The following is a 57,671-nucleotide window of genomic DNA, read 5'->3' as shown; positions in this document are numbered from 1 at the left end:
GGGGCGTGCGGGTGCTGTCGACCTGACCGGCGCCTGCGCCGGCTTCATCTATGCGCTGATGTTCGCGGACGGCTTCACCCGCCTGCATGGCAAGGCGGCCCTTGTCATTGCCGCCAACATCCTCAGCCGCCGCATCAACCCGGCCGAGCGCGCCGGCGCCGTGCTGTTTGCCGATGCCGCCGGCGCCGTGGTGATTGGTCCGTGCAATGACCTGGACAGCGGCATTCTCGGCGCGTCGGTGGATTCCGACGGCTCGCGCTACGGGCTGATCCAGATTCCGGCGGGAGGAAGCAACAAGCCGTTCCATGGCGACCTCAACCTCGGGGAAACCCGCATGACGATCACCGACGGCCCCGAAGTGTTCGCAAAGGCCGTCGAGATGATGACCGCCTGCTCGCGGGACGCACTCGCCGCAGCCCAGATGCAGCCACAGGACATCGATCGGTTCGTGCCGCATCAGGCCAATGCCCGCATCTTCGATGCGGTTGGACGAAACCTCGACATTGCCGACGACGCAATCGTCAAGACGATCGCCGATTACGGCAACTCTTCCGCCGCCACGATCCCGCTCTCGCTGTCGTTGGCCCATCAGATAAACCCGTTTCGGCCGGGTGAGAAGATCCTGCTGGCGGCGGCCGGTGCAGGTCTTAGCGGCGGTGCGCTCGTCGTCGGGGTTTAGCGGCGCGGTCCGGATGCCAAGATTGACCTTTGATGATGAATAGGGACACCAGACCAATGCGAAAACTAGTCGCCGGCAAGCTGCACGGCATCCACGTCACCGAAGCAAACATCAACTACCACGGTTCGATAACGCTCGACCCTGACCACTGCGAAGAAGCAGGGATCCTGCCCATGGAATTCGTGGAGATATGGAACAAGAATTCCGGGGCGCGGATTTCGACCTATGTCATTCTGGGCGAGCGCGGCTCACGATGCTGTATTCTAAACGGAGCGGCGGCCCGCACTTGTCAGCCGGACGACCAGATCATTGTCTGCAACTCCATCTACCTGGACGAAGCGCATATCACCTCTCTGAAGCCGCGGATCGTTACGTTCGACCAGGACAACAACATACTCGACCGCCTGAGCTACTCCGTCGATTTCGACGCCGATGGCCGTTACAGTTTCTCCATCCTTGACGAAGCGAATGAAGCTTTCGCCATCCCTGCGCTGGTGTCCGGGGCATGACTCCCGCAGCAACCGTCCCGTTGCAACTCGCCGGGCGCTGAAGAGGGGACCCAAGCCTCAGGGATCAAACACTCCAGCTTCGCAGAGGCCCGTCGCCGTTAGACACAGCGGTCGCGCAATGTCCGCATCTCCACGGATGAGCCAACAGCCATGCGGCTCGACCCCTGTCTGAAGCTAGTTGCGGCGGCCTGCAAATTCATGCTTCGAGCGCGGTGGGGCGGGCTCTCGACGACCTTGCCTTCGTAGCCTGTCTTGTCATCCGCCGTAAGCAGCCTTGTAAATGGCCTTTCGGCGATGTGTTTCTTCCCGCCGGCGCCAAAGGCACGCCAGGCATCCAACGTCTGCCCAAATCCGGGGTAGACAGCAGCGTTCGTCAATTGGTGGCTTGCTGGCGAGGCCGAGCCTGGCGCGTTGGTCATCGGCGAAATTCTCGGCGGGACACTGTGTCCTGAACCGATGAACCGTCAGTTTGCCGCCCTCAACAATATGAACGGCCCATCCCCACCGCAACGCTTGACGCGCACGTCGTTTGGTTCGCGCCTGCAGGTCGGGCGGGGTGTCGAGGCGGGGCTGGCTGTGGTTGTTCTCGCAATTCTCATTGATCGCATCATAAGGCGCATTAGGGAGAAGGTCGATCCGACCGCCTGACCAAGGCCGCCCATCGGCCGGGCTTAGCCTGCTCACGCAACCGGCAACGGCAGCTTCTTCGTGCGCCCACCGTCGATGACGTAAACCTGACCGGTCACGAAGGCGCTTTCATCCGAAGCAAGCCAGACGGCAAGACTTCCGACGTCCCTCGGTTCGCCCAAGCGCCCGACCGGATGCATGGCCATCAGTTCCCTGCGGACACGTGCGCTGTCCGGCATGCTGTCGATATAGATCTCGCTCAGATCCGAATTGATCCAGCCTGGCGCAATGGCATTGCAGCGAATGCCCTCGTGCCCATGATCGACCGCAACGGCTGCGGTGAAGCCATGAACACCTGCCTTCGAAGCAGAGTATGCGGGGTGACCGGGGTTTGAAGCCAGGCCTTCGATCGAGCCGATGTTGACGATGCTCCCATTACCTTGCTTCCGAAAGTGCGGCATGGCCGCCTTTGTGAGCAGGAATGGGGCCTTCAGATTGATGTCCATCATCTGGTCCCAATCTGCTTCGGTCATCTCCTCGACCGTTTTCTCAAACATGACCCCGGCGTTGTTGACGAGGATGTCCAGGCCGCCGAGCCGCTCAATGACAGTCTGGACGGCCGAGGCAATTTGCTGGGAGTTCGAAAGATCCGCCTTCACGTAAATGACGCGCTCGTTGAGCATCGACTCGGGCGGCGGGTTTCTCTGCACAATGGCGACTTTTGCCCCCTCCTCCACAAAGCGCTGCGTGATGCCGGCGCCGATCCCGCGGCCGCCGCCAGTGATGATTGCGATCCTGCCAGTCAGTCTGTCAACCATGGTGCCCCCTCAATAGACAGGTTTCGCGCCGTTCACTTCGACCACCGTGCCGGCGATGTAGCGGGCGGCGTCGGAATATAGGAAAAGCACCACATCGGCAATGTCTTCCGGCTCAGCGATCCGGCCAAGCGGAACCGATTTGTTGAGCTCGGCTATTGCATTGTCCGGATCGAAGCCACGGCGGACAAAGCCGGTTCGGATCATTGGCGTGTTGACCTCGTTTGGGCAGACCGCGTTGACCCGTATCCCATCTGGTGCGTGATCGCGGCCAAGGCATTTGGTAAAGGAAGCCACCGCGGCCTTGCTGGTGCAGTAGGGTGGCCAGGACCGGGATATAGCCCCCAACACGAAGAGATGTTGACGATCGCGCCGCTGCCTTGGCCCTTCACGTGACCAATGGCTTTCCGGCAGGTGTAGGATATCGATGTCAGATTGACGTCGAACGTCCGCTCTCAATCGTCGTCGGTCGTCTGTGCTTCCGCGGGTGATGATACCTGCGTTGTTAACGAGCACGTCCAGGCACCCTGTAGCATGGATGGAGTAGTCAATAAGATCCTCCCAATAGGCCTTGTCTCTGAGGTCGCCGGCCTTGCTAGAGACATTCTGCCCGGTTCGATTGAGCTCAGCCTCTAGCTTGTCCAGACCAGCCTGGTCGGCGTCGCCCGCAACCACCCGATAGCCGTTGGCAACGAACTGCCTGGGAGATTGCTTTCCCGATACCTCCGGCGGCGCCTGTTATCACCGCTGTCTTCATCTCTATGTCAGTCATCGCTCAATCTGCCTTTTGAAGAAAGTTCGGTTCATGTTCTCTGAATGGCTGGTGAAGACCAGTGGTTCAACCCTGCAAAAAGTCTCACCCCCCGTTGAGTCGCCCTGCCTAGAACTCCCTGCCGGCGCGCCTCTGCATCGCCCAAAGCCTCAGCGGCGCCCCGATCGACATGATCGGCTTCGGATATAGCCGAACCGGAGCCGGCTCGTTGAGCGCATCGGCAAGCATCGGTTCGTGCATGCCAGCGGCAAGATCGGCCGCCAACATTCCATAGAGTGTCCCTTGCACCGTTCCCAGTCCGTTGCAGCAGCCAGCGACAAACACTCGCTCCTCTATTTCCCCGAACGCCGGCGCGGAATTCAGTGACAGGCACAGATGTCCTCCCCAGCGAAACTCCATGGGAATGTCGCCGAGCATCGGGAACCGGGCGCGAAACGATCGGTCATGCGCGGCCCCGATGCTGGAGATTTGCTCGGTACTGGTCGACATGTCTGGATTGTAGGTAAAAGTATTACGCACGACGATGCGGTCGCCGGCTCGCCGGATGGTTGAGCCCATAGGATCGGCTGGGATCAGGCCCCAATTCGGCTTTCCACCGAGAGTGGCCTGCTCACCTCCGGACAGCGGCCTGGTCATGCTGGCGTACGTGAAGACATGCAGCAGACGCTTCCTGAAGAAGCCGAAGCTTTCCAGATGACCATTCACCGCAAGGATCAGTCGTGGCGTGGTGAGTTCGCCTTCCGGTGTGTGCAATGTATGCAGCTTTCCGGTCTTTATCGATAGGGCCGGCGAATTTTCGAACAGTTTTACGCTCCCAGACAGGCCCTCGGCGAGTCCACGGACAAAGCCGGCAGGCTGGGCCATTACGGTTCCGGGCGTGAAGGTGCCTCCGACGAAAAAGTCGGTTCCGGTGACCTTTTTCATCTGCTGGGCATCGAGCCGCTCGAATGGTTCGGAAAGACCGGTCAGGTGATTTTCGAACTCGCGCAGAATAGTTAGGCCATGCGCAGTGGCGGCTCCATGGAATTTACCAGCGCGGACGAAATAGGGTTGCAGTCCATATTCATCCGCTGCGGAGGCAGAGAACTCAATCGCTGCGCGGTTCATGCGGATCCGCTTGCGGTCGTGATCCTGGGCGCCGCCGTAATTCTCCCCGCTGAGCTCATGCGGCAGGTCAATCATGAAACCGGAATTGCGCCCGGCCGCCCCCCACCCGATGCGTTGAGCGTCAAGGACGATGATCCGGTCCTCCGGAACCAACTGAGAAAGGCGCCGCGCGGCCGCCAAGCCGGCGAAGCCGGCTCCGACGATGACCCAATCGGCCTCGTGGCGGCCGCGCAGCACCTCATACGCCCTGGGAGGCGGAAGGATTCCGTACCAGCCGGACATGTTGATGTCGGCTGGCGTTTTTGTGGCCCGATATACGCCCATGCTTTCCGCCTTAGTCGACGGCGCGCGAGACCTTGGGATCGGAGATGTCCGCCCAGACGGTCTTGAGTTCAGTATATTGGTCGTGGGCATGCAACGACTTGTCTCGTCCCCCAAAGCCCGAAAGCTTGAAGCCGCCGAAGGGCGTCGAGACGTCTCCTTCGCCATAGCAATTGATGGTCACCGTCCCGGCGCGAAGATCCCTTGCGATGCGATGCGCCGTTCCGAGATTGGCGGTAAAGATCGACGCTGCAAGCCCGTACTGCGTGTCGTTGGCGACCCGAAGCGCCTCGTCAGCGTTGGCCACCTTGATGACCGACAGCACCGGCCCGAAGATCTCTTCCCGCGCAATCGTCATTTCCGGCGTGACATCGTCAAACACCGTCGGTTCTATGAAATAGCCTTTGCCATGCTTTTGGGCGTTGCCGCCCGTGACGATCCTGGCGCCTTCCGCCCGCCCCTTCTTGATGTAGCCCATGATGCGGTCGAACTGCTCCTTCGACACAATAGCGCCCAACCGATTGCCTGGATCCATCGGATCCCCCAAAGGCCATTCCTTAAGCTTGTGGAGGACCGTTTCCATCAAGCGGTCCTTGATCTTCTCGTGCACGATCAGGCGGGAATTGGACGAGCAGTTCTCGCCCATGTTCCAGAAGACACCCTGGGTGACATGCTGTGCGACAACGTCCAAGTTCTCGGCGTCATCGAGCACGATGCACGGATTCTTCCCCCCGCATTCGAGCACGATGCGCTTGAGGTTGGACTTGGCGGAATATTCCAGGAATTTCCGGCCGACATCAGTGGATCCGGTGAAGGCGACCATGTCGATATCGGGATGCATGCCGAGTGCCTTGCCGGTCACATCGCCCGGACCCGTGACGATCTGCAAGACGCCCTCCGGCAAGCCGGCCTCGTGCGCCAGCTCGGCAATCCGCAGCGTCGACATGTTCGTCTGCTCGGCCGGCTTGACGATGACGGAGTTACCGGTCGCAAGTGCCGGTCCAATCTTCCAGGCCAGCATCAAGATCGGGAAATTCCAGGGCAGTACGCAAGCGACCACGCCCAGCGGCTGGCGCACAATCATGCACACGACGTCATCGCCTGACGGCGACGTCTGACCGTATACCTTGTCGGTGGCTTCCGCGTGCCATTCCAAGCAATGGAGGGCCTCGGGAATGTCAATAGTTTCGACATCGTAGATCGGCTTGCCGCTTTCGATGGTCTCAAGCACGGCAAGCTCGTGAGCGTTGCGCTTCATCAGCTTGACAAGGCGGCGCAGCACGCGCTTGCGCTCGCTCGGATGCACGCGCGACCAAGCGCCCGATTCAAACGCCAGCCGGGCTTTTTGGACGGCGAGATCCACGTCAACCTGACCGCAGGAGGCTATCCGAGCAATCACCTGCCCCGTCGCGGGATTGATGGTTTCGAACGTTCCCCCGGACTGTGCCGGCCGCGCCGTCCCGTCGATCACTGCGTTGGTTGGCAGCGGCAGGCTCTCCGCCAGATTTTGGTACTCATCACGCGTTAATAGCGATGACATTCTCGGACGCCCTCTTTTGGGATTTTGCGGTGATTGATGCAATGACTGCCTTAAGGGTGCGGATCGTCGTCTCGAGTTCCCGCTTCTGATCGTCGTCGAGTGCGCGCATCGGCCGGCGCACAGGGCCAGCCGGCAACCCTGCCAGCTCGCAGCCAAATTTGATGCTCTGGACGAATTTCCCGCCTTGTTCGAGAAGTCTCATCAAAGGCAGCAGCGCCGACATAATCTGCCGGCCCTTGGTGAAGTCCTTCTCAATTACGCATGCGTCATAGAGCGCAAGATGCTCCGCAGGCAGACAGTTGCCGGCGCCGCAGACCCAGCCCTTGGCGCCCCAGGCGAAGAACTCGAGCGCCTGATCATCCATACCGCAGAACAGGTCGATATGCGGATAGTCACGCGCCAGCGCGTGCAACTGGTTCATGCTGCCGCTGGATTCCTTGATAGCGCAGAAATTGGTGCTGCGACCGACTCGATCCAGGAACTCGAGCTCCATCATCGTGCCGGTCCGTCCGGGATAGTTGTAGAGCATCACCGGCAGATTGGCGGCCTTGTCGATCGCCAGAGCATGGTTGGCAAGTTCGAGCTGCGTGGGAACAGCGTAGTACGGCGAGCCGATCAGGATGCCGTCGTACTTCAGGTCCTTTGCAACCAGCGCATATTCAATGCAGTCGTCGGTCCGAATAGCACCAATGCCGGCGATCAGAGGCATCTTCCCTTTCACCAAGCTCCTGGCAAGCTTCAGTAGGCTGACACGTTCATCGCGGGACTGGGCATAGTATTCCCCGGTCGTCCCTCCGACGATGATGCCGTGCACGCCCGACGACACAAGATACTCGACCATCACACAGAAGCCGTCGCGGTCGATCGATCCGTCCATATGAAACGGCGTGGTAACGGGCGGAATAACGCCTTTGAACGACATCTGCCTGGCTCCAAATTGGGTTCAGGTCCATGGTTATAGGGAAGGATGGTGCGCCTAGCAGTCGAAATAAAATCACTCGACAGGCGACTTTTTTGCTGGGACCCAGCGAGCCGGCCGTTGCAATGTCCGCTAATGATCCGCCAATGAGATGAATGGTCTGCTTCCCGGCGGGTTAATCGGTCTCCGTTGCTCGCGAAGAGAGAAAAAGCAGCTCATTGAAACCCGAGTACGGAACACAGCGCCATCTCTTGACGACGAGGCCTACTGTGCGCTCGCGACTGATCTCTCTGCGAGCGAGGATAAAATAGGTACGTGCGCCAAACATGCTCTCACGCCTCGCCAGCGGGAACTGCCATCTGGCCGGAGAGCGCTCTGACGAACTCGGGCTCTCGTATGCCCACGCCAGACCATCGAATAGAAGGTGCGTTCCGCCGATTGGTTGACCTCGCCAGCAGAAATCTGCCGTTATCGGTCACATCGAAAAGAACGTCTCGAGCACGATACACCGCGAGGGCACCTCTTGGGCAATCGGCCGGCAAAGCGAGCCTAGCGGTGAGCCTCGCGACACGCGCCGCGCTCGAACGTGCGGCCAAGGTCTGCTTGATAACGACGAGTGTCCCTCCGACACACGCCGGCGACTTCGGGCCGGATGCCAATGCGTGTCCCAGAAGGAAGGCATTCGTCTGGTTCGTTCTGCGAGGCGTCTCATCATGGCTGCATCGACCCACCAAACCTTTCCTTCCACATCGACCAAAGCGGTCTCTTGCTGCGATGATAGACCGGGCAAAATTCGCGTCACGACTTCAGGAATGGAAAGGACGTGCCGGGACACGAGCTACAGGCATCAGTTTTCCCGCTCTTCGGCTGCAACCTCTCTTAGCCATTTTCGCAAGAGCTCGGCGGCGGGCGAAAGTGTTCGGTTGTCGTTCCAAGTAAGATAATACCCGCCCGGAGCAGGCAGCTCGAGGTCGGTGATCCTGACCAATTTGCCCTCTTTTATGAGCGGCAGCACCAACCGGCGCCAACCCACGGCAACGCCTTGGTCGGCCTGAGCGGCCTGCAACGTCACCGAAAATTTGCCGAATCTGCGGCCGCGTGGAGTTCCATGGGGAATACCGGCGCGCCGGAATACCTCGTCCCACCCGGTCCAATCTGGATCTACCCAGTTGACGTGGAGGAGCGGCAGCTCGGGAAGCGACTCTGCTGTGGCATCCCGGTGCTCCTGAGCAAAGCTCGGCCCGCACACAGGGTAGATTGTGTCGTCGAATAGCAGTTCTGTGCTTTCGTCCGGCCATGAACCGAAGCCATAGCGGATCCGCAACTCGACTTCAGCGCGCCGGTAGTCGCGCGAATTGTCGGAAATCAGGTGGTCGACTGCGATCTCGGGATAACGATTCCAGAAGCCCCGCATGCGCGGTATCAGCCACATTGACGCAATGCCATCTGAACAGGCAATCGTGACGTTCTTGGAACGATCACCCTTCTTAATGCTTCTGACAACCTCGGACGCCCTTGAAAAGCCGGTGGCCAGTACCGCATAAAGGTCCTCACCGGCACTGGTGAGCATAACTCCGGTTCCTAGCCGTACGAAAAGGGGGACGCCGATCTCGTCTTCAATAGCTTTAATCTGTCGACTCACGGCACCCGGTGTGACGTTAAGTTCAGCGGCCGCGAGCTTGAACGACAGGTGCCGTGCAGAAGCCTCGAACACTGCAAGAGCGGTAAGGGACGGAAGATCGTAGTAGCGACGAACCATAGACACTGCAACCAAACTGCCCGCCCGCAATCCGGACAGCGCTTTAGTCAACACCGGGGTGAGACTTTTGCATTAGGTCAAATTCCCAGGATTAAGCAATAGTCACCCTGAGGGCGCTCACTCATTGCCTCGCTTTTCTTAGATTCTTAGTTTTGGAGACCACATGACTGCTGAAGCAAGAGCTTCGCGAAGAGGCGGGCGGGATGCGCGGCGCACGATCAGGACGGCACCGAACGTCGAAATGCTGCCGACACTTAAGCGCGGGTTGCCCGTGGTTGAGCCTATGGACGCCGAGCAGGTTGAGCGCATTCACGAAGCGTCTCTGGCGATCCTGGAAGAAGTTGGCGTGGTTTTCCGAGATCCGATTGCAATTGAGGACTGGAGGCGGGCAGGAGCGGACGTGCGCGCCGATGATCGCGTTCACCTCGACCGAAGCCTTGTTATGGAGCTTATCAAGACCATTCCCCCGGAAATCGAATATTTCGCACGCGACCCTTTGAAGAATGTCGAGCTTGGCGGCGGCAAGTCGATATTCGTGCCGATGACGGGCGCTCCTTATATGCGCGATCTTGACGATGTTCGGCGTGGTCCAACCATCGCGGATTTGGGCACCTTTCACAAACTGGCGCACATGATGCCGGCGTTGCATTCATCGGCGCACCATATCGTCGAGCCGATGGATGTCGTCGTTGCGCACCGACACCTTCATATCACCTATTCGTCGATGAAGCATTCCGACAAGATCTTCATGGGTATGACCACCTCGTCCAAGAACGCCGAGGATGTGCTCGACATGTGCGAGATCCTGTTCGGCGAGGGCTTCCTTGAGACCCACGCAGTCACAACGGGCAATTGCAACGGCAATTCGCCGCTTGTGTGGGATCAGGTGATGCTTGGCGCCATGCGAGCGTTCTGCCGGCGCAACCAGCCGGTCTTGTGTTCGCCGTTCGTGCTCGGCGGCGCGAACACGCCCGCCTCGACGGCTGCTGCTGTGGCGCAGCTCAACGCTGAGGCGCTCTCGGCGCTTGCCTATACGCAGGTGATCCGCAAAGGCTGTCCGGCCATCTACGGGCATTACCTTTCGACGGTCTCGATGCAGTCCGGTGCCCCTATGGCTGGAACGCCCGAGATATCGCTCATGAACTTCATGATCGGCCAGATGGCCCGTCGATACAACATCCCATGGCGCACTTCCAACTTGCTTGGCGGTGCGAAAATCTTCGACGCTCAGGCGGGCTACGAAAGCGCCATGACCATGATGGCAGTGCTGATGTCGGGGGCCAACTATATCTGGCATTCAGCAGGCTGGAACGAAGCCGGCATGCATTGCTCAATCGCCAAATTTGTTGTCGACGCGGAGGTCTGTGATATGGGCTACCGCATGACCAAGGGGATCCAGTGGGATGATTTCGACGAAGCTCTGGCGGCGATTCGTGATGTTGGACCTGGCGGCCACTACCTCGGCCACCCACACACCCAGGCCAACTTTCAACGTGCTTTTTTCATCCCGAAGCTCTTCGACAATAATTCGATCGAACAGTGGAAGGCCGATGGCTCGAAGGACATAAAACAGCGCGCCCTTGAACACGCCAGGCATCTTTTGGGAGAATATCAGGAGCCCAAGTTGGACCCGGCCAAAGATGAGGAACTGCGAGCGTATATCGATCGCCGTTCGCGCGAGATTCCTGCGGTTGAAGCCCTCAACGACGAATACTGAGTTCATCGATGCGCATCGAGACAATAAACGTATACACGACCCCACTCCCGGTAAAGGGGGGCGTCTACCGGATGGCGAGTACCGACGTCCAGTCGCTCGACAGCACCTTGGTGGAGATCGTCACGGAGGAGAGCCTTGTCGGTTGGGGTGAGACCTGTCCGGTCGGGCCGGTCTATCAGCCGTACCACGCCCTCGGCGCCCGCGCCGCGATCGCCGAAATCGCGCCGGGCCTCGTAGGTCTGGGTGGCGATGTCCATCTCGCCTCGACAGTCGAGCCGCGGCGGTTTGAAGGCGCACGGATTGCCCAGGAGTATATCGATGGGCACTATGACCCCGACAACCCAATAGCGATGCGAAACGGGCATATTGCCGTGCTGCAGCGTCCTGGGCTCGCTGTTCAGCAGGCAAAGAAGTTGGGCGGGCCAAACGTAACATACGGACGCTGATGAACGCTCCGGCTACAATCCACGCGATAAAAGCTATAGAACGGCCGGATGATCTGTCGCTCGATCAATCGATGCATATCGCCATTCTGGTACTGCCAGGGTTCTCGCACCTTGCGCTTCACGCTTACCTCGAGCCGTTTCGGATAGCGAATGTGTTAGAGAAGGCCTCTTTGTTTCGTTGGCAAATTGCAGGGCTAGACAATAAGCCCGTCTACGGTGCGAACAACATCGCAATTTCTATCGACGTTACCACTGAGGCATTAAGCGCTACCAATGTGCATCTCAACCAGCTCGTAATCATCGCGGGGGAGCAGGTTGAACACCAGCACACACCCAAGTTGCATGCATTCCTACGACGCATGGCAAGGCAGGGTATCTTCATATCGGCACTGGGCACCGCCACGTGGCTTTTGGCCGAAACCGGCTTGCTCGCCGACACTCCTTGCACAATTCATTGGTCGAGACTTGCAGCTTTTTCCGAAGTGTTCCGTAAGCCGCGTATTTTGGAAACGCTTTTCGTGAAAGACGGGCAGTATTCCACTTGTGCCGGCGAACTCGCGGCTTTTGACCTGGCAGTTGATCTTATTGCGAGCCACGCCGGCGCAACGGTGGCGCAACAAGTATGTCGTCATGCGATTGTTGAGGGTCAACGCTCTGGTTCAAATCGCCAGACTGCTCCATCGGGACTGTCCTACGCAAACGTCAGCGAAAAACTTGTTGTCGCCGTTCAGACCATGGAAGCCAACCTCGATAACCCGCTCTCGATGGATGCAGTGGCAAACCGTGCGGGGGTCTCAAGACGCCAACTTGAGAGACTTTTTCTCACACATGTTGGCGTATCGCCAGCGAAGCATTATGTGAAAATCAGACTCCATCACGCGAAGAGACTAATTGAGGGCACACGGATGCCATTGATCGACATTGCCATTGCATGCGGCTTCGTTTCGTCATCGCATTTTTCGAAATGTTTCAAGGTGATCCATGGCACGACTCCGCAGCAATGCCGCCTTGAGGTGCCAGGGTGGATTGGACCGGGACTAGGTGTCTAGTCCGGAATGTGGGGAATCAGTCAAGCTGATCCTCAATTGAGGGAAGCGGGCGCCGGCCGCAAAGCGTGTCGTGTTCGAAACCGGCCCGCTATCGGTGTGGTTCTATCATGCGCTGCGTGCCGAGGGATCGCCAGCCATCTGTATCGATGCGCGCCATGCCAAAGCCGCTCTCGATATGGCGGCGAACAAGACGGATGCGAATGACGCCGATGGTTTGGCGCATCTTGTTGAAGCGGGGTTTCTTTCGTAAGCGCCTTGCCGATCGCCTATGGATTTGGGCTTGACGTTTTCCGGAATCGCCAGGGCATGAGTTCCTCGATCTGGCTCTGCGGATGGCCGTTGATGATGGCGTCGAGAGTTTCGGCGAGGTAGGCAACGGGATTGACGTCGTTGAGCCTGCAGGTGGCCACGACGGATGAGAGCAGCGCCCAATTTTCGGCCCGACCTCGTGGCCCGCAAACAGGGCATTTTTTCTGGTCAAGCATACGGGCCGGATGGCGTTTTCGACTGGGTTGGTGTCGAGCTCAAGCCGGCCGTCGCCGAGGAAGCGCGTGAGCCCTTCCCAATGGGCAAGACCATAGCGGATGTCTTCGGCCAGCTTTGAGCCCGAGGAGATCATCGACAGTTGCTTTTCGAACCATGGTTTCAGGGCGGCGATGATCGGGGTGGAGTACTGCTGTCGCGCGGCGAGCCGAGCTTGTGGCGTCATGCCGCGCACCGTCGCCTCGACGGCGTAGAGCGTGGCGATCTGGCGCACGGCGGCTTCGGCGATCGGGGACTTGGTGTTGCGCGCCAGCTTCACAAAACGTCGGCGCAGGTGGCTCCAGCAATGGACGAGCAGCCATGGTCCTTGTGGCCGCTCCAGGCGTGTCAGCCGGTCATAGCCCTCATAGGCGTCAACCTGCAGGAACCGTCCGCCGAAGCCTTGAAGGAAGCGTTCGGCATGCTCGCCGCCGCGCCCCGGCGCATAGTGGAACGCACGATGGGCGGGCCCTGGCCACCATGGCCGCGGTCATCGGAAGCGATTGCCCAGAAGAAGCCCTTCTTGACCTTGCCGCGTCCGGGATCGAGCACCGGCGCCGTGGTCTCGTCCATGAACAGGCGCTCGGCCGCAGCCAGATGCCCGCGCATGTGGTCGGCTATGGGCTTGAGATGGAAGCAGGCCCGGCCTGCCCAGTTGCCCAGTGTCGCCCGATCCAGCTGGATGCCTTGGCGGGCGTAGATCTCGACCTGCCGGTAGAACGGCAAGTGATCACCGAACTTGGCAACGATGACCTGGGCGATCAGCGCCTCGGTCGGCAGGCCGCCGGGCACGATATCCTCGGGCGCATGCGCCTGCACGACGGCGCCCGAGCAGCGCCGGCAAGCGTATTTCGGGCGGCGCGTGACCAGCACGCGCAGTTGCGCCGGGATTGCGTCGAGCCGCTCGCTGACATCCTCGCCGATCCTGGCCATCTCGCCGCAGCCGCACGGACACAGCGTGCTCTTGGGCTCGATGATCCGCTCCACTCGCGGCAGATGGGCAGGCAAGTGACCACGATTGCGCTGGCGCGAACCGGACGAGCCGTCCGAACGCCCCTGGATGACCCGCTGCGCCTTTTCCTGCGCGGCATCGAGCACGCCCTGCGCGATCTCCACGTCTTCGAGTGGCAGGTGGTATTGATCGGGATGCAGCTTCTCGGACTTGGCGCCGAACTTCTCGTGATTGAGCTGGCTGACGACGCTCTCCAGCCGGCGGCGCGCCTCCTCGGATGCAGCCAAGGCAGCCTGGTGCTCGGCCAGGGTCGCTTGCGTCTGGGCCAGGAGCGCCTTCAAACGCTCGTTCTCTTCCTGGAGAACCGTCAGATTCATGCACTAAATCAAGCACATGAGTGCCGATAACGCCATTGGAGACAAGTCACCTGAGTCACTGTGCCACACTCATCCGGCAAGCTGCGGACGCCGTGCCCGCTCGGGGCGAACCAGTCTCCAATCCAGCCCTTCGAACAAGGCCGCGAACATCGCCGGCGACATGCGCATCACGCCGTCGCGAACCTGCGGCCAGACGAACTTCGAGCCCTCGAGCCGCTTGTGAACGAGCACAAGGCCGGTGCGATCCCACACCAAAATCTTGATCCTGTCAGCCCTTTTGGCCCGGAAGACGAAGGCTGCCCCACAGTATGGGTCGAGGCCTAGCATCTCCTGCACAGCCAATGCCAATCCGTCCATGCCGCGCCGGAAGTCAACCGGCCGGGTCGCCACGTAGATCTTCAGATCGGCGCCCGGTGCAATCATCGCGAGGCCCGAACCGCTCGGATCACCTGCGACAGCTGCTCGAGGTCAACCGCCGTTCGGATCACCATGTCGTCGATCACGATTTCCACCTTCGCCGGCGCCGATTTCGATGGCCTCATCCTCCGCTGAGGCGCCGATGAGTCGTCCACCATCAACTGCGCGAACATCGGCGCCATGCTTTCCGGCAGTGCCAGTTGTCCCTGACGAAGGCGACGCCGCCAATCGTAGACCTGCCAGCGGGTCGCGCCATGCTTGCGTGCGACCGCCGCCACCTGCACCCCCGGCATCAGGCTCTCGGCCGCAATCCGGGCTCTCTCGGCCTCCGAGCGAGCCCGCCGTCCCATTGGACCGTCCAGAACCTCGAGCCGGCCTGCGTAGCCAGCTGTCGGGACGTCCAAATGGACGTCCATTTTGCCGTCTGCTCCCACGTAGGCCCTCCGTCTCTCGCGATCGGGGGGATTCTTCGCACATTCACCTCATGCGCCGCACGAGGGGAGCGGCGTGGCGCTTACTTTCTTTCGCGAGGTGCGAGTAAAAGGCTTCGACAGAACATTGAGCCGCACGCTCGTGGCAGCCCGCACCCGATTGGTCCGGATCACAGTCGAGCTTTCCAACCAGATCTGCGGGATCATGAAAACGTTCGGCCTGCTCGTCCCAGCGGGTAAGGGAAGCACCTTCGAGAAGAACGTCCGGAGCCTTCTTGCCGATCAGGACGGACTTGCATCGATCGTGCTTCCGATGCTGGATGCCTGCCGCGGCATTCGCATTCGCGCCGCCGAGCTCGGGCGACAACTGGTTACGGATGCTTGTCAAAGCCAAGCCTGCCGCCCCCTCATGTCGATTCGCGGCATTGGCGTGATCACCGCGACCTCTTTCGTCACCGCCATTGTCGCTGCTTGGATCGGCCTGACAACCCGCCGATACCAATCGGGAGAAGTCGATTATGACGGCCATACCGGCGCGGGGATCGACATCTGCTAGGGCTTCTCTACGAAGCCGCCGCGGTCATCCTGACACGCTGTTCGACCGAAAGCAGCCTACGTGCATGGGGTCTAAAGCTCCGGGAGAGGATGGGCTTCAAACGAGCCGCCGTGGCCGTGGCGCGCAAATTGGCGGTGATCATGCACACGATGCTCAAGACCGGCGAGCTCTTCAATCGAAAGCGCGATTTTCCCCGCACGTTGACGGCGTCGCTTTTGGCGGATCGCGTTCGCACGGCCTCTGGTCTGATCAGGCAGTTGCGGCTTTGGTGAAGTTTAAGGGCAGCAGATCGTCGATATCAGCGTCCTCGTTGAGTTGAGGCAATTCGGTGAGGACGTGGCGCGACCAGGCTAACGGCTCGACGCGTGAGGCACGGCAGGTCAGCATCAGGCTGTAGATGACGGCGCTGGCCCTGGCTCCGTCGACGGTATCGCTGAACAGCCAGCTCTTTCTGCCAGTGGCCATCGCGGGTTCATTCTGCCCATGTCGGGCAGATGGTAGAGTTTCATTATCGATGGCACCCATTTTACGGTGGGTGTTTTCGGCACGAAGGTCGCGAGGATCGGGCCAGTGGTGCGATCGTGCGGGTAGAGGTTCGGCCGGGCGAAGTCATTCAGGTTGCAGAATGGATGCTGGACCGGGCGTTGTGCGCCGGCATGGAGATGGGCGAACCGCGCGTTGCGGTGACGAGCCTCATAGAACTTCATAGGCTGCTTACCGAGCGCGGTTTCAGGCAAACTTCGACGGATGGACTCACAGCCATCCAGGAGCCGCGCCATGAAGGCATTACCACCACCCGCGACATTGCCAATGCCGATCCAGCAACTAAGCATACCGTTCGATACACCGCAGATGCGGGGCCTGAGCGATGCGGAAAGGAGTGCCGTTGTCGCCAGGCTGGCAACCCTTCTGATGGCCGCGGCCGGCGTCGCGGCGAAGGAGGCGAGCGATGACGAGCAATAATCTCCTTCCCGCCACGGTGCTGAACCGCAAGGCTGTGGTCTACGTTCGACAGTCGACTCCAGGTCAGGTCCAGAACAACCTTGAGAGCCAGAGGAGGCAATATGAGCTTGTCGATGTTGCGCGTCGCTGGGGCTTCCGCGATGTCGATGTGATCGACGATGACCTGGTCGTACCGCCAGCGGCGCTGTTGACCGCCCTGGTTTCGAACGATTGGTGAGCGGCCTGTGCACGGGCAAAATCGGTGCAGTGCTCTGCCTCGACGCATCGCGCCTTTCCCGTAATGGCCGAGATTGGCACCATCTCCTCGAGCTGTGCGGCTTGGTTGAAGCGCGCGTCATCGATCTCGACGGGGTGTACGATCCTTGTCGTCCTAACGATCGATTGTTATTGGGCATGAAGGGCAGCATCAGCGAGTTCGAGCTTGGCATCTTGCGAAGGCGCATGCTTGACGCGGCCCGCGCCAAAGCGCGGCGGGGAGAACTGCGCCTGAGCGTTCCGATCGGCTATATCTGGCACCGCGACTATGGGCTCGGGTTTGATCCCGATTTGCGGGTACAGGAAGCGATCCGCCTGATCTTTTCGCGTTTTCGCGAGCTTGGCAGCGCCCGTCAGGTCCTGATTTCGCTCACCGCTGATAATTTCCATTTTCCCCGCCCTTCTGACGGGCGCAAAACGGTGTCCTTCAATTGGGTGCCGGTCCGCTATCGAAGCGTTATTTCGATTCTCAAGAACCCGTTCTACGCCGGGGTCTACGTCTATGGTAAAAGTGAGAAGCGAACAGAGATTGTCGATGGCCGGGCTCGTAAAAGCTACGGACACAGCAAGCCTTTCGCAACGTGGGACGTGCTGCTCCAGGATCATCATGAAGGCTATATCGATTGGGATGAGTTTGAAAGAAACCAGCGCCTTATCGCCGTCAACGCCTTTGGTCAAAAAGGCGGAATCAAGTCCGGTCGTGGAGGTCGAGCGTTGCTCGCAGGCCTGCTCACCTGCGGCCGGTGTGGAAGACGGTTGGGCGTTGTCTATTCGGGACGCCCTCCAGGCCACCCTTATTACCGCTGCGAACGTATCAACCAGATGTTGGCCAAACCGCGATGCATGACTTTTGGCGCTTCCCGCATCGACCCTGCGATCGGCAAGGAGATACTGAGGGCTGTAACGCCCATGGCGATCGAGGCGGCGATGGACGCTGACCGAATGCATCGGGATAATCTGGAAGAACGGCACCGCATGATGGAGCTGGACTTGCAGCAAGCGCGCTACGAGGCATCTCTCGCGGAACGTCGCTATGCCGCTTGCGACCCTGATAACCGGCTGATCGCTGCTCAGCTTGAGAAGAGCTGGGAAGCAGCGCTCAGGCGCGTGGAAACGTGTGAAGCGGCTCTAACCCAAGCCCGACAAGTCGAACATGCAACCCCAACTCCCGATTTCGCCGGCATTGCCACCGACTTGGAGACCACCTGGCGCGCGCCTAATGTCGATATGCGTTGCCGTCAGCAACTCCTTCGCGCTCTTGTGTCCGATATCATCGCTGATGTTGATGAAGAGAAGCGCGAAGTCCTTTTGACGATCCACTGGAAAGGTGGCCAACATTCCCAGCTCCGAATCCGCAAACCCAACGCCGGCGAACATGGCCAGAGTACACCGGAAGCTGCCCTTGCAGTCATGAGATCCAGGCGACCCGTTGGTCCGACGCGGACATTGCCGCCACCCTCAACCGGATGGGAATGCAAACCGGACAAGGGAAGACTTGGACAGCGCGCCGTGTCGGGGCGCTGCGGACGGTTCATAAAATCCACGGCTATCGATCAGCCGAGAAGAACGGAGAATGGCTTACGCTCACCGAAGCCGCTAAAAAGCTTGGTGTTTCTGCCCATCGTGTCCGCCGGTTGATCAAGGAAGGGGTGCTTCCGACCGAGCAGGTTGTTCCTGATGCGCCGCATCAAATACGAGCGGCGGACCTGGAAAAGGACGAAGTAACCCAGTTTCCGCGTCACAGAGGCCCGTGTCGCATCAAAATGGAAAACCAAAAGTCCCTGTTTCCGGGCATTTGAAGAGGAGGTGTAGTATGAACCGGGCATTGCAAAAATTCTGATGTCACGCTCCAGGAGATTATTGTCGATCGGCATCCTGCCGTCCTCGGTGTAGCGCGTCAGATATTCCCACTGGTTCAGGGTGTAGGACACGGCGTCGCCGAGTTTGCTGTCCGGCAAGACCTTCGGGGCGATTTCATCGAGCCATTCCTTGAGAGCGTTGAGGATGGGTACGCTGTGTTGCTGGCGAAAGCGGCGAATGCTGTCGGCCTGCGTCTCGCCGTCCTCGGGCTTTTTGTCCCGCGCCTGCCTTTCAACCCGATAGAGCTGTTCGAAGAACCGGAGCGCCTGTTCCGGCGGGCCGCCGCCTTTCTTCCTCGCCTTTAGGGCATCGACGAAGCGCCGCCTCGAATGGGCCATGCATCCAAGATGCGTTGCCCCTTCCAGCGTGCGCCAAGCGGAATAGCCATCACTCATCACTATGCCGCGGTAATCGCCCAAGAAGGTCTGCGGGTGTATTTGGCCGCGACCCGGTTGATAATCGAGCAGCACGATAGGCTCGTCACTGTCCTCGCCGCTCCGGTAGGCCCACATGTACGAGGTGCTGGCGGCCTCTCGATCCTTTTCCTTCAGGACCTGAACAGTCGTCTCGTCGCCATGGATGAGGGGCTGCGATCTGAGCCGCAGTTTCAGTGCGTCTTAGAGGCGGGAGAGATGCTTTTCGCTCGAGCCGATCACCCAGTGGCCCAGAGCGCCACGGCTGACAGGAACATCCGCGCGCTCGAAGGCCTGCGCCAGGCGGTAGAGTGGTGTGCCGTCGACATACTTATGAACGAGGGCGAAGACCAGCGTCGAAGCCGTGGCGATGCTGCCCGGCAAGGGTTGTGCGGGCATCGGCGCGGTCACGACCGGCGTGTTGATGCCGGTACGGTCACAATGGCGGCAAGCATATTTGAACCGCACATTCTGCAAAACCTTCGCCTTCACCTCGATATGAAGTTGCTCGGTAACGGCCTCGCCCATGCGATGCATCTGATGACGGCAGCAAGGACAAGCCTTCTGATCATCGGGAAGGTCATACTCAACGCGCTCGCGCGGCAGGTTTTGCGGCAGCGGTCTGCGTCCGCGTTTCTTTCCCGTCGCGCTTTCGACGGGTGGCAACCCTGTGTCCGGAAGGTCGACGACGTCGCTATCTTCGTTGTCGGCTTCATCCTCATCAGCAACCTGTTCGGCTTCATTGAAGATGCGATCAACGTGTTTTTCACTGCGCGGCGCAAAACGATGCAGTCGCGCAAGCGCCAGTTCTTCCTCAAGTTTGAAGACGCGTTCGGTGAGTTGACGGTTCTGCGCCTGCAGCGCAGCAATGCGCGCCATCAACTCCTCAACAGTCGGTTCGCCTGTCCGATTCATCAGATTCTTGAATCGAAAGCATACCGCCGCGTCAACCGCTCAATTCGAGAGCCCTCAACCGGCAACCTGATATTGCCGCACCGGATGGCGGACCATCGCATCGATATCGATGCCGTCGAGAATCCAGTGCAATTGCTCGGTCGTCAGCGTGACAACCGTCTCCTGGCGGCGGGGCCACCGGAACTTGTCCTCGGTCAGCCGCTTCAGGACCAGCACAAAGCCCGACCGATCGAAGAACAGGAGCTTCATCCGGTCGCGACGGCGATTGCAGAACGCATAAACCGCCGGTGCAAACGGTACCATCGTCTCTTGGACCAGAACCGCAAGGCTGTTGATGCCGGCCCGGAAGTCGATCGGCTCGCGGTGCAGGTAGACTTTCAGGTCAGCGCCCAGTCTGAACATGACCCAGTGCTCCGATGGTCGCCGTCAATGCATCCACATCACCGCATTCCAGCGTCAACTTCACGCCTTTCGGCAGGGACGCGCTCACCTTGGCTGGAGAGGAAAAAAGCGAAGTCCTTTTCGATGCCGACCCACGCACCCCATCGCAAGTCCCCGGCAAATTCACCGCAGCCATGCTGCTCTGTCGCAGCAAGGCCCGATCGGAAGTGCTTTCAATCTGAACCGGGATAAACGCCGGGGATGTGGACTGCGGGAGGGACTGGGTCTCCGTGCGCTTCTTTATCCACTTCCGAAGAAGGTTCGCATTGACCCCATGTTAGAGCGCAAGCCTCGATACCGACACGCCAGGCTCGAGGCAGGCCGCGACAAGACGGTCCTTCGATGCAGGGTCGTATCGGCGTCGCCCGTTCCGACCAACAAGCCTTACCCGCAGTTTCTGATTATCTTCGTCAATCACTTGGTGTCCACCTATTTTGGTGGACACCTCATGCAGCAGAGCACTCAACAGCAAAAGGTGCGTAGAAATTCGCGCTTACCTTCAATCTGAGTGCCTGAGGCGGCCCTGCCGGGCCGAGCCATTCCGCTGATGGGGTTGCAAGCCACATTGAATCGTCCCGCGAAGCTCCATCATGCGGCGGCCGATGTCGACCGCGAAGACAACCATGCCCCGGCAGCGCCGTATCAACGCGATAGATGCTTGACGCCCAAGCTGCGATTGGACAACCCCATCACTGGAAGACCACCACCTTCACCGCCGGCTTGCAGTTGAAGAGAATGGCCGTGCCGATGCTACTCGATGGTCCGATCAACGGTGCAGCCCTTCTCGCTTATGCGGAGCAGGTTCTTGCACCCGAGCTTCGCCCCGGCGACGTCGTAAAGTCATCGACAATCTGCCGGCCCACAAGATCAGCCGCGTGCGCGAGGCGATCGAGAAGGTTGGCGCACGGCTCCTGTTCCTGCCGCCATACTCGCCCGAAGCTCAAGGCCCTCCTCAGAAAGGCCGCTGCCGGGACCGTCGACTTTGCCGATCTCCCGGCGCACCAACTTGATCACCGGCTCCATTGTCGCCAGCACATCGTCCGACAGCCAGCACAGGCTCATATGGCCGTCGCCGAGATGCTTGACCGGCGGCACCTTCGTCTCGCACAGATTGGCCGGCACCAGTTTCTTGTAGCCGCAGCGCGTCTGGAACGGACAGCCTGATGGCGGGTTCATCGCCGACGGGATATCGCCCTCCAGCACGATGTGCTTCTTGACCACGCTGGTGTCGGCGATCGGGATCGCCGAAAGCAGCGCCTCGGTATAGGGGTGGTAGGGCGGCGCGAAGATCTGGTCGGTCGTGCCTTGCTCGACGATATAGCCGAGATACATGACGACGACGCGGTCGGCGATGTAGCGCACCACCGAGAGATCGTGGCTGATGAAAAGCATGGTGGTCTTGTTCTGCCGTTGGATATCCATCAGCAGTTCCATGACCGCCGCCTGCACGGACACGTCGAGCGCCGACACCGGCTCGTCGGCCACCACCACCTTGGCGCGACCGGCGAAGGCGCGCGCCACGCCGATGCGCTGCTTTTGGCCGCCCGATAGCTGGCGCGGCATGCGCTTCTCGAAGGCGCGCGGCAGTTTCACCAGGTCGAGCAATTCCAGCATGCGCTTGCGCCGCTCGGCGACATTCCTGCCGACTTTGAACTTCTCAAGCGTTCGCATGATCTGCGATCCGATCGAATGGCTCGGATTGAGCGTGTCGAACGGGTTCTGGAACACCATCTGGATCGACGAGATCGTTTCGGTGCCGCGCCTCTCGATCCCGGTGCTCTGGATCTCCTGGTTCCCGAGCATGACCTTGCCGTCGGTCGCCGTTTCCAGCCCCAGCAGCACCTTGGCGAGCGTGGACTTGCCGCAACCGGATTCCCCCACGATCGCAAACGTTTCCGATTCCCGTGCCTCGAAGCTGATCGTTTCGTTGGCCTTGACAGTGCGGCCATGCCCGCCGCCGAAAATCTCGTTGGCTGCGACCTTGTAGTATTTCTTCAGGTCGTCGACCCTGAGCACGAGATCGCCCGGCACGATCGGCTCCTTCTCCATCTTTGCCCCTTCCGGCACCGCCATCCAGTCGATCTCATGGAACCGCACGCAGCGGCTCTCGTGGTCCTCAGGCCCGGCAACTGCAATCATCGGGATTTTATTGGCGTCGCAGAGGCCGCCAACGAAATGGTGGCAGCGTGGACCGAAATTGCAGCCCTTGGGCCTCTGGTGCGGCAGCGGCAGGTGGCCGGGTATCGCGATCAGCGGCCGCGAATTCTTGTCCGCGCCCGGCAGCGGGATCGAGCGGAACAGGCCCTGCGTGTAGGGGTGGCGCATGCGGTCGAACACGTCATGCACCGAGCCGGTCTCCACAGCCTCGCCCGAATACATCACCGTGATGCGGTCGCAGGTCTCCAGGATCAGCCCGAGATTGTGCGAGATGAAGAGCATCGATGTGCCGAACTGCTTGCTGAGGTCCTTCACAAGGCGGACGATGCCGGCCTCGACGGTCACATCGAGCGCCGTCGTCGGCTCGTCGAGCAGGAGCAGTGCGGGCTTCGACAGCAGCGCCATCGCGATGACGATGCGCTGCTGCTGGCCACCCGAAAGCTGGTGCGGATAGGAGCGCATGATCCGCTCCGGATCGGGCAGCCGCACCGCCTGCAGCATCTCCAGCGAGCGCGACGAGGCTTCGTCTCTCGAAACCTTCTCGTGGGTCAGCGGCACTTCCATGAGCTGTCTACCGATCTTCATGGCCGGGTTCAGGCTTGCCATCGGCTCCTGGTAGATCATAGCGATCTTGTTGCCGCGGATGGCACGAAGCGCCTCTTCGCTCATCTCGCCCATGTCGCGGCCCTGGAATTTTATGCGGCCGCCGGTGATCTTCCCGATGTTGGAGAGGTCGCGCATGATGCCGAGCGCCACGGTCGACTTGCCGCAGCCGGATTCGCCGACAATGCCCATCGCCTCCCCCGGCATGACCGTGCAGGAAAAATCCATCACCGCCGGAATCTCGCCGGCTCGGGTGAAGAAGGAGATGGAGAGGTTCTCGATTTCGAGGATGGGTTGGGTCATCGGCCTTTCCTCTCCTCAGTCTTTCATCGATTGCTCGCGCAGCGCATCCGCAAGCAGGTTGAGTCCCAGCACAAAGGACATCAGCGCGATCGTCGGCGGCAGCGCGGGATGGATGTGGGAACGCAACATGCGACTCGCGTCCTTGATCGCGGTGCCCCAGTCGGGACTTTCGGGCGGAACCCCCAGGCCGAAATAGCCCAGTGTTCCAAGCGCGATCGTGATGTAGCCGACGCGCAAGCAACCGTCGACGATCAGCGGCCCGCGCGCATTGGGCAGAATTTCCCACAGCATGATGTACCACGGACTCTCGCCGCGCGTCTGTGCCGCGGCCACGTAGTCGCGGGTCTTGATGTCCATCGCAAGCCCGCGCACGATGCGGAACACGCCGGGCCAGGAGCCGAGCACTATCGCGACGAAGATGTTCAGCCGGTTCGGATTGATACGAACGATGCCGAGCGGATCGGCGTCGAAGACCAGCCCGGCATAGATCCAGCCGCCGATCAAGATCGTCAGTCCTATGAGCAGGTAGTGCCGGTCGGACCGGTCCTTGAAGCGCGTGTAGAACAGGGTCAGGAAGAAGATGATCGGGAACATGAAGAATATGCCCACTAGCCATTGTGGGACAGGCGTTTCGCGTATGCCCGGGGTGACCAGCAGGTAGAAAAGCAGGAGCACCGGAAAAGCCAGAACCAGATTGGCGAGGAACGACAGGATCGAGTCGATGCGCCCGCCGTAATAACCGGACGGCAGCCCGAGCGTCGCCCCGACCATCAGCGCGAGACCGGTGGCTGCCGGCGCGATGATCAGCACGATCTGGCTGCCATAGACCATGCGCGAAAACACGTCCCGCGCCAGCTTGTCGCCGCCGAACAGATAGGCAAGTCCCGATTTCGCCTCGATTGCGCCCGGCAGCGCATCCTTCATCATCGTGACTTGAGCGAGCGGATCGAATGGCGCGACCGCAGCCGAGAAGATCGCGGTGAACAGCCAAAAGCTGAGGATCAGGATGCCGGCGATCCCCACGCCAGTGTCGAATATTTGCCCGTAGAGGCCGAGGCGCTTCTTGAAGGCGAAGCTCAACCCGAAGAGCACCGCCATGGCGAGCCAGACCGGCCAGAACCGCGACAGGACACCGAGAACGATCTGGGATGTGCCGAGATATTCGAGTTCCATTCGCCTGTAGTCCTCCTTATTGCACCCTTATACGCGGGTTGAGATAGGCGTAGCCGACGTCGGAGATCAGTTGCGTGGTTAGCACCACGGCAACAGATACCAGTGAACAGCCGAGCAGCAGATCGATGTCGTTGCTGCCCGCCCCCTCTACCAGCACGAAGCCGAAGCCCTGGTACCGGAACATCACTTCTACGATCGCGACCCCGGTGAGCAGCCACGGAAAATAAAGCATGATCACCGTGAATGGCACGATCAGCGCGTTGCGAAGCGCGTGCTTGATCACTATGGTGCTGAAGCTCAGCCCCTTGAGTCTGGCGGTGCGGATATATTGCTGCGTCATCACCTCGACCATCGACGCCCGCGTCATGCGCGCGATGTAGCCGGTGCCGTAGACCGCCATAGTCATGACCGGCAGCGTAAAGTTGTAGAAGGTTATGCCCTGCGATGTCGCCGTGGCCGCCGAGCCGTTGAGCCATCCCAGCCACGAGGCGAAGATCACCGTGAAGATGACGCCTGAGACATATTCGGGGGTCGCCGTCGTGATGATCGCGGCGACCGACAAACTTCGGTCGGTTCGCGTCCCCTCGCGCATACCGGCCAGTGTTCCGATCAAGAGCGCAAGGGGCACCATCGTGACCATCACCCAGAACATCAGGATGCCGGTAGCCCCCAAAGCGGGAAACAGCCTGTTGGAAACCTTGGTGTTGAACTCGGTTGAACAGCCGAAGTCACCTTGGACAATACCGGAATAGGCACGTTCAGTAGGCTCGCTACAGTATGGAAAGCGCGGCACGGCTTTGCCGGTCGCAGGGTTGATGTTGGGTTGCTTCTGCACCACACCGATCCACTGGCCGTAGCGCACGAAGAAGTTCTGCCGATAGCCGTTCTTGACCAGCCAGCCTTCCAGCTGTTCCGCCGGCGTGCGCGGGTCGAGCTGACTGATTGCCAGCCTCTTCAGGTTCGGCTCGAGGTTGACGAGCCAGAAGACCACTATCGTCAGGCACAGCATCGTCAATGCCATGACGCCCAGGCGGCGGGCAATCAAAGCTAGCATGACAGACCCTCTGAAACCCTGGATTCGACTGCCCCGTCGTCCAAGGACAGAGTCAAATTACCTGTATGCTGCACGAAGTATTCCTTTGACTGTTCTTCCACGGCGGCGCCATCTTCCAAGTTGGCTGGCGGCTCCTCCCTAACCCGTCGGTCAATTGTGGCAGACTTGGCCCGCTTGCCGTCCTGAGAATGCGTTCCGGAAGCCGGTCGCCGTTACTTTGACGACGTCATGATTTCTGATCTCCCAGTCACGTTTGTTTCCGACGAATTCATTCACTCGCTGATGCGCCGAGATACGTGTCGCTTAAAAGCGATTTGTGAGGTCGGTAGAAATGTCCGGTTCACGCGACCGCCTTCCAGACTTCCAATCCCAACCACAAAGCTCGTGCGGATGCAGAATGGACTACAAGTACCTTTCGTAACATCACTTTTTTTGGTGCAACGACGAAAAAAAATATTGTCGGGGTTGAGTTTATTTCGCATCCGAAGCGTAAGAACGCGGTCTCAATGACGATGCAACGATTGGTTCATCAGCACAGTGGGGAGGCCAACAATGCCGCTCCTGAACGCTCACCTTTCTACAGCAAGTTCGATCTAACCCGGAAGACTGCGTTGATCATTGGCGGCGGCCGCGGCATCGGCTTGCAGATTGCCCTCACGTTGCAAGGAGTAGGCGCCGATGTATCCTTACCGACGCCGACGGGAGCCGCGCGGCAGAGGCTGCAGATCAGTTCCCGGTCAAGCGGCAGGTCCATCAACTCGACCTCACCTACGTCGCAGAGCGTTGGTGCTGCGCCCGTCGATCGCGATCCCAGCTCGGATGTTTGAGCGCGTGACGCGCAATGTCCTAGGCCGTTATCTCGCCTGCCGGTTCGGTCGAAGCAGGCTTCGCGAAGGTCCGAATGATCCGGCCAAGGGTGTCGCTTAGACCGGTGGCGAGGAAATGTCTGAGGAGGGAAAATGTTTGAGGCCATCTCGAGCCCTGCAAACTCTTTTGCTGAACCGAATCTGGTGCACAACGAGCGTCGGCTGCTCAAGGAAGTCGCACTCTGCCGTCCGGTCTATTACGACTGGGCGGCAGAAAACGCGCCTCGTTCAATTGAGAAACTCAGTGTGTTGCTTATTCTAGCGACAAAAAATATCTACTTCCCGGTGAGCGCTGTCTCCCTTGAGAGATCAACGTGCCTATCTCTTGTACGAACCATTGTTAACGGCAGATCCTGACGATAAATGAGATTCGCTGATTCCTAATCGGCCCGTTTCGTCGAAAAATGGACCGCGACGATCGACTGGCCGAGGATGAGGCGGCCGGGGTCTCCGTCGACCGCTCATGATGAATCAATCGGGAGCGATCGGCAGGACTAGGCGCGACGGTGTAGATGGTCCCGAGAAGACGGTGTTCTGCGCCGCCACGCCTTCGGTTTCCGTGTACCCGTCTCCGCCGGTATTCAGGTTCCGGTCGAAACGTGGGAAGTTGCTGGAACTCACCTCCAGCTGGATCCGATGTCCCGGTGCGAACCAGTTACCCGTTGCATTGAGCTCGACCGTGATCTCATAGGTCTTCCCGGGGGTCATCATCTCAGGTTTGACGAAGCTGCTGCGGTATCGCACCCGAAGGATGCCGAGCTGCAGCTGGATCGCCCGTCCGTCGGGATAGACGTCTACCAGCTTGCCGGTGAAATCGGTATCGACGGCCGATGAGGCGACATACAGGACCATCTTGATGGGGCCGACCACGGTCAACCCCTCCTTCAGCGGCTCCGTCGTATAAACCAGGACATCGTTGCGATTGCGCGCGTCCATCGGGCGTTGATCTCTCAATGAAATGGCCCAATTATGCTCCCCCCCTGTCGGCACCGGGTCGGCCGGATCGTAACGGTAAGTGTCGCGGCTGTCGGTGTTGGGCCGATCGAAGGAAAGCTTGCCGTCACCGTTGGTGCTGTTCGCTCCTTTCTGGCTGGAAAGATACAAGTCCCGATAACGCGTGCCGGGCACCGGCATGTCGGTAGAGGTCCGCCACTCGTTCTTGCCGTAGAGCCAGTAGGTGACTTTGGGTATCCCGTCGAATGCATGGACGTCGCCCTTCACCCACCGGTCGTTCCATTTGAGCATGATATCCCAAATGGGAAGGCGCGTGTCGCCCGGGTCAAGATCATCTATTTTCTCATTTTCGCTGCCGCCTTTATACAAATCACAGTGATACCCAGGCCCCATGATCAAATATTGGTTGTCGCGCGCCGTGGCATTGGACGCGTTATCCTTGGCCCATTGGAAGCTTTGGATCTGTTCGCCGGATAGATAGTCATTCCAATTGTAAAGCCACAGAGAGGGAGTGTAGATATTGTCACCTGCTTTTATCAACTCACTGTCTTTGTCTGTCCAGTAGCTGGACTCCGGGCGGTTGGACACGATAGTGTCCCACTCGGTGGGTGGCAAACCTGCGCGATCGAGCATCCCCAAGAGGGGCAGCTCCCACATGATTTTATCGACGTCGATTCTGTAGTCGGGTTTGAGATTGAAGAAATGAGAGAATCGTGCCCAGGTTACGGGATCGACGTTCGGATCCGGCGTGGCTTCCATCCAATTGGTGGTCTTGGAAATCCAGTCGATCATGCTGGCGAACTCGAACGCGCCGCCCCGGTAGCTCGCCCGCCCGGAATGTTGGAACCCGGGGGCGGAATGAATCGCTCCCGGGACACCGTTCGGCGTGATCGCCTTGAGGCTTTTCGTATCGGTAACTGCGGCGAGAACCTGCTCATTTCCGAGGGCGGAACAGCCATGCATGCCCATTCGCCGCGCCGACCAGGGCTGCGCGTCCAGCCACTTTGTCGTGTCCTCAAAGTCGACCCGGCCCGGTCTGGCTTGATTGTAGGCGCCGCCTTCCGACTCGTACACTCCACGACGGTCCTGGATGACCACGGCATAACCGGCGGCGATCAAGTGAGGGACGGCGTCAGCCTGATGCTGCGCCGAGGACGTTACCGCCGTGCAGCTTAGCACGGCGGCCGAGGTAGCTTGCGCCACCCATACCGGGCGAAAGATGTTCTTGTTGTATGGCGTGCGGATTAAAATGATAGGAAACGGCCCAGGCCCCTTCGGAAGATAGATGTCCGTAGAAAGATTGACGCCATCGCGCATCGGAACCTTGACACTCGGCAGAAGCCGGATATCGCCGTTGGGTGATTGCAGGCTATCCGCAACTACGGTAGCAGGCGCGGCCACCTCCATGTTACTTTTGAAGACGGTCATAGTCTCTGATCTCCCATCTGCGTTTTGACTTCGGCGAATTCATCTACTCACAGAAGCGCCGAGATACGTCTCGCTTAGAAGCAATTTATGAGGCCGGTAGGAAATGTCCGGTCCACGCGACCCGCCTCTCCAGACTTCCAATCCCAACAAAGCTCGTTCTGAATCCATTCAGTTGCCAACACCTGGACCTGTCCAGGGGAGGACTCTCCCTTGTAAATCCGAAGGTTCATCGATGAAGGCCTCCGCGTCATAGGCCTTGTCGGCGCCCAGCGTGATCGCCTGTGGCCGGTCGGCGCGGGGCTCGATCATGTGCAATGCCGCCACGCGCTCAGCATGTCCGTCGACCAAGCGCACTCGTCACCTGGAAGCCCTTCGGAACTCACCGCTGCGGTCCGGTGGCGAGTACCTTTTTCAACAGCCTGCTATGCTTCGCTTAGCCAGACTTTGCCATAATCGGCTTGAAGCGTCGGATGCACGCCGTTATTCCTCACTGCAGGGACCGAGTTGTTGAAAAGTTTACGCCAAAACGGCTGGATAATAACCCCAGAGTCTCGTAGTATCGTCTCGATATCCTTCATCACGACTTTGCGTTTTTCGGCGTCGGCAATTGAGAGCGCCTCGTTGACCTTGGCATCAAAGTCGGGGTTGGAGTAGCCGGTTTCATTCCACGCTTCGCCGGAGCGATAGCCAAGGGCGATCACTTGAATACCAAGCGGGCGCATGTTCCAAAATGTCAGAGAAAAGGGAAATTTGTTCCAACCATTCCAGTATGCCGAACCTGGCAAAACCGTACGCTTGACCTTGATGCCAGCTTCGCGCAACTGAGCAGCAATCGCATCGCCAGAATTTTTTTCCCACTCATCATCCGCAGTAATAAGTTCGTGCTCGAAATCTGCTTGCCCGGCTTCCGTCATCAGGGCTTTGGCCTTGACTACGTCACGAGCAACCCTCGGGATTTTAACGTACTCGGGGTGGATAGGGCAGACATGATGATTTTCTGCCACGGTGCCCGCATTGCTGTACCCAAGCTCCAGCACAGCAGCGTTATTCACCGCCAATTGCAAAGCGTTCCGCACCCTACGGTCGTCATAGGGCTTTTGCGTCACGTTAGTGCGTGCCACAACGGTTGCCGCGGTAACGATCTCAGAAGTAACTGTACCAATTCCTTCGAGGACTTTCACATACTCGGGGAAGGTCTGATCGTTGGTGTGGACTTCTCCAGCCTGGAACGCAGAAACCATTGCCGAAGGATCCGCGCCATAGTCGATGAATTCGACGCCGTCGAGGTAAACTTCACCATTCCACCACTTGCCATCTTCCCGTTTCTTATAAACGATGCGCTGACCAACGTCCCACGAAACAAGCTGAAAAGGTCCAGTTCCAATTGGATTTTTCACTAAATCCTGTCCCATTTCATCAAATGAACGATGAACAATAAGGGTCGTATATTCCGCAAGAGCAGGTATCAACCCGACATCCGGTCTCGTGAGCCTGATCTTAATCGTCATGTCATCGATCTTCTCAATCGAGCCTTCTCGCAACTTACCGGTCGTCTCGTCAATCAGCGAACTAATAAGTCCGGCCACAGAATTCCCCACAGCGGATTTATCAGCCCAACGCGTGAAATTGAATATCACGTCGTCGGCATTGAAATTATCACCATTATGCCACACAACATTCGGGCGGATGTGGAGCGTGTATTCGGTGGCATCCTCGTTGACCTCCCAGCTCTCGAGCAGATAAGGTTCTAAGGTGTAGTCGCTAGTGTACTTAACTAATGGCTCAAGCATCTGGCGTTCGGCGCTTCCGATCGAAACCAAACCGGCGACTCGTGGATCGGCGGCTGGCGTGACCGACAGGGCAACCTTCAGGACACCTCCGGCTTTCGGAGCTTCTTCCGCGAAGGCTTCAATGGGCTTTGCCAGTCCTATCAGTCCGTAGGCCATAGCGGTTGAGGCACCAAACACGCTAGCCATGGCTAGAAATTCACGTCGGTTAACCGTGGCAGACTTGGCCTGCTTTGCCATCCTGAGAATGTGTTCCGGAACCCGGTCGCCGTTAGTCTTGAAGACGGTCATAGTCCCTGATCTCCCAGTTACGTTTTGATTTCGGCGAACTCATCCACTCACTGAAGCGCCGAGATACGTTTCGCTTAAAAGCAACTCGTGAGGCCGATAGAAATGTCCGGTCCCCGCGACCCGCCTTTCCAGACTTCCAATTCCCACAAATCTCGTGCGCATGCACAACGGACCACCCATAAGCATCTTTCGTAACCTAGCCTTTTTTGTTCCGATAACGAAAAAAAGTATCATGGGAGTTGAGTTTATTTCGCACCCGAAGCGCAGAAACGCGGTCTCAATGATCGATGCAACGTTTGATCAGCAAGAGCGGGGAGGCCGGTTGCAGGTCAGTTCCCGGTCAAGCGGCCAGGTCCATCAGCTCGATGTCATTAGTCGGATCCTCGGCAAAGCCGCTCTCCGGGCGGTACTTGTCATTGGAAGAGCGTGAAGAATCGCAGGGTGCAGGGCCTCTCCATGCAGGAGATTGGGTGCCGCCTCGGGCGGGCCGCCTCGACTATCTCCCAGGAAACGCGGCGCAATGCGGCAACGCGCAGTGGCGGGTTAGAGTATCAGTGACGACTGCCCAGTGGCAGGCGGATCGATCGGCACGGCGGCCTAAACCGACCAAGCTTGCGCTCCAAGCTTGCGCTCAACGCAACATTGCGCACTTATGCGAAGGAGACGCTTGCTGGGGTCGTCGTGAGCGAGTGGCACGCCCGTTCCTGGTCCTAACGTTTCGTGGAATCCACTGGGAGGGCCCGCGAAAGTATCGGTGATGGGCCAGGGGCCTGGACCCCTGAGCGGATTGCCCGACGCTTGCCGATCGACTTCTCGGATGACAAGACGGCTCATCAGAAACGACGGGATCTATCAAGCTCTCTTCGTTCAGGGTCGGGGAGCGCTGCGTTGGGAGCTGACTGCCTGCTTGCGAACGGGACGCGTGTTACGGTCCCGCGAGAGCACGTAGGCAGACGAGGTAAGGGCTTTGTCTCGGACGAGATCATGATCAGTCAGCGCCTGCCAAAGCGATCGATCGCGCGGCGTTCGGACATTGGGAGAGAGACCTCATACTCGGTCTTGTCAGCTCGGCAACCGGCACGCTGGTCGAGCGCACGACGCTGCTTCACGATGCTACTTCATCTTCCCCGGCTCGCGGGACATGGACAAGCTCCGCGCATGAAAAATTGCCCTGCGCTCTTGGGACATGGGGCCGCAACCGTGCGCGACGCTATTACGCGCATAATCATTTCCTTGCCCGAAAAACTGCGTCGTCCGCTGACTTGGGATAGCGCGCAGAAATGGCCCAGCATGATTGCCTGAAGATCGACGCCGGTGTCCACGTTTACTCCTGCGATCCGCAAAGTCCTTGGCAGCGCGGTACAACGAGAATACCGTTGCCGATGCGCAAGCTCAACCCGAACCTGCCGCGCAAGAGGATCGTTCACGAACCGTCGTGCGCATGCTGCCCGGGCTGCGGCGGCGCTTTGCGCGCCATGGGCCAAGATAGCGAGGAGATGCTCGATCTCGTCGCCCAGGCCTGGCAGGTGATCGAGACCATTCGACCCAAGTACAGCTGCCGGACCTGCGATAAGATCATCCAGGCGCCGGCACCAGCCAAGGCCATTGCACGCGGCAAGCTCAGCTATGCCGCGCTCGCCCACATCATGATGGCGAAGTGGGGTTATCATCTGCCGTTCTATCGCCAGAGCCAGATGATGGCCGCCAAAGGCGTCGATATCGAGCGATCCACGCTTGCGCGCAGCGCCGGCTACGCCGCCGCCCTGCTCGATCCGATCTACAACCGGATCCGTGAGATCGGTTGTACCCGCACCAAGATTCACACCGACGACACGCGGCTTCCGATCCTGGCGCCGAGCACCGGCAAGAACCCACAAGGGCGCGCTCTGGGTTTACGTCGCCGACGACCGCAACTCGGGCTCGCAGGAGCCGCCGCTCGCCTGGTATCGCGCCATCATGGGCCGCGCTGGCGAGAGCGTGCTGAGCGAGCTCGCCGGATTTGCCGGCACGCTTCAGGCCGACGGGTTCACTGGCTACAATCAGCTTTACAAGGGCGGCGCCATTCGAGAAGCTGCCTGCCTGGCCCATCTGCGCCGCAAGATATTCGACGTTCACGACAGCCAACCGACCGAGCTCAGCACGACGGCGATGGCCGGTATCCAGGCGATCTACCGGATCGAGGAGGAGATCCGGGGGCTGCCGCCGGCCGAGCGATTGGCCGCACGACGAAAGCGGACCCGACCACTGGTGCGCGCGCTGCGACGACAGCTCATGCGCCAGGGCAAGGGTTTGTCGCACCATGCCGATATCGCCAAGGCCTTCGCCTATGGCGCCAAGCGATGGCGCGCGTTCAACCGCTTCCTCTATGATGGCCAGCTCGAGCCCGACAACCTGATTGCGGAGCGGGCCATTCGCGGATTTACGGTCGGCAGGCGCAATTGGCTTTTCTCGGGCAGCTTCGCCGCGGCCGAGCGGTCAGCGGTCGTGCTCAGCATCATCGAGACCTGCAAGCTCTGCGGCGTCGATGCCGAAGCCTACATGGCCGATGTCACCGAGCGCATCCAGAACGACTGGCCAGCCTCGCGCTGGGACGAACTGATGCCGTGGAACTGGGTGCGCCGCCAAGAGATGCCGCTCCCCTTGGCGGCATGAGCGCGATCGATGACATGGCGCTGCCGGACGAGGCGCACGAGGCCTGGATGGCGGCCAAGACCAACCCCCGCCCGCTGGTGCGCACCATGTCGGCGGCTGGATGGCTTCGTCACGGCGGCGGTCACCGGGCCGCGGTTCGCGGACCCGCAAGACTGGATGTGCCCGCTCATGGGGCTGCCGCGCGACGTCCTGGCCAAAGGCTCTGGCACCCATCACGCCGTGTTTGCCAGCGTCGCCAGGATCCACAACCGGATCAACGAGACGCTCTTCGACAGACCGCAGGATTTTGCGCCCCGCTTCGCCGCCAAGCCCAGCGGCGGCATCGACCCGCGGCCGTGGTGCCAGGGCTTCTACGCAGCCATGAATCTCAACATCAAACGCTGGAAACGGCTACTCGACCTCAACAACCCCAATCACGGCCTGCTGCTGCCGATCCTGATCTACTGCGTCGACAAAAAGGGGCGGCCCGTCCTTGGCAAGCCCAGGCCGGGACCCGAGACCGCGCACTTCATCGAGCACGAGGCGTACAAAGACATCGCCCTGGTCATCCCCGCCATTCGAGAACTCCACTATGTTACCCACCACCACCCAGAGTGATCGGCGCCGGCGCGCTGACCAACGAGCGACCTAACCATCAAGACGGCTTCGGGAAAGGTGCCTTGGCGCACCGCTTACGCATCGAACACCATCTCCTGCGTCTCGCGCGGATAAGCCCGCACGAACATCATGCGGCTGTGGCAGAGCCGGACATGGGCCACCTTCACGGTCACCGTCACGCCGTTGATGAGGACGATCTCGTGGCTCCAGTCGAACTGGTAGGCGTCGCCGGGCGGGAAGAACAGCGGCACATAGGCGTCCTCCGACGCCGACCCTTGCGCCTTCGCCCAGCTCTTGGCGCAGCGCCGGACCGCATCATAGCCGCCTTCGTAGCCGAGCCGGTGAAGCTCTTCGTATATCCGCACCAGCGTCAGGCGGTCACGGCCGGACTTCCCGCGGTTGCTGCTCAGGAGCGCATCGAACTGGTCCTCCCAGGGTCCGATCTTCGGCATCGGCTGCCGCTCGCGCTCATAGGAGAAGGACGTCTCGTCAGACCAGAGGATCTTGCGCACCGTGTTGCGCGACAGATGAAGGTCCCGGCAGATCCGTTTGACGGACCAGCCCTGAACATAAAAAGCGCGCCGAACACGGGCAATCGTATACACCGACTTCATCCCCCCTCCATCCGCTCGCCGAGACAAGCGGATGGTCGCAGATCGCCATCAACAGGGGGGTCAAAATTGGGTCTGTCGCACTCTCGCTGCGGCCACAGCCTAAGTTGCACCGACGAGGCGCGCCTGAAGCAGATCAACCTTAGCGCGGCCGTACATTTGCCGCTTGACTTGGTGATCTGGCCTTCTGTCTGGCCATTCGACCACGGAGAGACAATGGCGTTGCGGACTGCGGCGATGTCCTTTTCGACCCCGTTTGCAAAGGAGCCGACGAGGCTTGCCTTCGCGCCCTCGAGCCAAGCGTCCAGTTTTGTGACGGCCTTTGATCGGATCATCTGCTGAAAGTCGTCGATCAGCGTTCGCGCGGTGACGAGGTCAGGAACATTGCTCTCGATTGCCGCGATCAGTACAGCGTCTGATTTGGACAGGTCGTCACGCACCAGCGTCATGAGCCTGGCAATGCTTCGTGCCGAAGGCGTGCGGGCAAGTGCGCTCTGATCGGCCCTTTCAGCAAGGCGTCTGCGCCGTGCCCATCAGAGACGACGCCGATCTGGCGACGAAAGCCTTCCTTACGCATTTCGCGCCAGAGCGCCGAAGCATTGCGCGCGCCTTGGTCCCAGCGGCCGTCAAGCCAGGGAAGCCATTCCTCGAGCGAACTCTGCCGGACGCGAAACATGTCGGAGCGCTGACCGCGCAGGACGCAGCGGACGAGCTTGCGGCTATGTCCGGTACGCTTGACGATCTGCTTGATCGGCACACCCTGCTTCGACAATTCCAGAATGGCCTCGTTTGTCTCCTGGCGACGCAGATATCCTTCATATTGCAGCCGCTCGGCATAGGTGAGAAGCTTTGGATCGATGATGGTGCTGCCGACGGTCTTTCGGATATGCCGCATGGACTTGCTGACTGCATCAAGGAAAGCGCGGCTGGCGTTTTCCATCAGATGCCAGCGGTCGGCCACCTGATCGGCATGAGGCAAGGCCTTGGCGATCGCCTCGCCATATCCGCCACCCCGATCGCGAGCGACAGTCACAATGGAAGGATGGTTCGCCAGCCAAGCCTGCGATGTCGCCTGTTCACGATCAGGCAGCAATGTCACTGGCCTGCGGCGCTCAAGATCGCAGGCGATCGTCCCGTATCGTTGGCCGCGCCGGAACGCGAAGTCGTCGATGCCGATGATGGCGAGCTTGTCGCGCGGCGGTTCAGTCCGCCGGCGCACGACACGCAACAGGGTATCGTTGCTCACCGGCATCATCAGGCGATCGGCAAAGGCTGCGGCAGGCCTTCCGCCCAGCGCCAGTCCCAAGTGATGAACGATGGTCTCAAGGCGTCCGGTTCTCCGCGATAACGGGGCTAAAACATCGGCGCCAAACCGCTCGGCAAAAATGCGGCGGCGGCAAAGAACGGCGTCGCACCAGAAACGGCGAACCGTCACCCGCAAGACCACCCGCCGGCCAGCGATGGGCAGATCGGCGGCTTGCCGCGTATATCGGCTCTGGGGCCGGCGTGAACTCGTCCCGCAGCACGGGCACGTTGCCGAAAGCGCCGTAGCGCGCACGTCAAGAAATACACAATCCGTGTTGATTTCGGCATACTCGACGAGCAACCCCGCTGGCACCAGTCTCGTTGACCCAAATCTCTGTTCCATCGCGCTGATTCCCTCTCGAAAATTGCGCGACATCACCCTCCACATGCAGCGAGATTGAGTCTGACCCAAAATTGCACGCCGAAACACAATTCAAGGGCGATATCGAGGACTATGCCGCCCCCATACTCGATCTCGGCTTGCCGCAGATGGACGGAATGTCGGTGCTGAAGCGCTGGCGAGCGAGCGGTTGTGACTTTCCGGTGTGCTCGTGCTTACCACGCGGGGCTCCTGGAGCAAGCGCGTGGAGGGGATCGACGCCGGCGCCGACGACTATCTGCCGAAGCCTTTCGCAATGGAGGAACTGCTGGCGCGATTGCGCGCCATCCTGCGCAGCGCAAGCGGCTCAGCTCCAGAAAGCGCGAGAAGTATGAGCCCGCCGGAGCTTCGGGATGGGTAACTAACCCGTCTTATGCACGACGACCGGTCTGAGAGGCTGGCGGATGTAGCCTAAGCGATTGATTTGGCGTAGGATTCGGTTGTCTAAGCTAACCCTGCCACCGCCTCTCGCGAGCCACACCCGCCATGACCGATGATACGTTGCTGCCGCTCTCATTTCCAGCCGTTGGACGCAAGAAGATCACAGCTGCGTTTGACGGCGGGCGCATCACCTCGGATGGTGGTGTCATGCTTTTGGCCGCGGCCGAGCGACGCCTGCAACTGGCCGACAGGCTGGCCGCCGCGATCCACGATCCGCGTGATCCAGCGCGGGTGACGCACGCCATTGCCGACATTGTGCGCGCCCGCATCTTTGCGATCGCATGCGGCTACGAGGATGCCAACGATCTCGACCGACTGCGCACCGACCCGGCCTTCAAGCTCGCCTGCGGGCGGCTGCCCGACAGCGGGATTGATCTGTGCTCGCAGCCGACCTGCTCGCGCCTGGAGAACCTGCCCGACCTGCGCACAGTCATCCGGCTCGGCTGGGTGCTGGTCGATCTGTGGCTGTCGAGCTATGCCGCGCCGCCCAAAAGCGTCACGCTCGACATCGACGACACGGTTGATGTCGTTCACGGCCATCAGCAGCTCTCGCTCTTCAACGCCCATTACGACGAGCGCTGCTTCCTGCCGATCCACATCTACGACGCCGCGACCGGACGCCCGGTCGCCATGATCCTGCGTCCTGGCAAGACCCCGACGGGCAAGGAGATCCGCAGCCATCTGCGCCGGCTTGTCCGGCGCATCCGCGCCCGCTGGCCGACCACCCGCATCCTGGTCCGCGGCGATGGCCACTATGGCCGGGCGGAAGTCATGGCATGGTGCGAGAACAATGCGGTCGACTACCTCTTCGGATTGCCCGGCAACAAGGTTCTCCAGCGTCTCGTTGATGAAGCCGCCGACGATATCCGCACCCGCCGCGCGCTCGAGCAGAAGCCGGTGCTGCGCGGCTATGCCGAGACCCGATACAAGGCGAAATCCTGGAAGACGCAACGCCGCGCCTGCGCCCGCATCGAGGCAACCACCCGCGGCCTCGACATCCGCTTCGTCGTCACCAATCTCGACAAAGGCTCCGCCGAGCATGTCTACGACGTGATCTACTGCGCGCGTGGCCAGGCCGAAAACCTGATCAAGATGCACAAGAGCCAGCTCGCCTCCGACCGCACCAGCTGCCGCTCACCGATTGCCAACCAGGTGCGCCTCGTCCTGCACACCGCCGCATACTGGTTGATGCTCACCCTACGCGAGGCGGTGCCCACGACCAATCATCTCAGCAACGCCGAGTTCGCTACACTGCGGCTCAGGCTTCTCAAGCTGGGCGCCCGCGTTACCGAAACCGTCTCGCGCATCCGCCTAGCCTTCGCCGCCGCCTGTCCCGAGGCAAGTCTGTTCCGAGCGATTGCCATCACGCTGCAGCCCGAAGGGCCATAAGCGCCGGGGCATCAAAGCCCCGCCGAACCGACACCTTGACCCTCCAGCGCGTTCCAAAGTCCAGTCTCAGCTGCGGTGGAAAAGACGCCTCACACCTTCATGACCGAACGCCCAGCGGCAAGGACCCAGGCCGCTCGTGAATAGGACGGGCTAAACGGTCCCCGGCCCGCGTTTCTTCACGAGCGCCCGCAGGTTCATCACCTCGTCGGTCATCGGTGTTCCTTCCAGGAAGGGATTGCTGCGTCCCGGGATGCTCCCGTACTTCCTCCTCAGGCCCTTCTCCACGAGGATATACTCGCGCATCCCACGCTGGTCAGTAGTTTGCAAGTATAAGGCCAGCCTAAAATTCCTTTTTTCCAGAACTCCAGCTCCAACGAGGGGAACCTGCCGGAGCTCATCTCCAGCAGCTCTCCGTGATTTATCAAGTCCTTCTCGCAGAGGGTCCAATTCAGATTATAGATTGCAATCTATTCGTCCGAAAAGACGAATTCCACGGTTCATTCTCCTCCTCATTTGGTGCCGTATTGGAAGAGCGTCATGAAAATTCTTCCGGTGATATCACCTAGCTGGTTCTTGTAGATTTCCTTGAAGGTCACAAAGTATCCGTCTCCCAATCGTGTGCGCTTGCGCGGACTGCAAGCAGCCAGAGAGGAAGTCATTGAGACGGTATCTCCTGGACGGTATGGGCTGCCGCATTCGAGGGTGATCTTGGGCACGATGATCTCGGACACACCTGGCATCCGAAATTGCGCCGTGGCTGACCCGCTTGCCATGTTCGGCCACGGCGGCTGATCGGGATTGTCGACATCGGGGTGCCTGATATCCGGCCCTTGCTGGTGGGCACGTGGCTGGATCCACGTAAGCAGTGAGACTGGCGGAGCGATCATGCCGCCGAAACGGCTACGGGCCGCATACTCCGTCGGGGCATACAAGGGGTTGGCGTCTTGTACAGCATCTGCCCATAGGCCGATCTGCGCTTCGCTGACGGGGTAGACCGCCTGCCGCACCAGCTCACGCCCGTACCACTCTTTTGCCTCGGCCGGCATGGCGGGATCCGGATCAGGCAGTGCCTCGTCTTCAAGTGATGGCGAGATGGCGTCACCTCGTCGCGAGGGCATCGCGAGCCACACGGTCGAGAGTGCTACCACCCCGATCTGGTTCTCGATCTTAAGTTTCAGCTCGACCCGCTCAGGATCTGTTGACTTGCCAGTCACTGTTCCTGAGACGATCGCGGTGTCACCGGGGATGAGCTGATCTACCATTTGCAGGTCAAGGGAAATTACGAAACTTTCCGGTCCCGACCAGTCCGTTGTGAAGCGGGAGAACAGTCCTTGGAAGAACATCGTGTTGACAAACGGTCCACGCATGCCAAGCTCTTTGGGCTGGGTCGGATGATGGTGGTAGGGGAAGAAATCTCGTGTCCCCGCTGCGGCAATTGCCATGGTCTTCCAAGTTATTGGGAAGCGCAGCTGCTGCAGTTGCGCACCCACCTCCACCTCCTCCCAAGTGAGATGATTGCCTTTTGACTCCCAAAGTGTCTGAATAGGATGGGTTGCCATCATTAAACTCCCAAAGTTCCTGAATAGAGTTGGCCACGGAGCAGCCTCTCCGGGTGGCGCAGTTTATCGTTGAACCGTCCTACCGGGCGTTTTGGAGCGCGCGACAAGGCTCCGTTTACGCGGCTTGCCACGCCTTCCGCGAGTTCAATTGTTTCTCATGCTTCACTCGAGAAGACTAAGCCGACACACTCCATAGGCGATCCGACACAGGCCAGCGCGATATTTGCGCCTGTGACCTGACGCTCGCCGGAGCGGCCCATAACCTGCATCGCACTGTCCATGATATGCGGCACACCCTGAATACGGCCACATCCCTGGTTGCCTCCTGAGGTGTTCAGGGGAACGTCCGGATCGGCGATCCAGGCCAGTCCGTCGCCCTCGGAGCAAAACCCCATGGCGTCGGCGTAATAGGCAACAAAGGGCGTGTAGCCGTCATACAGGTTAGCAACATCAATATCCTTTACCGTGACACCCGCGTTCGCATAAAGATGCTTTCCCATACGTCGGGCCACGTCGATCTCGTGTTCCACTCGCGGAGAGAAATACACCGGCGAGAAAAACTCGGGGCAAATGGCGCTGCCGAGAACATAGGCCGGTCGCTGAACCAGAGACTTCGCGCGATCGGCTGAGGTAATGACAAACGCTCCGACCCCCTGGACGGGCATGTCGCAGTCGAGCAGTCCCAGCGGTTCACTAATGGGGCGAGCGTTCAAGTAATCGTCCAGCGTCAGGTGCTCAGGACTGTGCTGGCGCCAGTAACTGTTCGGATTTTTCAGGCCGTATTCACGGTTACGAACCACGAACTTGCCCAACTGCTCCTTCGTGCCACCGTACTTATGCATATACCGTCTCAGTTGTTGCGCCGGCCTAACCGGGCCAGTCAGACCATAAGGAAACGACCATTGATTGTCGCCGTGGACGATCGGCTGATCGGTGCGACCATATCTGCCGGTAGGGTTATGCAAGGCGCGGAAAACAAGTGCGAATCTGCATTCGCCCGCCGCGACGGCGTTTACCGCTTGATCAAAAGCTTGAGCCACCAGATAACCGCCTACGCCCGACCAGCTTGGGTTCAGCTTCAACGCATTGATCATAAACCAGGGGCTCACGATCTCCAGTCCGTCCACCGCGCCGGCTCCCGCGGCCGGGTGCTCCGGAGAGGTCGTAACCCCATCGATGTCCTTAACCTCAAGGCCGGCATCCGCGATTGCGGCCAGAGCTGCATCCACGGCCAGTTTCCCAAGCGGCTCGTCTGCCCGGCGATAAATCTTTGAATGCCCCACGCCGACAACGGCAACCTTAGCCCGCGCCATCATTTACCCCTTACGCTTCTGCTGATTCAAACTGCGGAATGAAAATGCCCTCGGCGATCTCGTCAAAGACGACTGTTACGGGCATGTCGTGTCGCATCTCCTCCGCCACCGTTCCGGGCATGTTCGAGAGAAGGAATACGCCAGGTGCATCGTTCAACTCAATTGACGCAACAATATAAGGAACCTTGTCTTCAAAAGCGGCGATACGTGCGCCTCTGACTATCGCCCAACTATAGACCTTCCCTCTTCCGCTTACTTCGGTGAAGCTCAGTTTGTCAGAACGGCAATGCGGGCACAAACCGACTGGAGGATGGTGAAATTCCTTGCATTCATCGCATCTTTGAATTGCCAGACGCCTGCCGTTCGCGGCCTTCCAAAACGGAGCACTTAGGCGATCAGTTTGATCGGGCATCGGAACTGGAGCCGAATTCCGCTCCGTCTTTGTTGCCTTTGCGTTGGTGGTATCATTAACCATTCCATATCCTCAACAAATGCGCCCGCGTTATCGTCGCCAAAGGCAGCCTTAGCTCAAACCTCTGAACCAATGGCGTTTTAGGTCAGCGGCTATCAGCGCTGAACTTTTTCGAACTGAGTCTTTCAACCGTCTTAAACGGCAGCCTGAGTTATTCCTGTGGCCGATGACAACATGCAGGAAGGCCTGTGTGAAGCTGAAATAGATTCACCTGGCAGGCGATTTTTTTTCGCTATTATCGACCCACACGCGTGATAGGAGGTGGTCCTTTGGCTGCTGCCGTGTTCTTGGGTAACACGATAAGGTGTTTAACGGAACTGGAGGGCTGGGAATGCAAGGAAGTTCAGCCGCGAGCTCAAGCTTTCGGCAGCGTTGGTCCGGCAAATGGTCTTCTGCCTCGGCACGGCTATGAAAAGCGCATAGGGCCGGTCGGCATGCTGCGCCGCTTTGGAGCCGATCACCTGACGGGTGGACAGCCTCCGCTCCCGGCATCAAGCTGTCATAGTGGCTGTCATAGTGGCTGTCAGAAGTCCAATAGGGAGTGCCGTCCATGGAGAAGGTTTTCACAGTCGGTCTGGATATTGCCAAGCAGGTCTTTCAGGTTCATGGCATCCGCGCATTGTCCTCTGCTGGATCAAAAGTTCACGGGCTCGATGCAGCACGAAGTTGTCAGGTTGTCGGGAGCGTCCAGCTATACGGATGAACGCAAGGATGGTGACTCCGATCTTTGAAGATTCGTCGCAGACCAGCTTTCAACGAGCCCCATCGACATCCTCTTCCACTGATCAGACCAAGCCTGGATGATGCAGTTATTCCGCCCAAAGTTGAAAGCTGCCGCAAAATTTGTTGGGCGAATTGCTGGGTTGGGACTGCGAGCGGAGTAAGCGGGGGTGGAAAGTAGATCGCATGCGTCAAAAATTCATGCTGATTGGGTGCCGCAACCCCCCAATAGCCGAGCTAGCCGGTTCACAGAGGCGAGTGCTCTTCTTCGCGGTCCACTTCGCGTAGCGCATTCCGGTTCGTAATGTAGAGACCCGTCCCCGCATCTACAGATTGAAAGATGAGAGAACATGGAACACACGGCGGACATTTCAGTAGTAGCAGATGATTGGAGCCTGCTTTCAGCGGTCCGGCCAATCCCGGACATCAATTTCGAACGCCTGATGACATATAGGCTCGCGCGTATTCGCGAACAATTGAGCTTGCGCTCGATACCCGCCTGCGTATTAATCAGCCCAATCAGCCAGCGCTATGCCGCAGATATCCGGCGCTGGCCGCTTTTCCAGGCCCATGTGCCCATGACCTATCTCTACATTGCCGCTGAAGGGCCGGTAATCAACTTCGGATCGGCAGACAGCACTAACCCGGACGGATTTAGTGTCATCGACGAAAAACGTCCGGCGCGGAGTCTGGACTATTTTTCCGGCGGACCGCGAATGCAGGACGATGCGGTGCTGTTCGCAGCAGAGTTGAAGGCGCTCTTGCGTGAAACCACAGACGAAAAGCAAATCGCTGTGGAGTATGTGAATCCATCCGCAACGCAGGCGCTGATGAATGCAGGGCTACGTGTCGTGGATGCGCAGCCCCTCATGGAGCATGCCAGGGTGGTCAAGTCGGAAGACGAGATTGAATGCATGAGATGGTCGATCGCCGTCGCAGAACATGGTGTCGCTAAGATCGCCGAAGTGCTTCGCCCAGGTGTGAGGGAAAACCAGCTTTGGGGTTTGCTCAATTATGCCAATCTAGCCAATGATGGCGACTGGCATGACACGAGACTTTTGTCGTCTGGGCCGCGCACAAACCCATGGGGTCAGGAAGCCAGCGACCGGTGTATCGAAGCTGGTGACTTGGTCGGCTTCGATACAGACATGATAGGACCGTTTGGATATTGCTGTGATCTGTCACGGACCCTGCATTGTGGACCCGTTGCACCGACACAGGCACAACGCGACCTCTACAAGCGGTCTTACGACGAGATTCTCGCGAACACCGCTCTTCTGAAGGCTGGAAGGTCCTTCCGTGAGCTCAGCGAACAGGGGACGGTGCAACCCGAGCGGTTTCAGCGCTACTCATCCTTGATGCACGCAGTGGGCCTTTGCGATGAATACCCGCGCATCCCGTTTTGGAAAGATTGGAATAATAAAGGCTATGATGGCGAGTTGGAGGCAGGAACCGTGATGTGTGTCGAGAGCTATTTAGGGGAATATGGCGGCTGCGAAGGAGTCAAACTGGAGGAGCAAGTGCTTATAACAACGGAGGGCATAGAGATATTAACTCAGTACCCTTTCGAGGACAGGCTTTTGGCTTGAACACCGACTGTTCGGAGCTCCCTAGCGTTGGAAAACACATGCCAAGAGATTGAGGAGGTCGGTGGTAGTGGATCGCGATGAGCGCGTGATCCTGTTGGGAGAAGATGTTCCAATCTATGGCGATCACAAGCTTACTGAACGGTTTGGCAAGAACCGGGTTTGGAATGTGCCTATATCGGAAGGTAGTTCTACCGGCCTCGAAATCGGCGCTGCCATTAACGGTTTGCGACCGGTGACCTCACCTGTGCCAGCTTCGTCTACTTGGCTTAGGAAGCTCTGATCCCTGAAAACTGGATCGTTCTAAAGTGGAGTTTTCCGCGGTAACGTCCCTTGGCTGGGAGGAGCGGAAGACGATGAAGGCATCGAAGTTCTCGGACGCGCAGAAGCCGTTCATTCTGAAGCAGGGGTCTGACGGAATCCCCATCGCGGAGATCTGTCGTCGGGCGGGGTCAGCCAGGCGACGTACTTCAACTGGAAAAAGAAATACGACGGACTGCTGCCGACTGAGATGAAGCGGCTGAAGCAGCTTGAGGACGAGAACGGCAAGCACAGGAAGCTGGTGGCCGATCTGTCCTTGGACAAGGAGATGCGGGACGTCATTCGCCGAAAACTGTGAGGCCTGGTCGCAAACGGGAGCTGGTGGCGCAGACGTGTGATGAGTGGAACGTGTCGATCCAGCGGGCATGCCGGGTTCTGGAGTTCGACACGTCGACCTATCACTACAAGTCCCGCCGCCGCGATCAGGCCGGCATCGAAGCTCGGAAACTGACATCGGCAATCCTCCTCATTGATACAACCAGCGTGATGCCCCCGACGGCACCTCCGTCGCTGTCGGGTTCCGCGGGGCGGATGGGCTTCCCCCCACGTCCAGCTGCCTCATCCCCTCATCCCCTCATCCCGGATAGCCAAGCCGGTCAATCGAGCCAGGCTACTGCCTCGTCGAGGCCCGCCCGCGAGGTCCGGAAGCCATTAGCCGGATGGTCCAGGTCCGCGTAGCCGAAGGCGATGCCGCAGACGAGCAGTTGGTCCTCAGGCAGGCCAAAATAGTTACGAACGAAATTCGGATGCGTGGCGAGGGCGGCCTGCGGCACCGAATGCACCCCGTGGCTGAGCGCGGCGAGTGTGAACATCGCGACATAGCCTCCGCAATCCACCGCACCGTAGACGCCGAGGTCACGGTCGGTGGTGATGAGCACGAGATGGGGCGCGCCGAAGAAGCGGTAGTTCTGCAGCGCCTGTTCGGCGGAGGCCTCGCGGTCGCCTTTCTTCACCCCGACGCTGTCGTAGAGCTGCCAGCCGCACTCACGCCGCCGCTGCTGGTACTTGCCCTTGTAGGCGGCGGGAAAATCGAAATCCGGCACGCCCGACTGCGTCGCAGCGACGGTCCGATAGGCCTCGGCAAAAGCACGCGTCGCCGTGCCGGAGAGGACGAGGCTCTGCCAGGGCTGCGTATTGCACCAGGACGGGGTTCTCTGTGCCGTGCTCAGGATGGCCTCGATGGTCGTCCTCGGCACAGCTTCTCCGCGAAAGGCACGGCAGCTGAAGCGAGACCTGATCAACTCCCCAAACAACTGCGCCGCCACGTCGACGGAGGCGTCGCGGTCAGCGGATGCTCGAAAATCTGTTGCGGTCATCGTCTGTTAGTCTCCTATTCTGGCTATTTGCGGTCCGATCACAGGAGAGCGTTCTGAAGCGCTACTCCTTCGCGCCAATCGCGACGGAGAGAAGCTAATCTGTGCCGAACCTGCAGCGGCTAATTCATAAAAAGAACGTTGGCGGAAACGCGCCCGCCCGGCATAGTTCGGTGGTCGGCATAAACCGCGCCTCAACGACATCGGCCCGAAAGCTTGGCTTGCCATCGGCGTTCGACCGACTTTGCGCGATCTACTGAGGTAATGACAAACGCTCCGGCTCCCTGCACGGGAACGTCGCAGTCGAGCATTCCCAGCGGCTCACTGATGGGACGTGCGTTCATGTAATCGTCCAGCGTCAGGTGCTCAGGACGGTGCTGGCGCCACTGGTACGGCTTGGGCCCGTTCTCGGGACGGATGGCAGCGAGGTAACGTTTCACTGCCGTGTAGGCGCCGAAATAGCCGAGTTCACGGATCTCGCGGGTTAGGCGCGTCGCGCTGAGATCGGGAAAGGCGGTCACGCGTTCGCGGAGGAAGTCCATATACGACGCCAGTTTGCTTGGCAGGCCCACCGAGCGCGGCCCGTAGACCGGCGCCTCGACGCCGCGATCGATATACTTGCGCACGGTCTTCGGGTCGCGCCCCGTCCGCCTGGCAATGGCGGTGATTGAAGTGCCCTGTCGATGTAGTTCCAGTATCATCATCTCATCATCAGCTCTCCAAGTCGAACCATCGCCGCCTCCTCGCCCAGAGGACATGGCACCGATGGCGGCTCGGTTCATTCCGGCGGAGCTAGCCCCGCCGGAATGAACCGAAAGGCAATGCCAATCAGGGAATTTTCAAAGCCCACTTTCAGGGAGAATTGCAGGACCGATGACAACCCTCGCACGCCGCTCGGAATCGGAACCATCGCGGCCCGAGCGCGTCCAGTACGCGCCGCAGCGCCTCGGTATCCACGTCGCGATCGACGCGGGACGCGGCGCCCGTCGCCAAGCTCAATCTCGATGATGCCACTCCTCCGGCGGCGATGTCGGCCGGAGAAGCCGATGATGCCGGCACCTCAACGGCAGGCGCGCAACCGCGAAAACGATCTCGACCGGGACCAACTGCGACGAACCGGCATCCACCCGGTCCCACAAGTCCCTGCGCCATCGTAAGCGCTGGCTGACGTGAATGCCCGCCGATCGCGCGACTTCCGACACCGACACGCCAGGCTCAAGCGACGCCGCGACCAGACGCTCCTTCTCCTCCTTGACCAACTGCGGCGTCTCTCAACCCCCGTGATCACCTCCACCCGCGGCATCGTCAAGGGCCAGTCCTAGGATTATTCCTAAGACTTTCGACGTTCGCACTCAGCCCGCAAGACGGCCTTCACCGGACGGACGGATACATTTTTGTCAACCACTTGATAATCCTACCGCCAGGTGACGACCAGACATTTGTATAAACATACCGGCCTCTAACCTATTTGGTCATTGATGGCGCTTAAGCACTATGCCTTCTTCCTCCCTGTCCCAGAACCGGTCGCCTTGGGGAAGAGATCTCAGGCCTCGCTTGACGATACTTCCTTTGTCCGACTTTGGCATCTCATCGACGATCTCAACATAACGAGGAACCCAGAAAGACGGCATCTTTTCAGCCAGGAATTTGATGAACTCCCGGAAATCGAAAGTCTTGCCAGGTTTAAGGGTGAGGTAAGCCTTAATCTCATCGCCGCTAGTCACTTCATCCGGAACGGCGACTACCGCACACTCCAATACGGCGTCATGGCGGTAGATATAGCTTTCGACTTCTTGCGACGAGACGTTCTCCCCGCGACGCCGTATTGAGTCCTTGACCCGGTCAACGTAGAAGAATTCCCCGTCCGGGGTGCGACGGCCAAGATCGCCGGTGTGGAGCCATAGGTTCCGCCACATAGCCGCAACATCCGGCTGCTTGGTGTAGCCGAGCATCATGGAATACGGTTTCTTCGGCCTCACCACGATCTCGCCAATTTCGCCGTCAGGCAGTTCCCGATCCTCAGAGTCAAAGATCCGAACGTCGAAATCGTCACGCGCCCAACCGAGTGCACCGGGCTGCGCCCGCCCAAACGGTGCGACGACAGGGATTGAGGCCTCGGTCATGCCATAACACGTCGACACTTGGTCGATATTGAACCGCTTCTTGATGGCATCAATGTCATTCAGGACTGGCGCTATCCGGAGACGGCGAACGCTGTGGGAGCGGTCGTGTTCGCTGGGAGGCTGGCGGTTCAGGAAGTTCATCATAGTACCGTTTATTCCCACATACGTCGCCCCGCATTCCTTTGCTGCCTTCCAGAAAGTTGTGGCGCTGAACCGCGGGAATATGACAGCTGTCGCCCCTACCAGCGCCACGTTCAGGACAACCTCGATGCCCCCTATGTAGTAAATGGGGTACATCACGGGTACCACGTCGCCCTCGCGGGCTTCGGCCACATGCTCCGGATCGGCGAAGCTGATCAGGAGCCCATGAGGGACGATCACGCCCTTTGAGCGCCCTGTGGTTCCCGAGGTAAAGATGATCGCCGCTGGATCACCCGCCTTTACAATCGGCGAGAAGTCCGCAGGGATTTGTTGTGGGACCTCTTCAAACGCAACAATGCCCGCCTCGAACCCGGTGTCTGCGTTCTCGACCTCCCGCACTATGACGCGAGCAGGCTTCCACTCCGGTGCCGCTGCGCTGAGACGTTCGAGATACTTGCCCTCGGCAATGACCGTCATCGCTTCAGAATTCTCTATCACATTCTGTAGCGAGTCACCCTTGTAGGCTGTATTGGCGGTCACAATCGTGCCGCCAATGTAGTTGATGGCGAACCAAGTGATCGGAAAATCGCAATGATTGTCCATCATGACTAGCACGCGGTCACCGGCCTGGACCCCGAGCGCCCGCAGCCCGGCAGCGAATTCCCGGACCTTCCTGATGGTCTCTTCGTAGGTCAGAGTGGTCCTATTATCGACGAGGAAGCGCTGGTTCGGCCAACGCTCGGCTGCCCGCGTTAAAGTTGCCGGAACTGTTCGGACTTCGAAATGCGACACTCTTGTAGTCCTCTTCCTTGCGCTGACCTCTAGGCCAGACACGTCGTTCGAAATTGGCAATGAACCGACTGGCCACCGCTATAGGCCTTCCTGGCTATGCTCGGAGCGGCGGCCCATTGCGGCATCTAAGACCTACAACGGCGGCTAGGTCCGCAAGCACCGAAACCGCGGTGCGGCGGGGTAGTCGTTCATTCATCGAGAACCACCGTATCTGACGATGACCAGCAAAGTCGCACCCGCGACCCCGGCTCGGGCCTCGAGCGGGCGCTACTGGACACCATTTTTGCCGTGATGGTTAGTCCATTGTCGGTGTGGGCCGTTACCCGCGTCATACCGCCGATGAATGAAGTGCTTACGATTTCGCCAGTCAGGGCACTGTCGCCATTCGCGACGGGTTCCTCAATGGTGCTGATGCGCACTTTCTCGGGTCGCACCATTACCAGCAGTTCCGACCCTTGGGTACATCTTCCGCTAGGAACAGCAATAGATTGGTTTCCGGCGATCACCATCCGGCCACCATCATTCATCCGTCCAATGAACAGATTCGATTCACCGATGAATTCGGCCACGAAGCGGTTGCGGGGCTGGAAGTACAATTCGTCCGGCGTGCCAAGTTGAGCGATTTTGCCCATACTCATCAGGCAAATGCGGTCGGACATATTTAACGCCTCTTCTTGATCGTGCGTGACATAGATGATGGTCGTTCCCAAGTCCTTGTGGAGACGTTTGATTTCCACCTGCATTTGATCGCGCAGATTCTTGTCCAACGCCCCAAGCGGCTCGTCCATCATGATGATCGCCGGAGAATAGACAATGCAGCGTGCAATACCGACGCGCTGCTGCTGCCCGCCGGATAATTGACGCGGTTTCCGATGTTCAAAGCCGCGGAGGCCGACGCGTTCGAGCGCCTCCGTGACCTTGGCGTGGATTACATTGGTATGTTGGCGGCGCGCGCGTAGGGGATAAGCCACATTCTCGAAAACCGTCATGTGCGGCATAAGCGCGTAATTCTGGAACACCATCCCGATCCCCCTCTCGCGTGGAGGCATTCGGGTAATATCGCGCCCATCCAAGTGAATGACGCCCGTTGTTGGTGCGGTCGCGCCCGCGATGAGGTTGAGGAGCGTGGTTTTGCCGGAGCCTGACGGACCAAGAAGAGTTAGGAATTCGCCCTGCTCCACGTCTAGATCGGTCGGATGCAGGGCCGTCACCGTTCCATACGTCTTCGAAATTTGCTTTAGATCGATTGCGTGCGGCGTACCGGCGCCGATGCAGTTGAGATGACGCATTCAGTTCACTCCTTCACCGGAACGCTATAGGCAAGACGGAGGCGTCCGGCGTGTCGGCTACAATGACGTGGGCGCCTTCCGCTACGAATTCGCGGGCTATGGTCTCGCCGATCCCCAAGGGGCTCCAGTGACGGTCGCCACCTTGTCCTTCAACTTCAACGTTCTCCCTGTCATGCAAGATGTCAAGCTTTAGCAAAGTGGAAGCGGTTGACCTCCTCTGAAGAGGCTGCTTCTGAGGTGGCAGAGCAGCGCCTATAACGTTGGTCCGCGTGGGGCGCACCGCGGTAGTTGCAGAGCCCTCACTGTATCGACTGAGTGTCGTAGCTTCCCTATGCGCCAGCGCTACCACAGCCACTTTCCTTCATCGGTGATCGTCCACACTTCGGCGATTCCCTGCGGATTCGTTTTGGTGTCTCCCATCATCTGCGCGAACTCAGCCGTGAATTGGGTGCCCAATAGCCGCCTTCCAGTGCGAATGACGTCGTTTGCCGCGTGAACGCCGAAAGCTCATGAAGGACGATCATGGAATGTCGCAAATAGTCGACACTGAAGTTATAGCCGCCCTTTAGCCAGCGAGCTTCCGGCAAAATTTCAGGGTTCAGTCCTCGAGCCGTGTCAGGAACGAACTCCGGTGATGACTCCACCCACCGGATACCCTCGTCCGGGCGCAGATCATGGTCGTACTCGTAGAAATAACCCTCGTCATAGAGGTGGCCGTCAGCAACGGACCCGGTTAACACCCAATCTAGACGCGGGGAGCAAAGAGGCTCGCTATTGCGCGGATGACTGATCGAAAACATGGTGCGGCGGATCGTGGCCGGCAATAGCGACGCCGCGATGCCAAGGTAGGTGGCCCATGGTGTCATGTATCTAATCCAGGCTTTCCTCGGGCATGGGATGACGATCTGCAGGTTCAAGCCGCCGATGGAATTACTGAAATAGTGGTACATCGCCGCCGCGACCGCGGTTGGCTCATCCTGGATCTCAAGCTTATCGAGAGCCGCCAAGAAATGACCCTTCTGCTCCGCAGTCATAAGCAGGCGCCAGGCATCCGCAAGTGCTGTCTCGCCCCTTTCACGATAGCAAACGGCGGCAACCCCGAGAGTATCATCCACGGGAACTTGGTGGCCAGGGAGGTCCGCCTGCGAAGCTCCTCGAGCGGCTCCTGTTTTTTTTGAGGCATCAGAGATTGCTTCCTTCTCTTAAATTCGGCCTGTTGTGCTGACTAGTTTTCGATTGGCGTCGGTGTCCTGAAAGCGATCGCAACGATGGAGACGAGAAGAGAGATTGCGGTCAGTAGCGTCGACACGGCGGCAATGACTGGTGATAGCTCGTACTCTAGTGCGCTGAACATTTTTACCGGCAGGGTGATTGTGTCGGGGCCGGCCAGGAACCAAGAAATGATAACTTCATCGAACGACAGCAGAAAGGCGAAAAACGCAGCGCTTACGAGCGACGGACCGAGCTGGGGCAAGACCACGGTCAGGAACATGCGTGCCGGCCCCGCCCCCATCAATTCCGCGCCGAACTCCAGATTGCGGTCGAGTTTCTGGACGCCCGCAATGATCAAGAGGACGACGAAAGGCAAGATGACCACCACATGCCCGACCACGAGGGATAGCGTTGTTCCGCCGATTCTAAAATAACTGAGGTACAGATAAAGCCCAAGAGCGGTAACAATGCCGGGGACGACAAGCGGACTCATGATTATTCCGGTAATGAGACCCTTGCCGATGAATTCATGGCGCGCGATCCAATAGCCCGCAGGCACACCGGCAAGCATAGCCACCGCCGTGGCTCCCAGTGCAACCTTGAGGCTCTCGAAAAGCGGCCCTAGCCAACCGGGAGAGTTGAAGAAGATCCTGAACAGGTCGAGTGAGTAACTCGTCGGTGGGAAATCCAGCGCATTTGTCGGGCCGAAGGCCATCGGGACCGTGACCACGATCGGAGCCCAGAGAAACAGATAAATTGTCATCGCCAGCCCGGTTCCCATAGCACGGTAGCGACGCGCATGCGGGTCACGAATGATATCAGACACGAGCAGCCTCCCACACCTTGCGCCGGCGCCAAAGCGCAAGAGGAACGGTGAAGATGAAAACCATGCCGAGCAAGACCACGCTAATGGCTGCGGCTTTGGGCCAGTCCAGCACCTCTCGGTTGTAGAAGTCGACGAGATTCGATAGCATTTGATCCTGCGGCCCGCCGAGCAACGCGGGAACTATGAACGCGCCCAAGGACATCATGAAACTGCTCAAAAGAGCGACGACTAGACCTGGCAGACTCAAGGGAACGGTAACCGTCCAGAAGATGCGGCCGGGCTTAGCTCCCATGATAGCGGCGGCGCGGTAGATCGCCTCGTCGATAGCCAGCAGGCTGGCGAGAACAGGCAGGACAACGAGCGGAATGAGAAAGTTGGTCATGCCGACAAGGAGGCCGACGCGATTAAGCACAAGCGGCAGATGAATGGTGCTATCGAAGATCCAGCTGAGGATACCGTTGATAATCCCGTCGCGCCCCAAGATGATCGTAAACGCGAAGCATTTGACCAGAATACTGGTCCAGAACGGAAGTATGACAAGCACCATCAAAATTGTCCTGCGCCGAGCAGGTTGACGAGCAAGGTGTAAGGCGACAAGGAATCCCAAGAGCAAGCTCAGTAACGATGACAGACAAGCAATCACTAATGTTGTCGTCAGGGTTTTCCGAAATAAGCTGCTCGTCACGACCTCGCCGTAACTGGCGAATGACATGGCTGATCCATCGACGCTGGTATAGAGGACATACAATAGAGGCGGCAAGACAACTGCGGCCGCTATCAAGATGGCCGGTGACATGAACATTGCCTGCGGGCGAATGCTGCTAATCCGATTCATGAGCCCCCTAGCGGGTTGTGTGATGTTATGGGGTTTCTGGGACGCCCTCCCGTCCCAGACCATGCAGGAATCAGCTTAGGACCCATTCCTTGAAACGCTGTGACAACTCTTCGAGATTGTCTGCCCAGTACGCGTCGTTGATAACGAGATGGTTAGCGTTAGTAATGTCTGGCTGCCATTTGCGAGCCTCAGCCGAGATCATCGGAGCGGCTTTTTTGGACACCGGCGCGAAGCCGCTCGCGTCCGAGATTCGCGCCTGCACTTCTGGACGCAGAAAGTAGGCGACTAATTTCATCGCATTTTCCTTGTTCGGTGCGCCCTTGAGCACCGCCAGGCCTTCGGACCCGAGCAAGTTTTGTTCAAAGGAGAAGGCCACGGGCGTTCCTCCGCCCGGTTGGTTCGTCGCTTTGATGCGATTGGCGTAGGTGTAGCTGAAGTCAACCTCGCCTGTCTGCAAAAGGGCAAGACGCTGGGTAGACGTAGATGCCCACGAGGCAATGCTTGGCTTGATACGATCAAGTGCCTTGAAGGCGCGATCGGCATCCAGCGGATAAATGTCCTTTGGTGCCACGCCATCGGCGAGAAGCGCTGCCTCCAGCGTTTCCTCAGCGGAATTGGGGAGAACGCGGCGTCCCGGGAACTTCTTCAAGTCAAAATATTCGGCAAAGTTCGTTGGATGCTTTCCGGGGCCGTATTTCTTCGGATCCCATGCTATGCCGCCGGCGAAAAAGGCATACGTGACGCTGTCGGCCGCGGGTGGGACCGACATATTCTCGAGGTCAAACATCGAAGGATCCAACTGCTCCCAAAAGCCCTGCTTGGATCCAGAACGGAGTGTTGGGCCTCCAGCATCAAAAACGTCCCATGCGACGTTGCCGGTAAGCATCTGGGCCTTTACTTTCGCGAGGTCCGGTACGGGGACGATGTTGATTTTTATGCCCGTTTCCTCAGTGAAGGGCTTGAGGGCAGCCTTCTCCAACGCCTCTTGAAAACTTCCGCCGTAAGCGGTGAACGTTATCGAATTGGACGCTGCCGCGGCACGCGAGGCCTTGATCACCATTGGCGCCACGAGTATGTTAGCTGATCCGGCAAGGAAGGTGCGCCGTGAAATTGTCGGTGTGATTTTCTTCATGACTATTCCCCTGTTTTAGGCAAAGGTTCTTTCGTGAACCTTCGGAAACATAAAGCTGTCGAGTGCGAGCCGACACATTTGTGAGTACACAATTGGCTACTCATGCAAGACTTTCAGCGCTAGGCCAACAGGATGGGTGTTCCTCGCCCCCACGGCATTCTCCGTCGCTGCACAGAGGCAGTTTATATATACGTCCGACACGCCGTCCAAGCGTTGCCCCGTCCCATCATCGCCATACGCCGTCTCCAATTAGCGATAACATACCTTCATTCGAATGTGAGCCGCGAAAAAGTAACCTGCGGGATGAGATTATTTCGGATTCCGCCGAAGCCTTTTTCAGGGCTCCGTTACAGCATTGCCAAGGGTATGGTTCCCCGAAATTAGGCCAAATGGCGATTATCTGGTTGAACTGATAATCGCGGGCCAGGTTAAGGAGCAGTTGACGAACATGATGACTCTACTTGTGCCTTCAGCAGCATAGCGACGTTTTCGGCGGTAAATTTGAAAACGCGCCGGTCGGGGATGCGCTCGGCGGAGATAGGATACTTCGGCCGCCGCGGATCGATGCCGGCGATCCGGAATCGCTCGCATCCGTTTGAATTCGCGTCCGGCGTCCGAAGGTGCCATCCATACCGTTCCGAGGGGCGACCACACATGCCCATGCGGCACGCCGGGCCGGTAACGCTCGCCGCGCGGCGCTCTTCCGCGCACACGCGCCATCTTCTTGGACACCCCGTCTCATCTATGGCAGTCAACTGGCCGTGACCGCCGCTGAACTTGATGCCCTTCTTGAGACGAAAGCGGATATGCGTCGGATCGACTTGGTCGAGCTTTTCCGCTGCCTCCAGTTCCCAGCCCCATTCGGAGCCCGGCTTGTAGCGCGTCAGCTTCGAATAAATGCAGTTCATCACATCCCTTTCGCACCTTGGCCACGAAAGCAGGACCGAGTTTGGTAAGATTGGCATAGGACCGCGCTTTGAGCACCTTGCCTTCGGCTGCCCAGATGGCCTGCGAGAGCGGCATGCCCGAGGCGACGATGCCGCCCCCGAGCGCGGCGCCAGCTTTGAGGATGGTTCGGCGGCCACAGTTCCTGCTTTGGCAGTCATAATCTGGGCTCCCCTTTTTGTTCAGCGAATTTCAGTCCCTAGTCGCCGCTTTCAAAGTGACAGCGAATCTATAGCAAGGGGTTTCAGAGTCTCACCGTCGAATAAATGTAACCTGCCCGTTGACATTTCTTCGATTGCGCCGGCCGCAGCTCATCTTATGAGTCGCGGCATCCTGCATGCCCGCTGGGATGTGAAGGGGATCCGGTCATCTTCGCTGACCACCAAACGCCGGTTGGCCCGACGGGACGTCTGTTTGAACTCAAGAAGCCCGGGTGGTTGACAATGAGACCTGCGATGGGATCGCGACCTGTTACTCAAATCGAGAACATCTGGATTCCGATGTCCGACGGAACGAGGCTAGCGGCGCGCGTGTGGTTGCCTGCGGATGTCGAGCACAGTCCGGTGCCAGCACTGCTGGAGTACATTCCCTACCGAAAGCGAGATGGTACGCGTCTGCGCGATGACGTAGCGCAACTGTACCTGGCGTCGCATGGATACGCTAGTGTGCGGCTGGATATCCGAGGATCGGGTGACTCAGAGGGATTGCCGCAGGACGAGTATGTGCAGAAGGAGCAGGACGACGGGGTTGAAATCATCGCATGGCTCGCCAGGCAGCCCTGGTGCACCGGCAAGGTCGGTATGTTCGGGCTTTCATGGGGCGGTTACAGCGCTTTGCAAGTGGCTGTCCGCCGTCCGGCTGAACTCAAGGCGATCATCGCGGTTGGTGCGATTGACGACCGTTACGCGCAGGAACTCTATACGGGCGGTTTAATTAATGACGCTATGCTCTTCGGGTGGGGTCTCGCTTGGCCCGCCCTTTGTGCGCGTCCACCGGATCCAGCGATCGTTGGAGACCGCTGGCGCGAGATGTGGATGCAGCGCCTGAATAATCTGGATTACTATACCGCGGACTGGCTTGCCCACCAGCACCGCGATGAATTTTGGAAGCATGGGTCGATCAGTGAAGACTATGGCGCCATTCAATGTCCCGTTTATGTAATGGGAGGTTGGGATGATGCTTTGCACCGCGCGATACCAAGCATGCTTGCCAACCTTACCTGCCCTCGCAAGGGGCTGATGGGTCCGTGGGGTCACGGATATCCTGACGCTACCGGTCCAGATCCGAAAATGGACTGGCTCGCCGAGGCGCTGCGCTGGTGGGATCACTGGCTCAAGGACATCGATACCGGCATCATGGCCGAGCCGATGTACCGGGTGTGGATGCAACAAGAGCCAATGATGCGTGGCGTGCATGAGATCCCCGGACGGTGGGTGGCCGAGGAAAGCTGGCCATCGCCGCGGATCACGCCGCGCAAACTCTATCTCACCAAGGACGGACTGGGGAGCAATGCCGGTGCCGAAGTCGCCCACGATCTCAAACCTTTGCAGACGGTCGGAATAACGGCGCCGCGCTGGCATGCCTATATCGACCCCGAGGTGCCGACCGATCAGCGCGTTGACGACGCGCGCTCACTGACATTCGATACCGAGCCGCTCGAAGAGGATTTCGAGATCCTCGGACAGCCGGTGGTCACGCTCGATCTCGCGGTCGACACGCCGGTCGCGGCCCTAGCCGTACGGCTCAATGAAGTCGAGCCCGACGGCCTGTCGAAGCGGGTCACCTATGAGGTCCTCAACCTGACCCACCGCAACAGTCATGAGTTTCCCGAGCCGCTCGAGCCCGGCAGGCGCTATCGCATCCGCCTGCCACTGCAGGATTGTGCCCATGTTTTCAAATCCGGCAGGCGCATTCGAATTGCAGTGTCGACGACCTATTGGCCAGCCTTTTGGCCCTCGCCAGAACCGGTGACGCTGACGGTTTATGCCGGTCGCTCCGACCTCGAGCTGCCGGTGCGACCAGAGCGCGCCGAGGATGCGCAGTTGAAGCCGTTTGGTCCGGCCTTGGTCCCGGAACCCACCTCGGGACGCACGGTCCTGGAGGAAGCGCCGGCGCCGACCAGAACCCATGAATGGGATGTCGCAACCAACAAACTCACAACACGTACCGTCCAACGCGACGGACGCTACAGGATAGACTCGATCGGCACGGAGTTGTCAACGACGGCCAGCGAAGTGACCGAAATCCTTGATCACGACCCGACCAGCGCAAAAGTCGCGAGCCGGTACACCACGTCGTATTTGCGCGGAGCGGACTGGAACGTGCGCATCGAGAACGATCTGCGCATGAGCTTAACCAAGGACAACTTTTCGCTCATCGCCAACATAAAGGCATACGAAAACGACAAAGAAATATTTTGCAAGACGTGGGATCGCACAATACCGCGCCTGCTTGTATAAGGCGGGGCAACTCAATCTTTTGGCCGTCGACCGCATCCGAATGCTGTGACGACCTGGACCCGATTGAGGAGATCCGTGCGGCTCGGCTGCCACGTTCGCGAGCGGAGTGAGCTTTGCCGTATAGGCAATCTGACGCGAGAGGTTGTACGGCGGCGCCGCGATGATGGGCAGAGCGAGGTGTTGGTGATGCCTTAGACTAGACTAGTGCGCGTCCATAAACGGCAAGCTGCTGATATTATTGAATGAATCCTGATTTTGGGTAGGCAAGGCCCGGCGGGTTC

The 57,671-nt window shown here is 59.1% G+C and carries 44 protein-coding genes and 16 pseudogenes (1 of these 60 running past the window's edge); 24 read left to right on the top strand and 36 right to left on the bottom strand.

Annotated elements, in window-relative coordinates; translation table 11 throughout:
* From bioZ to NKI70_RS27790, 3 genes are all read left to right on the top strand, one after another.
* Positions 1-679: the 3' portion of a 3-oxopimeloyl-[acyl-carrier-protein] synthase BioZ gene (gene bioZ / locus NKI70_RS27800; protein WP_352725592.1), read on the top strand. It extends 305 nt beyond the left edge of the window; only the last 679 of its 984 coding nucleotides appear in the window; its start codon lies off the left edge, out of view; it ends in the stop codon at positions 677-679.
* Between the two features lie 56 nt (positions 680-735).
* Positions 736-1,188 carry an aspartate 1-decarboxylase gene (panD, locus tag NKI70_RS27795; RefSeq protein ID WP_352725590.1) on the top strand — a complete coding sequence of 151 codons (453 nt, stop codon included), beginning with the start codon at positions 736-738 and terminating at the stop codon, positions 1,186-1,188.
* Between the two features lie 411 nt (positions 1,189-1,599).
* Positions 1,600-1,836 carry a hypothetical protein gene (locus NKI70_RS27790; RefSeq protein WP_352725588.1) on the top strand — a complete coding sequence of 79 codons (237 nt, stop codon included), beginning with the start codon at positions 1,600-1,602 and terminating at the stop codon, positions 1,834-1,836.
* A 32-nt stretch (positions 1,837-1,868) separates the two neighbouring features.
* Here the strand turns inward: NKI70_RS27790 and NKI70_RS27785 are convergent, their stop codons facing one another.
* The 6 genes from NKI70_RS27785 to NKI70_RS27755 form a co-directional block, all read right to left on the bottom strand.
* Positions 1,869-2,633 carry an SDR family NAD(P)-dependent oxidoreductase gene (locus tag NKI70_RS27785; protein ID WP_352725586.1) on the bottom strand — a complete coding sequence of 255 codons (765 nt, stop codon included), beginning with the start codon at positions 2,631-2,633 and terminating at the stop codon, positions 1,869-1,871.
* A gap of 9 nt (positions 2,634-2,642) precedes the next feature.
* Entirely contained in the window at positions 2,643-3,305 is a 663-nt protein-coding gene (locus NKI70_RS34085) for an SDR family NAD(P)-dependent oxidoreductase (protein WP_502898943.1), read from the bottom strand.
* A gap of 205 nt (positions 3,306-3,510) precedes the next feature.
* Positions 3,511-4,833, bottom strand: a complete 1,323-nt coding sequence (locus NKI70_RS27770) for an NAD(P)/FAD-dependent oxidoreductase (protein ID WP_352725584.1) — start codon at positions 4,831-4,833, stop codon at positions 3,511-3,513.
* Between the two features lie 10 nt (positions 4,834-4,843).
* A complete protein-coding gene (locus tag NKI70_RS27765; protein ID WP_352725582.1) occupies positions 4,844-6,370 on the bottom strand; it encodes an aldehyde dehydrogenase in 1,527 nt (508 codons plus the stop codon).
* On the bottom strand, positions 6,348-7,292 hold the full coding sequence (locus NKI70_RS27760) for a dihydrodipicolinate synthase family protein (protein ID WP_352725580.1): 945 nt from the start codon (positions 7,290-7,292) through the stop codon (positions 6,348-6,350). Before NKI70_RS27760 ends, NKI70_RS27765 begins: the two co-directional genes overlap by 23 nt.
* A gap of 844 nt (positions 7,293-8,136) precedes the next feature.
* Entirely contained in the window at positions 8,137-9,048 is a 912-nt protein-coding gene (locus tag NKI70_RS27755) for a LysR substrate-binding domain-containing protein (RefSeq protein ID WP_352725578.1), read from the bottom strand.
* Between the two features lie 163 nt (positions 9,049-9,211).
* On the opposite strand from NKI70_RS27755, the gene NKI70_RS27750 reads away from it, so the two are divergent.
* From NKI70_RS27750 to NKI70_RS27735, 4 genes and pseudogenes are all read left to right on the top strand, one after another.
* On the top strand, positions 9,212-10,765 hold the full coding sequence (locus tag NKI70_RS27750) for a trimethylamine methyltransferase family protein (RefSeq protein WP_352725576.1): 1,554 nt from the start codon (positions 9,212-9,214) through the stop codon (positions 10,763-10,765).
* A 71-nt stretch (positions 10,766-10,836) separates the two neighbouring features.
* Positions 10,837-11,211, top strand: coding sequence for a hypothetical protein (locus NKI70_RS27745; protein WP_352725574.1), 375 nt, complete (start codon positions 10,837-10,839; stop codon positions 11,209-11,211).
* The gene (locus NKI70_RS27740; protein WP_352725572.1) at positions 11,211-12,260 is read left to right on the top strand and encodes a GlxA family transcriptional regulator; all 1,050 of its coding nucleotides are present in this window, start codon (positions 11,211-11,213) and stop codon (positions 12,258-12,260) included. The genes NKI70_RS27745 and NKI70_RS27740 overlap by 1 nt, the downstream gene beginning before the upstream one ends.
* A gap of 43 nt (positions 12,261-12,303) precedes the next feature.
* Positions 12,304-12,501 (top strand): annotated as a pseudogene (locus NKI70_RS27735) (IS110 family transposase); the annotation flags it as partial.
* A 25-nt stretch (positions 12,502-12,526) separates the two neighbouring features.
* Here NKI70_RS27735 and tnpC (NKI70_RS27725) read toward each other — a convergent pair.
* From tnpC (NKI70_RS27725) to NKI70_RS27715, 3 genes and pseudogenes are all read right to left on the bottom strand, one after another.
* Positions 12,527-14,111 (bottom strand): annotated as a pseudogene (tnpC, locus tag NKI70_RS27725) (IS66 family transposase).
* Positions 14,112-14,180: 69 nt separating this feature from the next.
* The gene (gene tnpB / locus NKI70_RS27720) at positions 14,181-14,534 is read right to left on the bottom strand and encodes an IS66 family insertion sequence element accessory protein TnpB (RefSeq protein ID WP_008878295.1); all 354 of its coding nucleotides are present in this window, start codon (positions 14,532-14,534) and stop codon (positions 14,181-14,183) included.
* The gene (locus NKI70_RS27715; RefSeq protein ID WP_502898942.1) at positions 14,531-14,821 is read right to left on the bottom strand and encodes a transposase; all 291 of its coding nucleotides are present in this window, start codon (positions 14,819-14,821) and stop codon (positions 14,531-14,533) included. Before NKI70_RS27715 ends, tnpB (NKI70_RS27720) begins: the two co-directional genes overlap by 4 nt.
* Positions 14,822-15,047: 226 nt before the next feature.
* Between NKI70_RS27715 and NKI70_RS27710 the strand changes: the two are divergent.
* A pseudogene (locus NKI70_RS27710) lies at positions 15,048-15,697 on the top strand (transposase); the annotation flags it as partial.
* Between the two features lie 67 nt (positions 15,698-15,764).
* Here NKI70_RS27710 and NKI70_RS27705 read toward each other — a convergent pair.
* A pseudogene (locus NKI70_RS27705) lies at positions 15,765-15,977 on the bottom strand (transposase domain-containing protein); the annotation flags it as partial.
* 315 nt (positions 15,978-16,292) lie between these two features.
* Here NKI70_RS27705 and NKI70_RS27700 point away from each other — a divergent pair.
* Genes NKI70_RS27700 through NKI70_RS34075 form a run of 4 tightly spaced genes read left to right on the top strand, consistent with a single transcriptional unit; the run spans position 16,293 to position 18,532 of the window.
* The gene (locus NKI70_RS27700) at positions 16,293-16,478 is read left to right on the top strand and encodes a hypothetical protein (RefSeq protein ID WP_352725569.1); all 186 of its coding nucleotides are present in this window, start codon (positions 16,293-16,295) and stop codon (positions 16,476-16,478) included.
* A complete protein-coding gene (locus tag NKI70_RS34080) occupies positions 16,465-16,695 on the top strand; it encodes a hypothetical protein (protein ID WP_502898941.1) in 231 nt (76 codons plus the stop codon). Before NKI70_RS27700 ends, NKI70_RS34080 begins: the two co-directional genes overlap by 14 nt.
* Positions 16,692-18,371, top strand: coding sequence for a recombinase family protein (locus NKI70_RS27695; protein ID WP_502898945.1), 1,680 nt, complete (start codon positions 16,692-16,694; stop codon positions 18,369-18,371). Before NKI70_RS34080 ends, NKI70_RS27695 begins: the two co-directional genes overlap by 4 nt.
* Positions 18,254-18,532, top strand: coding sequence for a helix-turn-helix domain-containing protein (locus NKI70_RS34075; RefSeq protein WP_502898946.1), 279 nt, complete (start codon positions 18,254-18,256; stop codon positions 18,530-18,532). Before NKI70_RS27695 ends, NKI70_RS34075 begins: the two co-directional genes overlap by 118 nt.
* Here the strand turns inward: NKI70_RS34075 and tnpC (NKI70_RS27690) are convergent.
* The 3 genes and pseudogenes from tnpC (NKI70_RS27690) to tnpA all read right to left on the bottom strand — a co-directional run.
* A pseudogene (tnpC, locus tag NKI70_RS27690) lies at positions 18,476-19,921 on the bottom strand (IS66 family transposase); the annotation flags it as partial. The gene NKI70_RS34075 and the pseudogene tnpC (NKI70_RS27690) overlap by 57 nt on opposite strands.
* A 54-nt stretch (positions 19,922-19,975) precedes the next feature.
* Positions 19,976-20,323, bottom strand: a complete 348-nt coding sequence (tnpB, locus tag NKI70_RS27685) for an IS66 family insertion sequence element accessory protein TnpB (RefSeq protein WP_352725567.1) — start codon at positions 20,321-20,323, stop codon at positions 19,976-19,978.
* Positions 20,304-20,777: pseudogene (tnpA, locus tag NKI70_RS27680) on the bottom strand (IS66-like element accessory protein TnpA). The gene tnpB (NKI70_RS27685) and the pseudogene tnpA overlap by 20 nt, the downstream one beginning before the upstream one ends.
* 263 nt (positions 20,778-21,040) lie before the next feature.
* Here tnpA and NKI70_RS27675 point away from each other — a divergent pair.
* A pseudogene (locus tag NKI70_RS27675) lies at positions 21,041-21,300 on the top strand (transposase); the annotation flags it as partial.
* Here NKI70_RS27675 and NKI70_RS27670 read toward each other — a convergent pair.
* Genes NKI70_RS27670 through NKI70_RS27660 form a run of 3 tightly spaced genes read right to left on the bottom strand, consistent with a single transcriptional unit; the run spans position 21,230 to position 25,652 of the window.
* Positions 21,230-23,425, bottom strand: a complete 2,196-nt coding sequence (locus NKI70_RS27670) for a dipeptide ABC transporter ATP-binding protein (protein ID WP_502898940.1) — start codon at positions 23,423-23,425, stop codon at positions 21,230-21,232. The pseudogene NKI70_RS27675 and the gene NKI70_RS27670 sit on opposite strands and share 71 nt — an antisense overlap.
* Positions 23,426-23,440: 15 nt before the next feature.
* Positions 23,441-24,598, bottom strand: coding sequence for an ABC transporter permease (locus tag NKI70_RS27665; protein WP_352725565.1), 1,158 nt, complete (start codon positions 24,596-24,598; stop codon positions 23,441-23,443).
* 16 nt (positions 24,599-24,614) lie between these two features.
* Positions 24,615-25,652 carry an ABC transporter permease gene (locus NKI70_RS27660; protein ID WP_352725563.1) on the bottom strand — a complete coding sequence of 346 codons (1,038 nt, stop codon included), beginning with the start codon at positions 25,650-25,652 and terminating at the stop codon, positions 24,615-24,617.
* A gap of 959 nt (positions 25,653-26,611) precedes the next feature.
* On the opposite strand from NKI70_RS27660, the gene NKI70_RS27655 reads away from it, so the two are divergent.
* Complete coding sequence (locus NKI70_RS27655; protein WP_352725561.1) at positions 26,612-26,875, top strand: hypothetical protein; 264 nt, start codon at positions 26,612-26,614, stop codon at positions 26,873-26,875.
* Between the two features lie 114 nt (positions 26,876-26,989).
* Here the strand turns inward: NKI70_RS27655 and NKI70_RS27650 are convergent, their stop codons facing one another.
* From NKI70_RS27650 to NKI70_RS27640, 3 genes and pseudogenes are all read right to left on the bottom strand, one after another.
* Positions 26,990-28,900, bottom strand: a complete 1,911-nt coding sequence (locus NKI70_RS27650) for a CocE/NonD family hydrolase (protein WP_352725559.1) — start codon at positions 28,898-28,900, stop codon at positions 26,990-26,992.
* 225 nt (positions 28,901-29,125) lie between these two features.
* Positions 29,126-29,248 (bottom strand): annotated as a pseudogene (locus NKI70_RS27645) (IS5/IS1182 family transposase); the annotation flags it as partial.
* A gap of 74 nt (positions 29,249-29,322) precedes the next feature.
* Complete coding sequence (locus NKI70_RS27640; RefSeq protein ID WP_352725557.1) at positions 29,323-30,978, bottom strand: ABC transporter substrate-binding protein; 1,656 nt, start codon at positions 30,976-30,978, stop codon at positions 29,323-29,325.
* A gap of 368 nt (positions 30,979-31,346) precedes the next feature.
* On the opposite strand from NKI70_RS27640, the pseudogene NKI70_RS27635 reads away from it, so the two are divergent.
* From NKI70_RS27635 to NKI70_RS27620, 4 genes and pseudogenes are all read left to right on the top strand, one after another.
* A pseudogene (locus NKI70_RS27635) lies at positions 31,347-32,342 on the top strand (IS30 family transposase); the annotation flags it as partial.
* Between the two features lie 18 nt (positions 32,343-32,360).
* Positions 32,361-32,801: pseudogene (locus NKI70_RS27630) on the top strand (IS66 family transposase zinc-finger binding domain-containing protein); the annotation flags it as partial.
* A complete protein-coding gene (gene tnpC, locus NKI70_RS27625) occupies positions 32,770-33,630 on the top strand; it encodes an IS66 family transposase (RefSeq protein ID WP_352725555.1) in 861 nt (286 codons plus the stop codon). The pseudogene NKI70_RS27630 and the gene tnpC (NKI70_RS27625), both read left to right, overlap by 32 nt.
* Before the next feature lie 9 nt (positions 33,631-33,639).
* Entirely contained in the window at positions 33,640-34,227 is a 588-nt protein-coding gene (locus NKI70_RS27620) for a UPF0149 family protein (RefSeq protein WP_352725553.1), read from the top strand.
* A 77-nt stretch (positions 34,228-34,304) separates the two neighbouring features.
* Here NKI70_RS27620 and NKI70_RS27615 read toward each other — a convergent pair.
* Together NKI70_RS27615 and NKI70_RS27610 are read right to left on the bottom strand one after the other, a co-directional pair.
* A pseudogene (locus NKI70_RS27615) lies at positions 34,305-34,841 on the bottom strand (terminase gpP N-terminus-related DNA-binding protein); the annotation flags it as partial.
* A 99-nt stretch (positions 34,842-34,940) separates the two neighbouring features.
* Positions 34,941-36,486, bottom strand: a pseudogene (locus NKI70_RS27610) (ISL3 family transposase).
* Positions 36,487-36,566: 80 nt separating this feature from the next.
* Between NKI70_RS27610 and NKI70_RS27605 the strand changes: the two are divergent.
* A pseudogene (locus tag NKI70_RS27605) lies at positions 36,567-36,835 on the top strand (response regulator); the annotation flags it as partial.
* A gap of 173 nt (positions 36,836-37,008) precedes the next feature.
* Positions 37,009-38,352: an IS1380 family transposase gene (locus NKI70_RS27600; protein ID WP_352725551.1), complete on the top strand. Its 1,344-nt coding sequence runs from the start codon at positions 37,009-37,011 to the stop codon at positions 38,350-38,352.
* A 150-nt stretch (positions 38,353-38,502) separates the two neighbouring features.
* Here NKI70_RS27600 and NKI70_RS27595 read toward each other — a convergent pair whose 3' ends face one another.
* The 4 genes from NKI70_RS27595 to NKI70_RS27580 form a co-directional block, all read right to left on the bottom strand.
* Positions 38,503-38,655 (bottom strand): hypothetical protein, encoded by a 153-nt coding sequence (locus NKI70_RS27595; protein ID WP_352725549.1) that lies wholly within the window; start codon positions 38,653-38,655, stop codon positions 38,503-38,505.
* 206 nt (positions 38,656-38,861) lie between these two features.
* Positions 38,862-39,911, bottom strand: coding sequence for an FAS1-like dehydratase domain-containing protein (locus NKI70_RS27590; RefSeq protein WP_352725547.1), 1,050 nt, complete (start codon positions 39,909-39,911; stop codon positions 38,862-38,864).
* Positions 39,912-40,066: 155 nt separating this feature from the next.
* Positions 40,067-41,224 (bottom strand): thiolase family protein, encoded by a 1,158-nt coding sequence (locus tag NKI70_RS27585; protein WP_352725545.1) that lies wholly within the window; start codon positions 41,222-41,224, stop codon positions 40,067-40,069.
* A gap of 10 nt (positions 41,225-41,234) precedes the next feature.
* Positions 41,235-41,699, bottom strand: coding sequence for a Zn-ribbon domain-containing OB-fold protein (locus tag NKI70_RS27580; protein ID WP_352725543.1), 465 nt, complete (start codon positions 41,697-41,699; stop codon positions 41,235-41,237).
* A gap of 1,067 nt (positions 41,700-42,766) precedes the next feature.
* Here NKI70_RS27580 and NKI70_RS27575 point away from each other — a divergent pair.
* From NKI70_RS27575 to NKI70_RS27565, 3 genes and pseudogenes are all read left to right on the top strand, one after another.
* Entirely contained in the window at positions 42,767-44,005 is a 1,239-nt protein-coding gene (locus tag NKI70_RS27575) for a M24 family metallopeptidase (protein WP_352725541.1), read from the top strand.
* A 61-nt stretch (positions 44,006-44,066) separates the two neighbouring features.
* Positions 44,067-44,285 carry a hypothetical protein gene (locus tag NKI70_RS27570; protein ID WP_352725539.1) on the top strand — a complete coding sequence of 73 codons (219 nt, stop codon included), beginning with the start codon at positions 44,067-44,069 and terminating at the stop codon, positions 44,283-44,285.
* 73 nt (positions 44,286-44,358) lie between these two features.
* Positions 44,359-44,767: pseudogene (locus NKI70_RS27565) on the top strand (transposase); the annotation flags it as partial.
* A 152-nt stretch (positions 44,768-44,919) separates the two neighbouring features.
* Here the strand turns inward: NKI70_RS27565 and NKI70_RS27560 are convergent.
* The 11 genes and pseudogenes from NKI70_RS27560 to NKI70_RS27515 all read right to left on the bottom strand — a co-directional run.
* On the bottom strand, positions 44,920-45,639 hold the full coding sequence (locus NKI70_RS27560) for a nitroreductase (protein WP_352725537.1): 720 nt from the start codon (positions 45,637-45,639) through the stop codon (positions 44,920-44,922).
* 365 nt (positions 45,640-46,004) lie between these two features.
* A pseudogene (locus tag NKI70_RS27555) lies at positions 46,005-46,340 on the bottom strand (IS21 family transposase); the annotation flags it as partial.
* Positions 46,341-46,631: 291 nt separating this feature from the next.
* Positions 46,632-46,895: a transposase gene (locus tag NKI70_RS27550; RefSeq protein WP_352725535.1), complete on the bottom strand. Its 264-nt coding sequence runs from the start codon at positions 46,893-46,895 to the stop codon at positions 46,632-46,634.
* 213 nt (positions 46,896-47,108) lie between these two features.
* Positions 47,109-48,692, bottom strand: coding sequence for an AMP-binding protein (locus tag NKI70_RS27545; protein ID WP_352725533.1), 1,584 nt, complete (start codon positions 48,690-48,692; stop codon positions 47,109-47,111).
* Positions 48,693-48,880: 188 nt separating this feature from the next.
* Positions 48,881-49,981: an ABC transporter ATP-binding protein gene (locus NKI70_RS27540; protein WP_352725531.1), complete on the bottom strand. Its 1,101-nt coding sequence runs from the start codon at positions 49,979-49,981 to the stop codon at positions 48,881-48,883.
* 419 nt (positions 49,982-50,400) lie between these two features.
* Positions 50,401-51,015 (bottom strand): hypothetical protein, encoded by a 615-nt coding sequence (locus tag NKI70_RS27535; RefSeq protein WP_352725529.1) that lies wholly within the window; start codon positions 51,013-51,015, stop codon positions 50,401-50,403.
* Positions 51,016-51,206: 191 nt separating this feature from the next.
* Positions 51,207-52,019 (bottom strand): ABC transporter permease, encoded by an 813-nt coding sequence (locus NKI70_RS27530; RefSeq protein ID WP_352725527.1) that lies wholly within the window; start codon positions 52,017-52,019, stop codon positions 51,207-51,209.
* Positions 52,012-52,815: an ABC transporter permease gene (locus tag NKI70_RS27525; RefSeq protein ID WP_352725525.1), complete on the bottom strand. Its 804-nt coding sequence runs from the start codon at positions 52,813-52,815 to the stop codon at positions 52,012-52,014. Before NKI70_RS27525 ends, NKI70_RS27530 begins: the two co-directional genes overlap by 8 nt.
* A gap of 109 nt (positions 52,816-52,924) precedes the next feature.
* Positions 52,925-53,986 carry an ABC transporter substrate-binding protein gene (locus NKI70_RS27520; protein ID WP_352725523.1) on the bottom strand — a complete coding sequence of 354 codons (1,062 nt, stop codon included), beginning with the start codon at positions 53,984-53,986 and terminating at the stop codon, positions 52,925-52,927.
* A 428-nt stretch (positions 53,987-54,414) separates the two neighbouring features.
* A complete protein-coding gene (locus NKI70_RS34070) occupies positions 54,415-54,642 on the bottom strand; it encodes a hypothetical protein (protein WP_502898944.1) in 228 nt (75 codons plus the stop codon).
* Positions 54,641-54,741: pseudogene (locus tag NKI70_RS27515) on the bottom strand (IS630 family transposase); the annotation flags it as partial. The pseudogene NKI70_RS27515 and the gene NKI70_RS34070, both read right to left, overlap by 2 nt.
* Before the next feature lie 645 nt (positions 54,742-55,386).
* Between NKI70_RS27515 and NKI70_RS27510 the strand changes: the two are divergent.
* Positions 55,387-57,390, top strand: coding sequence for a CocE/NonD family hydrolase (locus NKI70_RS27510; protein ID WP_352725521.1), 2,004 nt, complete (start codon positions 55,387-55,389; stop codon positions 57,388-57,390).
* Positions 57,391-57,671: the final 281 nt, after the last annotated feature.

Origin of the sequence: Mesorhizobium sp. M0500, from assembly GCF_040321165.1 — a bacterium.
Lineage (GTDB): Bacteria > Pseudomonadota > Alphaproteobacteria > Rhizobiales > Rhizobiaceae > Mesorhizobium.
Note: the sequence above shows the minus strand (reverse complement) of the source record. Positions and strands in the feature narration are given on the sequence as shown.

Excerpts from the sequence above, each read along its gene's own strand:
- NKI70_RS34080 (WP_502898941.1), top strand. The coding sequence starts at position 16,465 with ATGACGAGCAATAATCTCCTTCCCGCCACGGTGCTGAACCGCAAGGCT.
- NKI70_RS27510 (WP_352725521.1), top strand. The coding sequence starts at position 55,387 with ATGGGATCGCGACCTGTTACTCAAATCGAGAACATCTGGATTCCGATG.
- panD (WP_352725590.1), top strand. The coding sequence starts at position 736 with ATGCGAAAACTAGTCGCCGGCAAGCTGCACGGCATCCACGTCACCGAA.
- NKI70_RS27665 (WP_352725565.1), bottom strand. The coding sequence starts at position 24,598 with ATGGAACTCGAATATCTCGGCACATCCCAGATCGTTCTCGGTGTCCTG.
- tnpB (WP_352725567.1), bottom strand. The coding sequence starts at position 20,323 with ATGTTCAGACTGGGCGCTGACCTGAAAGTCTACCTGCACCGCGAGCCG.
- NKI70_RS27755 (WP_352725578.1), bottom strand. The coding sequence starts at position 9,048 with ATGGTTCGTCGCTACTACGATCTTCCGTCCCTTACCGCTCTTGCAGTG.
- NKI70_RS27655 (WP_352725561.1), top strand. The coding sequence starts at position 26,612 with ATGTTTGAGGCCATCTCGAGCCCTGCAAACTCTTTTGCTGAACCGAAT.
- NKI70_RS27585 (WP_352725545.1), bottom strand. The coding sequence starts at position 41,224 with ATGGCGCGGGCTAAGGTTGCCGTTGTCGGCGTGGGGCATTCAAAGATT.
- NKI70_RS27575 (WP_352725541.1), top strand. The coding sequence starts at position 42,767 with ATGGAACACACGGCGGACATTTCAGTAGTAGCAGATGATTGGAGCCTG.
- NKI70_RS34070 (WP_502898944.1), bottom strand. The coding sequence starts at position 54,642 with ATGTGTGGTCGCCCCTCGGAACGGTATGGATGGCACCTTCGGACGCCG.
- NKI70_RS27520 (WP_352725523.1), bottom strand. The coding sequence starts at position 53,986 with ATGAAGAAAATCACACCGACAATTTCACGGCGCACCTTCCTTGCCGGA.
- NKI70_RS27600 (WP_352725551.1), top strand. The coding sequence starts at position 37,009 with ATGACCGATGATACGTTGCTGCCGCTCTCATTTCCAGCCGTTGGACGC.
- NKI70_RS27670 (WP_502898940.1), bottom strand. The coding sequence starts at position 23,425 with ATGACCCAACCCATCCTCGAAATCGAGAACCTCTCCATCTCCTTCTTC.
- NKI70_RS27770 (WP_352725584.1), bottom strand. The coding sequence starts at position 4,833 with ATGGGCGTATATCGGGCCACAAAAACGCCAGCCGACATCAACATGTCC.
- NKI70_RS27745 (WP_352725574.1), top strand. The coding sequence starts at position 10,837 with ATGGCGAGTACCGACGTCCAGTCGCTCGACAGCACCTTGGTGGAGATC.
- NKI70_RS27540 (WP_352725531.1), bottom strand. The coding sequence starts at position 49,981 with ATGCGTCATCTCAACTGCATCGGCGCCGGTACGCCGCACGCAATCGAT.
- NKI70_RS27740 (WP_352725572.1), top strand. The coding sequence starts at position 11,211 with ATGAACGCTCCGGCTACAATCCACGCGATAAAAGCTATAGAACGGCCG.
- NKI70_RS27590 (WP_352725547.1), bottom strand. The coding sequence starts at position 39,911 with ATGGCAACCCATCCTATTCAGACACTTTGGGAGTCAAAAGGCAATCAT.
- NKI70_RS27640 (WP_352725557.1), bottom strand. The coding sequence starts at position 30,978 with ATGACCGTCTTCAAGACTAACGGCGACCGGGTTCCGGAACACATTCTC.
- NKI70_RS27750 (WP_352725576.1), top strand. The coding sequence starts at position 9,212 with ATGACTGCTGAAGCAAGAGCTTCGCGAAGAGGCGGGCGGGATGCGCGG.
- NKI70_RS27580 (WP_352725543.1), bottom strand. The coding sequence starts at position 41,699 with ATGGTTAATGATACCACCAACGCAAAGGCAACAAAGACGGAGCGGAAT.
- NKI70_RS27560 (WP_352725537.1), bottom strand. The coding sequence starts at position 45,639 with ATGACCGCAACAGATTTTCGAGCATCCGCTGACCGCGACGCCTCCGTC.
- NKI70_RS27785 (WP_352725586.1), bottom strand. The coding sequence starts at position 2,633 with ATGGTTGACAGACTGACTGGCAGGATCGCAATCATCACTGGCGGCGGC.
- NKI70_RS27620 (WP_352725553.1), top strand. The coding sequence starts at position 33,640 with ATGACATGGCGCTGCCGGACGAGGCGCACGAGGCCTGGATGGCGGCCA.
- NKI70_RS27660 (WP_352725563.1), bottom strand. The coding sequence starts at position 25,652 with ATGCTAGCTTTGATTGCCCGCCGCCTGGGCGTCATGGCATTGACGATG.
- NKI70_RS27535 (WP_352725529.1), bottom strand. The coding sequence starts at position 51,015 with ATGACTGCGGAGCAGAAGGGTCATTTCTTGGCGGCTCTCGATAAGCTT.
- NKI70_RS27715 (WP_502898942.1), bottom strand. The coding sequence starts at position 14,821 with ATGCCGGGGGTGCAGGTGGCGGCGGTCGCACGCAAGCATGGCGCGACC.
- NKI70_RS27525 (WP_352725525.1), bottom strand. The coding sequence starts at position 52,815 with ATGTCACCGGCCATCTTGATAGCGGCCGCAGTTGTCTTGCCGCCTCTA.
- NKI70_RS27700 (WP_352725569.1), top strand. The coding sequence starts at position 16,293 with ATGAAGGCATTACCACCACCCGCGACATTGCCAATGCCGATCCAGCAA.
- NKI70_RS27595 (WP_352725549.1), bottom strand. The coding sequence starts at position 38,655 with ATGCGCGAGTATATCCTCGTGGAGAAGGGCCTGAGGAGGAAGTACGGG.
- NKI70_RS27650 (WP_352725559.1), bottom strand. The coding sequence starts at position 28,900 with ATGACCGTCTTCAAAAGTAACATGGAGGTGGCCGCGCCTGCTACCGTA.
- NKI70_RS27760 (WP_352725580.1), bottom strand. The coding sequence starts at position 7,292 with ATGTCGTTCAAAGGCGTTATTCCGCCCGTTACCACGCCGTTTCATATG.
- tnpB (WP_008878295.1), bottom strand. The coding sequence starts at position 14,534 with ATGATTGCACCGGGCGCCGATCTGAAGATCTACGTGGCGACCCGGCCG.
- NKI70_RS27765 (WP_352725582.1), bottom strand. The coding sequence starts at position 6,370 with ATGTCATCGCTATTAACGCGTGATGAGTACCAAAATCTGGCGGAGAGC.